General features: G+C 67.4%; 53 protein-coding genes (2 of these 53 only partly in view). 23 read left to right on the top strand and 30 right to left on the bottom strand.

The genetic code is table 11. The annotated features are described in order from the left end of the window. The 8 genes from BLV60_RS10285 to BLV60_RS10250 all read right to left on the bottom strand — a co-directional run. Window positions 1–530, bottom strand: the 5' portion of a protein-coding gene (locus BLV60_RS10285; protein ID WP_093053969.1) for a dipeptide ABC transporter ATP-binding protein. 508 nt of this gene lie to the left of the window's left edge; the window shows 530 of its 1038 coding nt (coding positions 1–530); the start codon lies at window positions 528–530; its stop codon lies off the left edge, out of view. Continuing rightward, the gene (locus BLV60_RS10280; protein ID WP_093053967.1) at window positions 527–1552 is read right to left on the bottom strand and encodes an ABC transporter ATP-binding protein; all 1026 of its coding nucleotides are present in this window, start codon (window positions 1550–1552) and stop codon (window positions 527–529) included. The genes BLV60_RS10285 and BLV60_RS10280 overlap by 4 nt, the downstream gene beginning before the upstream one ends. Window positions 1553–1569: 17 nt before the next feature. Beyond that, complete coding sequence (locus BLV60_RS10275) at window positions 1570–2475, bottom strand: ABC transporter permease subunit (protein ID WP_093053965.1); 906 nt, start codon at window positions 2473–2475, stop codon at window positions 1570–1572. Between the two features lie 4 nt (window positions 2476–2479). After that, window positions 2480–3484, bottom strand: coding sequence for an ABC transporter permease subunit (locus BLV60_RS10270; protein WP_093053963.1), 1005 nt, complete (start codon window positions 3482–3484; stop codon window positions 2480–2482). Window positions 3485–3547: 63 nt separating this feature from the next. Next, the gene (locus BLV60_RS10265) at window positions 3548–5227 is read right to left on the bottom strand and encodes a long-chain-fatty-acid--CoA ligase (RefSeq protein WP_093053961.1); all 1680 of its coding nucleotides are present in this window, start codon (window positions 5225–5227) and stop codon (window positions 3548–3550) included. Window positions 5228–5329: 102 nt separating this feature from the next. Then, window positions 5330–6754 (bottom strand): NAD(P)(+) transhydrogenase (Re/Si-specific) subunit beta, encoded by a 1425-nt coding sequence (locus BLV60_RS10260; protein WP_093053959.1) that lies wholly within the window; start codon window positions 6752–6754, stop codon window positions 5330–5332. Beyond that, on the bottom strand, window positions 6751–7083 hold the full coding sequence (locus BLV60_RS10255) for an NAD(P) transhydrogenase subunit alpha part 2 (RefSeq protein ID WP_093053957.1): 333 nt from the start codon (window positions 7081–7083) through the stop codon (window positions 6751–6753). Before BLV60_RS10255 ends, BLV60_RS10260 begins: the two co-directional genes overlap by 4 nt. A 20-nt stretch (window positions 7084–7103) precedes the next feature. Continuing rightward, the gene (locus BLV60_RS10250; protein WP_093053955.1) at window positions 7104–8234 is read right to left on the bottom strand and encodes a Re/Si-specific NAD(P)(+) transhydrogenase subunit alpha; all 1131 of its coding nucleotides are present in this window, start codon (window positions 8232–8234) and stop codon (window positions 7104–7106) included. 441 nt (window positions 8235–8675) lie between these two features. Between BLV60_RS10250 and BLV60_RS10245 the strand changes: the two genes are divergently transcribed. From BLV60_RS10245 to BLV60_RS10235, 3 genes are all read left to right on the top strand, one after another. Beyond that, complete coding sequence (locus tag BLV60_RS10245; RefSeq protein ID WP_093053953.1) at window positions 8676–9389, top strand: response regulator transcription factor; 714 nt, start codon at window positions 8676–8678, stop codon at window positions 9387–9389. 76 nt (window positions 9390–9465) lie between these two features. Beyond that, window positions 9466–9900, top strand: a complete 435-nt coding sequence (locus BLV60_RS10240; RefSeq protein ID WP_093053951.1) for a DUF4019 domain-containing protein — start codon at window positions 9466–9468, stop codon at window positions 9898–9900. Between the two features lie 23 nt (window positions 9901–9923). Beyond that, a complete protein-coding gene (locus BLV60_RS10235; RefSeq protein ID WP_093053949.1) occupies window positions 9924–10412 on the top strand; it encodes an NUDIX hydrolase in 489 nt (162 codons plus the stop codon). A gap of 1 nt (window position 10413) precedes the next feature. On the opposite strand, the gene mnmA is transcribed toward BLV60_RS10235, so the two are convergent. Continuing rightward, window positions 10414–11514 carry a tRNA 2-thiouridine(34) synthase MnmA gene (gene mnmA, locus BLV60_RS10230; protein ID WP_093053947.1) on the bottom strand — a complete coding sequence of 367 codons (1101 nt, stop codon included), beginning with the start codon at window positions 11512–11514 and terminating at the stop codon, window positions 10414–10416. A 145-nt stretch (window positions 11515–11659) separates the two neighbouring features. Between mnmA and BLV60_RS10225 the strand changes: the two genes are divergently transcribed. After that, window positions 11660–13387, top strand: coding sequence for a long-chain-fatty-acid--CoA ligase (locus tag BLV60_RS10225; RefSeq protein WP_093053945.1), 1728 nt, complete (start codon window positions 11660–11662; stop codon window positions 13385–13387). Between the two features lie 3 nt (window positions 13388–13390). Here the strand turns inward: BLV60_RS10225 and BLV60_RS10220 are convergent, their stop codons facing one another. Genes BLV60_RS10220 through BLV60_RS10200 form a run of 5 tightly spaced genes read right to left on the bottom strand, consistent with a single transcriptional unit; the run spans window position 13391 to window position 19165 of the window. After that, window positions 13391–14386 carry an LLM class flavin-dependent oxidoreductase gene (locus tag BLV60_RS10220; protein ID WP_093054262.1) on the bottom strand — a complete coding sequence of 332 codons (996 nt, stop codon included), beginning with the start codon at window positions 14384–14386 and terminating at the stop codon, window positions 13391–13393. 45 nt (window positions 14387–14431) lie between these two features. Beyond that, window positions 14432–16114: an FxLYD domain-containing protein gene (locus BLV60_RS10215; protein ID WP_093053943.1), complete on the bottom strand. Its 1683-nt coding sequence runs from the start codon at window positions 16112–16114 to the stop codon at window positions 14432–14434. A gap of 45 nt (window positions 16115–16159) precedes the next feature. Continuing rightward, window positions 16160–16756, bottom strand: coding sequence for a hypothetical protein (locus BLV60_RS10210; protein WP_093053941.1), 597 nt, complete (start codon window positions 16754–16756; stop codon window positions 16160–16162). Window positions 16757–16769: 13 nt separating this feature from the next. Then, window positions 16770–18563 carry a VanW family protein gene (locus BLV60_RS10205; protein ID WP_256328947.1) on the bottom strand — a complete coding sequence of 598 codons (1794 nt, stop codon included), beginning with the start codon at window positions 18561–18563 and terminating at the stop codon, window positions 16770–16772. Then, complete coding sequence (locus BLV60_RS10200) at window positions 18560–19165, bottom strand: DUF6891 domain-containing protein (protein WP_093053937.1); 606 nt, start codon at window positions 19163–19165, stop codon at window positions 18560–18562. The genes BLV60_RS10205 and BLV60_RS10200 overlap by 4 nt, the downstream gene beginning before the upstream one ends. Before the next feature lie 275 nt (window positions 19166–19440). Between BLV60_RS10200 and BLV60_RS10195 the strand changes: the two genes are divergently transcribed. Continuing rightward, a complete protein-coding gene (locus BLV60_RS10195; protein WP_176928766.1) occupies window positions 19441–20130 on the top strand; it encodes a hypothetical protein in 690 nt (229 codons plus the stop codon). 85 nt (window positions 20131–20215) lie between these two features. Here the strand turns inward: BLV60_RS10195 and BLV60_RS10190 are convergent, their stop codons facing one another. Beyond that, window positions 20216–20596, bottom strand: coding sequence for a helicase SNF2 (locus BLV60_RS10190; RefSeq protein ID WP_093053935.1), 381 nt, complete (start codon window positions 20594–20596; stop codon window positions 20216–20218). A 251-nt stretch (window positions 20597–20847) separates the two neighbouring features. Between BLV60_RS10190 and BLV60_RS10185 the strand changes: the two genes are divergently transcribed. Next, a complete protein-coding gene (locus BLV60_RS10185) occupies window positions 20848–21324 on the top strand; it encodes a DUF6314 family protein (protein ID WP_093053933.1) in 477 nt (158 codons plus the stop codon). Between the two features lies 1 nt (window position 21325). Here the strand turns inward: BLV60_RS10185 and BLV60_RS10180 are convergent, their stop codons facing one another. The 5 genes from BLV60_RS10180 to BLV60_RS10160 all read right to left on the bottom strand — a co-directional run bounded on the left by BLV60_RS10180 (window position 21326) and on the right by BLV60_RS10160 (window position 25961). Then, window positions 21326–21919: a biotin transporter BioY gene (locus tag BLV60_RS10180; protein ID WP_093054258.1), complete on the bottom strand. Its 594-nt coding sequence runs from the start codon at window positions 21917–21919 to the stop codon at window positions 21326–21328. Between the two features lie 31 nt (window positions 21920–21950). Beyond that, window positions 21951–22544, bottom strand: coding sequence for an energy-coupling factor transporter transmembrane component T family protein (locus tag BLV60_RS10175; protein WP_093053931.1), 594 nt, complete (start codon window positions 22542–22544; stop codon window positions 21951–21953). After that, on the bottom strand, window positions 22537–23283 hold the full coding sequence (locus tag BLV60_RS10170; RefSeq protein ID WP_093054256.1) for an energy-coupling factor ABC transporter ATP-binding protein: 747 nt from the start codon (window positions 23281–23283) through the stop codon (window positions 22537–22539). Before BLV60_RS10170 ends, BLV60_RS10175 begins: the two co-directional genes overlap by 8 nt. Before the next feature lie 42 nt (window positions 23284–23325). Beyond that, a complete protein-coding gene (locus tag BLV60_RS10165; RefSeq protein ID WP_093053929.1) occupies window positions 23326–24162 on the bottom strand; it encodes an isocitrate lyase/PEP mutase family protein in 837 nt (278 codons plus the stop codon). Between the two features lie 95 nt (window positions 24163–24257). Next, complete coding sequence (locus tag BLV60_RS10160) at window positions 24258–25961, bottom strand: M14 family zinc carboxypeptidase (protein ID WP_093053927.1); 1704 nt, start codon at window positions 25959–25961, stop codon at window positions 24258–24260. Between the two features lie 112 nt (window positions 25962–26073). Between BLV60_RS10160 and BLV60_RS10155 the strand changes: the two genes are divergently transcribed. The 4 genes from BLV60_RS10155 (at window position 26074) to BLV60_RS10140 (ending at window position 28404) form a co-directional block, all read left to right on the top strand. Next, on the top strand, window positions 26074–26787 hold the full coding sequence (locus BLV60_RS10155; RefSeq protein ID WP_093053924.1) for a YebC/PmpR family DNA-binding transcriptional regulator: 714 nt from the start codon (window positions 26074–26076) through the stop codon (window positions 26785–26787). 21 nt (window positions 26788–26808) lie between these two features. After that, window positions 26809–27207, top strand: a complete 399-nt coding sequence (locus BLV60_RS10150) for a GFA family protein (RefSeq protein WP_093053921.1) — start codon at window positions 26809–26811, stop codon at window positions 27205–27207. 139 nt (window positions 27208–27346) lie between these two features. Beyond that, window positions 27347–28045: an HAD-IA family hydrolase gene (locus BLV60_RS10145; protein WP_093053919.1), complete on the top strand. Its 699-nt coding sequence runs from the start codon at window positions 27347–27349 to the stop codon at window positions 28043–28045. A 5-nt stretch (window positions 28046–28050) separates the two neighbouring features. After that, window positions 28051–28404, top strand: a complete 354-nt coding sequence (locus BLV60_RS10140; RefSeq protein ID WP_093054254.1) for a cupin domain-containing protein — start codon at window positions 28051–28053, stop codon at window positions 28402–28404. A 15-nt stretch (window positions 28405–28419) separates the two neighbouring features. Here BLV60_RS10140 and BLV60_RS10135 read toward each other — a convergent pair whose 3' ends face one another. From BLV60_RS10135 to BLV60_RS10105, 7 genes are all read right to left on the bottom strand, one after another. Then, window positions 28420–29577, bottom strand: coding sequence for an NAD(P)/FAD-dependent oxidoreductase (locus BLV60_RS10135; RefSeq protein WP_093053916.1), 1158 nt, complete (start codon window positions 29575–29577; stop codon window positions 28420–28422). Beyond that, window positions 29574–30989, bottom strand: coding sequence for an FAD/NAD(P)-dependent oxidoreductase (locus BLV60_RS10130; protein WP_093053913.1), 1416 nt, complete (start codon window positions 30987–30989; stop codon window positions 29574–29576). The genes BLV60_RS10135 and BLV60_RS10130 overlap by 4 nt, the downstream gene beginning before the upstream one ends. Beyond that, window positions 30986–31366, bottom strand: coding sequence for a (2Fe-2S)-binding protein (locus tag BLV60_RS10125; RefSeq protein ID WP_093053910.1), 381 nt, complete (start codon window positions 31364–31366; stop codon window positions 30986–30988). The genes BLV60_RS10130 and BLV60_RS10125 overlap by 4 nt, the downstream gene beginning before the upstream one ends. Window positions 31367–31385: 19 nt before the next feature. Beyond that, entirely contained in the window at window positions 31386–31880 is a 495-nt protein-coding gene (locus BLV60_RS10120) for an Lrp/AsnC family transcriptional regulator (protein WP_007828485.1), read from the bottom strand. A gap of 78 nt (window positions 31881–31958) precedes the next feature. Further along, window positions 31959–33362 carry an aspartate aminotransferase family protein gene (locus BLV60_RS10115; RefSeq protein WP_093053907.1) on the bottom strand — a complete coding sequence of 468 codons (1404 nt, stop codon included), beginning with the start codon at window positions 33360–33362 and terminating at the stop codon, window positions 31959–31961. Window positions 33363–33524: 162 nt separating this feature from the next. After that, a complete protein-coding gene (locus tag BLV60_RS10110) occupies window positions 33525–34457 on the bottom strand; it encodes a 2-hydroxyacid dehydrogenase (RefSeq protein WP_093053904.1) in 933 nt (310 codons plus the stop codon). A 94-nt stretch (window positions 34458–34551) separates the two neighbouring features. Continuing rightward, entirely contained in the window at window positions 34552–35430 is an 879-nt protein-coding gene (locus BLV60_RS10105) for a GNAT family N-acetyltransferase (protein ID WP_093053902.1), read from the bottom strand. 223 nt (window positions 35431–35653) lie between these two features. Here BLV60_RS10105 and BLV60_RS10100 point away from each other — a divergent pair, with 223 nt between their 5' ends. The 9 genes from BLV60_RS10100 (at window position 35654) to BLV60_RS10060 (ending at window position 47182) form a co-directional block, all read left to right on the top strand. Beyond that, a complete protein-coding gene (locus tag BLV60_RS10100) occupies window positions 35654–37135 on the top strand; it encodes an aldehyde dehydrogenase family protein (protein WP_093053899.1) in 1482 nt (493 codons plus the stop codon). 216 nt (window positions 37136–37351) lie between these two features. Continuing rightward, window positions 37352–38017 (top strand): haloacid dehalogenase type II, encoded by a 666-nt coding sequence (locus BLV60_RS10095; protein ID WP_093053896.1) that lies wholly within the window; start codon window positions 37352–37354, stop codon window positions 38015–38017. 31 nt (window positions 38018–38048) lie between these two features. Continuing rightward, window positions 38049–39341, top strand: coding sequence for an NAD(P)/FAD-dependent oxidoreductase (locus BLV60_RS10090; RefSeq protein WP_093053893.1), 1293 nt, complete (start codon window positions 38049–38051; stop codon window positions 39339–39341). Between the two features lie 69 nt (window positions 39342–39410). Then, on the top strand, window positions 39411–41033 hold the full coding sequence (locus tag BLV60_RS10085; RefSeq protein WP_093053890.1) for an ABC transporter substrate-binding protein: 1623 nt from the start codon (window positions 39411–39413) through the stop codon (window positions 41031–41033). 10 nt (window positions 41034–41043) lie between these two features. Further along, window positions 41044–42000, top strand: a complete 957-nt coding sequence (locus BLV60_RS10080; RefSeq protein WP_093053887.1) for an ABC transporter permease — start codon at window positions 41044–41046, stop codon at window positions 41998–42000. Window positions 42001–42061: 61 nt separating this feature from the next. Further along, complete coding sequence (locus BLV60_RS10075) at window positions 42062–42934, top strand: ABC transporter permease (RefSeq protein ID WP_371127362.1); 873 nt, start codon at window positions 42062–42064, stop codon at window positions 42932–42934. After that, window positions 42934–44580: an ABC transporter ATP-binding protein gene (locus BLV60_RS10070; protein WP_093053882.1), complete on the top strand. Its 1647-nt coding sequence runs from the start codon at window positions 42934–42936 to the stop codon at window positions 44578–44580. The genes BLV60_RS10075 and BLV60_RS10070 overlap by 1 nt, the downstream gene beginning before the upstream one ends. Before the next feature lie 11 nt (window positions 44581–44591). Next, window positions 44592–45680: a tartrate dehydrogenase gene (locus BLV60_RS10065; protein WP_093054253.1), complete on the top strand. Its 1089-nt coding sequence runs from the start codon at window positions 44592–44594 to the stop codon at window positions 45678–45680. A 17-nt stretch (window positions 45681–45697) separates the two neighbouring features. Continuing rightward, window positions 45698–47182: an NAD-dependent succinate-semialdehyde dehydrogenase gene (locus BLV60_RS10060; RefSeq protein ID WP_093053878.1), complete on the top strand. Its 1485-nt coding sequence runs from the start codon at window positions 45698–45700 to the stop codon at window positions 47180–47182. A 19-nt stretch (window positions 47183–47201) separates the two neighbouring features. On the opposite strand, the gene BLV60_RS10055 is transcribed toward BLV60_RS10060, so the two are convergent. From BLV60_RS10055 to BLV60_RS10045, 3 genes are all read right to left on the bottom strand, one after another. Then, complete coding sequence (locus tag BLV60_RS10055; protein ID WP_093053875.1) at window positions 47202–49451, bottom strand: LamG-like jellyroll fold domain-containing protein; 2250 nt, start codon at window positions 49449–49451, stop codon at window positions 47202–47204. Between the two features lie 177 nt (window positions 49452–49628). After that, on the bottom strand, window positions 49629–50888 hold the full coding sequence (locus tag BLV60_RS10050; RefSeq protein WP_093053872.1) for an NAD(P)/FAD-dependent oxidoreductase: 1260 nt from the start codon (window positions 50886–50888) through the stop codon (window positions 49629–49631). 73 nt (window positions 50889–50961) lie between these two features. Further along, the gene (locus BLV60_RS10045; protein WP_093053869.1) at window positions 50962–52104 is read right to left on the bottom strand and encodes a saccharopine dehydrogenase family protein; all 1143 of its coding nucleotides are present in this window, start codon (window positions 52102–52104) and stop codon (window positions 50962–50964) included. 419 nt (window positions 52105–52523) lie between these two features. On the opposite strand from BLV60_RS10045, the gene BLV60_RS10040 reads away from it, so the two are divergent. The 4 genes from BLV60_RS10040 to BLV60_RS10025 all read left to right on the top strand — a co-directional run. After that, a complete protein-coding gene (locus BLV60_RS10040; RefSeq protein WP_256328945.1) occupies window positions 52524–53327 on the top strand; it encodes a transporter substrate-binding domain-containing protein in 804 nt (267 codons plus the stop codon). 10 nt (window positions 53328–53337) lie between these two features. Beyond that, window positions 53338–54141, top strand: a complete 804-nt coding sequence (locus BLV60_RS10035; protein ID WP_093053866.1) for an amino acid ABC transporter permease — start codon at window positions 53338–53340, stop codon at window positions 54139–54141. 1 nt (window position 54142) lies between these two features. Continuing rightward, entirely contained in the window at window positions 54143–54952 is an 810-nt protein-coding gene (locus tag BLV60_RS10030) for an amino acid ABC transporter ATP-binding protein (protein ID WP_093053863.1), read from the top strand. Between the two features lie 88 nt (window positions 54953–55040). After that, window positions 55041–55444: the 5' portion of an Lrp/AsnC family transcriptional regulator gene (locus tag BLV60_RS10025; protein WP_093053860.1), read on the top strand. It continues 49 nt past the right edge of the window; the window shows 404 of its 453 coding nt (coding positions 1–404); the start codon lies at window positions 55041–55043; its stop codon lies off the right edge, out of view.

Here is a 55444-nt window from a genome sequence, read left to right as displayed (position 1 = left end):
CTCAGCATCAGCGCGCGCGCAATGGCGATGCGCTGGCGCTGGCCGCCCGAGAACATGTGCGGATAGCGGTTGGCGTACTCGGGCCGCAGGCCCACGCGCGCGAGCATGTCGCGGGCCTTGGCGGCGCGCTCCGACTTGCCCATGGTGGTGTTGATGGCCAGCGGATCTTCGAGCACCGTCGAGATCTTCTTGCGCGGATTGAGCGAGCCGTAGGGGTTCTGGAACACCAGCTGCACAGCCTGGCGCAACTCGCGCTTGCGCTCTGGCGGCGGGTTCACCGCGTCGGCGCCGACCAGCGTGAGCTGGCCTGCGGTGGGCTTTTCGATCAGCGCGACCATGCGCGCCAGGGTCGACTTGCCGCAGCCCGATTCGCCGACCACGGCCAGCGTGCGCCCGCGCTCGATGCGGAACGAGATGTCGCCCACCGCGCGCAGGTGCGACGGCGCGCGGAACAGACCGCGGCGGATGTCGTAGGTGCGCTGGAGGTTGTTCGCCTCGACAACCACTTCAGTCGATGTGCTCTCGCTCATGACAGCACCTCGGCCGCCAGCTGCTTCGGCGGATCGCTCTCTATGGCCGCCTTGCGCCCCGGCTCGCCGAGCGGAAAGTGGCAGCGCACCTCGGCGCTCTGCCACTCGCGCAGCGCGGGCCGCACCTGGCAGGCACGCTCGGTGACGTAGCTGCAACGCGGCGCGAACAGGCAGCCTGCGGGCCTGTCGTGCACGCCGGGCACCACGCCGCTGATGGTGGCGAGCCGACCCTCGGGCGCGGCGCGCTCGGGCAGCGCAGCAAGCAGCGCCTCGGTGTACGGATGCTGCGGCGACGCGAAGAGCCGGTCGACGCGCTGGTGCTCCATCACCTGCCCCGCGTACATCACGGCAATGCGCTGCGCCATTTCGCTGACCACGCCCATGTTGTGCGTGATGAGCACCAGCGCCATGCCGCGCTCCTTCTGCAGGTCGCGCAGCAGGTCGAGGATCTGCGCCTGGATGGTCACGTCGAGCGCGGTGGTCGGCTCGTCGGCGATCAGCAGGCGCGGGTTGCAGGCGATGGCCATGGCGATCATCACGCGCTGGTTCATGCCGCCCGAGAGCTGGTGCGGATAGCTGCCCAGGCGCGACGACGCGGCCGGGATGCCCACCTGCTCGAGCAGCTCGGTCGCGCGCTTCTTCGCCTCGCGCTTGTCGAGCTTCAGGTGCAGTCGCAGCGTCTCCATCAGCTGGAAGCCGATGGTGAAGCAGGGGTTGAGGCTGGTGGTCGGCTCCTGGAAGATCATCGCGACCTCCTTGCCGACCAGCGCACGGCGCGCCTTGTCGGAAATGCCGAGCAGTTCCTTGCCCGCAAAGCGCATGTGGTCCGCACGCACGCGGCCCGGAAAGCCGACAAGGCCCATCAGCGCCATCATGGTGACGCTCTTGCCCGAGCCCGATTCGCCGACGATGCCGAGCACCTCGCCTTCTTCGAGCGTGAGACTCACGCCGTCGACCGCATGCAGCACGCCGCCCTGCGTGGGGAACTCGACGTGCAAATTCTTTATTTCAAGCAAAGGCATCTTTTCTTTCCTTTGCTTCAGCGCTTGAGCTTCGGGTCGAGTGCATCACGTAGACCGTCGCCCAGAAGATTGAAAGCCAGCACCGCCGCGAGGATCGCCATGCCCGGGAAGGTAACGACCCACCACGCGCGCAGCACGAACTCGCGCGCATCGGCCAGCATGGTTCCCCACTCGGGCGAAGGCGGCTGCGCGCCGAGCCCGAGGAAGCCGAGCGCCGCCGCATCGAGGATCGCGGTCGAGATGCCGAGCGAGGCCTGCACGATCAGCGGTGCGGCGCAGTTGGGCAGCACCTCGCTGAACATCAGGCGCAGCGTGCCGGCGCCGCTCACGCGCGCGGCGGTCACGTAGTCGCGCGAGACCTCGGCGATGACGGCGGCGCGCGTGATGCGCACATAGTGCGGCAGCACCACGATGGCCACCGCGAGCATTGCGTTGACCAGCCCCGGCCCGAGGATCGCGACGATCACGATGGCCAGCAGCAGGCTCGGCAGCGTGAGCACGATGTCCATCAGCCGCATGATCGCGATCTCGAGCACGCCGCGGAAGAAGCCCGCGATCAGCCCGAGCACCACGCCCACGACCACCGACAGCGCCACCACCGCGACGCCGATCGACAGCGACAGCCGCGCGCCGTACATCAGGCGCGAAAGAATGTCGCGCCCGATCGCGTCGGTGCCCAGCAGGTAGCTGACGGAGCCGCCCTGCTGCCACGCCGGCGGCTGCAGGAAGACGGCGCTGTTGGTTTCGTTCGGCGCGTGCGGTGCGATCCACGGCGCGAACAGCGCAACCAGCAGCAGGAAGACGATGGTGGCGAGCCCGATGACCGCGCCGCGGTTGGCCGAGAACGCCGTCCAGAACTCGCGCCACGGGCCGGGAGGGGCGGTGCTTTTCGCACCGGTGGAAATGGTTTGTGTCGAGGCCATGAGCTCAGCGCCGGATGCGGGGATTGATGACGCCGTAAGCCACGTCGACGAGCAGGTTCACCAGCATCACGATGCCGCCGAGCAGCAGCATGCCGCCCTGCAGTACCGGATAGTCACGTCGGCCGATGGCCTCGATGAGCCACTTTCCGACGCCGGGCCAAGAGAAGATGGTCTCGGTGAGGATCGCGCCCGTGAAGAGCACGCCCACCTGCAGCCCGATGACGGTCACGACCGGGATCAACGCATTGCGCAGCGCATGCAGCCCCACCACGCGAAAGCGCGACAGGCCCTTGGCGCGCGCGGTGCGGATGTAGTCCTCGCCCAGCACTTCGAGCATGGCCGAGCGCGTCATGCGCGCAATGACCGCAAGCGGCACCGTGCCGAGCACGATGGCCGGCAAGATGAGGTGGTGCAGCGCCGACCAGAAGGCATCGACGTCGCCGGCACGCAGCGAGTCGATCAGCAGGAAGCCGGTGTCGGGCTCGATGTAGTACTGCACCGCGATGCGCCCCGACACGGGCGTCCATCCGAGCTGCACCGAGAAGAACAGGATGAGCAGCAGCCCCCACCAGAAGATCGGCATCGAATAGCCGGTGAGCGATGTGGCCATCACGCCGTGGTCGAAGATGGAATTGCGCCGCACCGCCGCGAGAATGCCGGCCGGCAACCCCAGCAGCAGCGCGAAAAGAATGGCGCAGACCGCAAGCTCGACAGTGGCCGGGAAGAGCGCGAGGAACTCGCTCATCACCGTGTCCTGCGTGATGAGCGACTTGCCGAGGTCGCCGTGCAGCACGCGGCCGATGTAGATGCCGTACTGCACGATCACCGGCTTGTCGAAGCCGTAGGCGGTGCGCAGTTCGGCATGGCGCGCGGGGTCGATCCCGCGCTCGCCGGCCATGGTTTCAATGGGGTCGCCCGGCACGAGCCGGATGAGGAAGAAGGCGAGCAGTGTCATGCCGATGAAGGTCGGCACCAGCAGGCTCACACGGGTCAGTAGGAATCGAAACATCGACCCGCGAATATGCAAGATCGATGCCGTGGCCCTACCCGGGCCGAACCCTTACTTCAGCGCTTACTTCTTGGCGTCGCGCAGCTCGCGGCGAAGGATCTTGCCGACCGGCGTCTTCGGCATGTCGCTACGAAACTCTACGATTCGCGGCTGCTTGTAACCCGTAAGGTTTGCTCTGCAGTATTCGCGCACCTGCGCCTCGGTGAGCGAAGGGTCTTTCTTCACGATCACGAGCTTCACGGCCTCGCCGGTCTTGTCGTCGGACACGCCGACCGCCGCGCATTCGAGCACGCCCGGAATCAGTGCAACCACGTCTTCGATCTCGTTCGGGTACACGTTGAAGCCCGACACCAGGATCATGTCCTTCTTGCGGTCGACCACCTTGAAGTAGCCGCGCTCGTCGACCACGCCGATGTCGCCGCTCTTGAAGTAGCCGTCGGGCGTCATGACCTTGGCGGTCTCGTCGGGGCGCTGCCAGTAGCCGGCCATCACCTGCGGGCCCTTGATGGCGATTTCGCCGCGCTCGCCGGTCGGCACTTCGTTGCCGTCGTCGTCGAGCAGCTTGAGCCAGGTGCTCGGCAGCGGCAGGCCGATGGTGCCGGTGTAGGCGGTGCTGTTGGTCGGGTTGCAGGTGGTGGACGGCGAGGTTTCCGACAGGCCGTAGCCTTCGCAGATCGGGCAGCCGGTTTTCTCGAGCCAGAGCTTCGCGACCGCGGCCTGCACCGCCATGCCGCCGCCGACCGAGACCTTGAGGTTCTTCCAGTTGACGGTGTTGAAGTCGGGGTGGTTCGCCAGCCCGTTGAACAGCGTGTTGACGGCCGGGAAGCTGTGGATGGTGTGCTTCGACAGTTCCTTCAGCACGCCGGGAATGTCGCGCGGATTCGGAATCAGGATCAGCTTGCCGCCCGTGCGCATGTTCAGCATCATGCCGACCGTGAACGCGAAGATGTGATACAGCGGCAGCGCGCACACGCTGGTGGGTTGCTCGTTGGCCGGCACCTTGTTCATGACCGGCTCGTTCCAGGCCTCGGACTGCAGCACGTTGGCGATCACGTTGCGATGCAGCAGCACTGCGCCCTTCGACACGCCGGTGGTGCCGCCGGTGTACTGCAGCACCGCCACGTCGTCGGGGCCGATGGCCACGGGCTTGAGCGATGCGCTCGCGCCCTTGTCGAGCGCGTCGTTGAAGCGCACCGCGCCCGGCAGGTTGAACTGGGGCACCATCTTCTTGACGTTGCGCACCACGTAGTTGACGAGCGCGCCCTTCAGGAAACCGAGGCGGTCGCCCATGGAAGCCAGCACGATGTGCTTGACCGGCGTGGCCCCGATGCATTGCTGCAGCGTGGTGCCGAAGTTCTCCATGATGATGATCGCCTTCGCGCCGGAGTCCTTGAGCTGGTGCTCGAGTTCGCGCGGCGTGTACAGCGGGTTCACGTTGACCAGGATCAGCCCGGCGCGCAGGATGCCCGCAACCGAGATCGGGTACTGCGGGCAGTTGGGCATCATGACCGCCACGCGGTCGCCCTTGGCGAGGCCCAGGCCCTGCAGGTAGCCCGCGAAGGCCTTGCTCTGCCTGTCGGTTTCCGCGTAGCTGATGTCCTTGCCCATGAAGCTGTAGGCCGTGCGGTCTGCGTACTTCGTGAAGCTCTCTTCCATGAGCGCGACCAGCGAGGGGTACTGCGAGGCATCGATATCGGCGGGCACACCCTGCGGGTAGCTGCTGAGCCAGGGACGATCGGTCATTGGATTTGTCTCCTCCGGGAAGTCGGACTTGTTGAAAACGAAAACGGCGCTCGAAGTGGCGCCGCGAAGAACTCGCCCGCCGTGCGGGCAGGGACCTTCAGCCTATTCGATGGCCTTGCCCATATCTTCCACTACTTTTTTAGCATCGCCAAAGACCATCATGGTCTTGTCCATGTAGAAGAGCTCGTTGTCCAGCCCGGCATAACCGGCGGCCATGGAGCGCTTGTTCACGATGACGGTCTTGGCCTTGTAGGCCTCCAGGATCGGCATGCCGTAGATCGGGCTGCCCTTGGTGTGCGCGGCGGGGTTCACCACGTCGTTGGCGCCCAGGATGATCGCCACGTCGGCCTGGCCGAACTCGCCGTTGATGTCTTCCATCTCGAACACCTGGTCGTAGGGCACTTCGGCCTCCGCCAGCAGCACGTTCATGTGGCCGGGCATGCGGCCCGCCACCGGGTGGATCGCGTACTTCACGGTGATGCCCTTCTCGGTGAGCTTGGCCGCAAGTTCCTTCACCGCATGCTGCGCGCGTGCGACTGCAAGGCCGTAGCCCGGCACGATCACCACCGTCTCGGCATTGCCGAGCACGAAGGCCGCATCGTCGGCACTGCCGGTCTTCACCGGGCGCTGCTCCTTGGCCGCGCCGCCGGCCGTGGCCGCCTCGCCGCCGAAGCCGCCCAGGATCACGTTGAAGAACGAGCGGTTCATGGCCTTGCACATGATGTAGCTCAGGATCGCACCCGAAGAGCCCACCAGCGAACCGGCCACGATCAGCATCGCGTTGTTCAGGCTGAAGCCGATGCCCGCGGCCGCCCAGCCCGAGTAGCTGTTGAGCATCGACACCACCACCGGCATGTCGGCGCCGCCGATCGGGATGATGATGAGCACGCCCATCACGAAGGCCAGCGCCAGCATCGCGAAGAAGGCCGGCCAGCTTTCGGTGAAGACGAACACCAGGCCCAGGCCGATGGTGGCCAGGCCCAGCACGAGGTTCAGCATGTGCTGGCCCGCGAACTGCACCGGCGCGCCCTGGAACAGGCGGAACTTGTACTTGCCCGAGAGCTTGCCGAAGGCGATGACCGAGCCGCTGAAAGTAACGGCGCCAATGGCCGCTCCCAGGAACAGTTCGAGCCGGTTGCCGCTCGGGATCGGGTCGCCCTTGATCGCGATGCCGAAGGCATGCGGCTCGGCCACTGCGGCCACCGCGATGAACACCGCGGCCAGGCCGATCATGCTGTGCATGAAGGCGACCAGCTCGGGCATCTTGGTCATCTCGACCTTGTTGGCCATGTAGGCGCCAAGGCCGCCGCCGAGCACCAGCGCGACCAGCACGTAGCTCAGCCCGTTGAGGTTGCCGCTGGCAAGCTTGTAGATCAGCGCGCCGGTGGTCAGCACGGCGATTGCCATGCCGGTCATGCCGAAGATGTTGCCGCGGATCGAGGTGGTCGGATGGCTCAGGCCCTTGAGGGCCTGGATGAAGCAGATGCTGGCAACGAGGTACAGCAGCGTGACGAGGTTCATGCTCACTTGGCGGCTCCCTCTTCAGCCTTCGGTGCGACGGCCTTCTTTTCTTTCTTCTTGAACATCTCCAGCATCCGCCGCGTGACGAGGAAGCCGCCGAAGACGTTCACCGCGGCCAGCGCCACGGCCAGCACGCCCATGGTCTTGCCCAGCGGCGTGTCGGTGAGTGCGGCCGCCAGCATGGCGCCCACGATCACGATGGCCGAGATGGCGTTGGTCACTGCCATCAGCGGCGTGTGCAGCGCTGGCGTGACGGTCCACACGACGTGGTAGCCGACGTAGATGGCCAGCACGAAGATGATCAGGTTGATGACTGTGTGCGAAACGATGTCCATGTTCTTCTCCTCGGCGGGCGTTATTTCTTCGTGACCTGGCCGTCTTGCGTGACGCGGCAGGCGGCGACGATGTCGTCCTCGAGGTCGATCTTCAGCGCGCCCTCCTTGGTGACGATGAGCTTGAGAAAGTCAAGCACGTTGCGCGCGTAGAGCGCCGAGGCATCGGCCGCCACGAGCGCAGCGAGGTTGGTTTCACCGACGATGGTCACGCCGTGCTTCACCACCGTCCTGTCGGCTTCCGACAGCGGGCAGTTGCCGCCCACGCCGTCCGCGCCCTTGCCTGCGGCGATGTCGACGATCACCGAACCCGGCTTCATCGACTTGACCATGTCCTCGGTGATGAGGGTCGGCGCGGCACGGCCCGGAATGAGGGCAGTGCTGATGACGACGTCGGCCAGCGCCACGCGCTTGGCGACTTCGACCTGCTGGCGCGCGAGCCAGCTCGGGGGCATCGGCTTGGCATAGCCGCCGACGCCGACCGCGGCTTCTTTTTCTTCATCGGTGTCGTACGAGACTTCGATGAACTTGCCGCCGAGCGATTCGATCTGCTCCTTGACGCTGGGGCGCACGTCGGATGCCTCGATGACGGCACCCAGGCGCTTGGCCGTGGCGATGGCCTGCAGGCCCGCCACGCCCACGCCGAGGATGACGACGCGCGCGGCCTTCACCGTGCCGGCCGCCGTCATGAGCATCGGGAAGAAGCGCTGGTACTTGTCGGCCGCGATCATCACGGCCTTGTAGCCGGCGATGTTGGCCTGCGACGAGAGCACGTCCATGCTCTGGGCGCGGGTGGTACGCGGTGCGGCTTCGAGCGCGAACCCGACGACGCCTGCAGCCGCCAGGCGCTGCAGGCCGGCCGCGTCGAAGGGATTGAGCATGCCGATGACCACGGCGCCGGACTTCAGCAGCGCGGTTTCGGCATCGGTGGGCGTGCGCACCTTGAGCACCATGTCGGCGGAGAAGGCCCCGGCCTGGTCGGTGATCTCGGCGCCTGCGGCCTGGTACGCGGCATCGGTGACGCTGGCTGCAACGCCGGCCCCCGACTGCACCCGTATGGAGTGCCCTGAAGCGACCAGTTTTTTCACCGTCTCAGGTGTAACAGCCACGCGGGTTTCGCCAGCCAGTGTCTCGGCGGGCACGCCTATCAGCATAGAGATCTCCTCAGAGCAAGGGGGCACAGGGAATGCGGGCAGAGCTTACAGCAAGATTACAGCCGCCCGCCGTCGCCAAAACGCTCTGTGGTTTTGACCCCAAAGTGCCGATGAATGCTGTCGGCATCGCTATTCAATTGATAGCAAATTCGGGTATTCGATAGCCGCCTCGCGAAGACCGCGGCACGTGTCCAACCTCGCGCCGGCCGGACTCCAGGCGGTTTGTCCAGCGAGAAGTTGTCGATGGCCGCCCATAACGCCTTCCACTCAGGATCTCGATTTGTATTCAACTGCCGTTAACTTCGTTAACAAGTGAACTGAAAACCTCGATTTGCGTGCATTAGTTGCAATTCAAAAACTTTACGTTAGTCGCAGATAGATACACTTCAGCCCAATCGCCAGTTCACAGAGACTGACGAAGGGGAGGAAGAAGGGGATGGAATGCGAATCGCGGTACTCAATGACGGTGTAGATCAATTCAAGCGAATCAATCGAACCATGGCGGCACTCGAGCACGAGTGCCATCCCTACACGGAAGGAAAAGCGCTGTTGCAGGCAATGCGCCGGCAGACCTTCGACCTGCTGATACTCGACTGGAACCTGTCCGATATGGAGGGCCCGGACGTGGTGAGGTCCATCCGTCACGAACTCAACAGCCGGCTTCCCATTCTTTTCGTGACCGACAAGCGTGACGAGGCGGACATGGTCGAAGGCCTCAACGCGGGCGCGGACGACTTCATGGTCAAGCCCACCCGTGCCGGCGAACTCGAAGCGCGTGTGAACGCGCTGCTGCGCCGGTCCTACCCGGCCCAGCACGAGATGGAACTGGTCTTCGGCCCTTACCACTTCTATCCGCCCTCGCGCGTTCTGAAGGTTCGCGGCGTGCAGGTCGAGCTGAAGAACCGGGAGTACGAGCTCGCGCTGTTCCTGTTCCAGAACGTCGGGCGACTGCTTTCGCGGGAGCACCTGCACGAGGCCGTCTGGGGCCTTGGCATCGAGGCGCTGTCGCGCTCGCTCGACACCCATGTCTCGCGCCTGCGAACCAAGCTCGACCTGCGCCCCGCAAACGGCTTCCTGCTGCTGGCCATCTACGGCCTGGGCTACCGGCTGGAAACAATCGAAGCCGATGCCCTGTCCAGCATCAGCGCGCGCTGAGTCGGGAATCTCCGGCACGCTACAGTCTCCAACGGCACCCCGCCGTCATGTGCTTGCGCCACAAGGAATGAGACGAATGAATTCGATGATCCGGTTGCTGCTCGCCGCCACGTTGTTCTGGAGCTGGTTCAGCCCGGCCGCTGCGCAGGAGGTCGAAGCCAGCGACATGGTGCGCGGCGGCATGCTGGCGATCCAGATGATCGACCAAGGCAAGGCCGGCGAACTGTGGGACGGCGCCACCCCGGCCACCCGCAAGCGCGTGACACGCGCCGACTTCACCAGCCAGGTCGCCAGGAGCCGCGCCCCAATTGGCGCACCGCAGATGCGCACCTGGGTGGCGGTCAATCGCCAGGTCGTGGCCGACCCGGACGGTGAAACGGCCGGGCAGTACGTCAGCGTCGAATACGAGACCCGCTTCACGAACAAGCCTGACGGCACGCTGCGCGAACTCGTGAGCTTTCACCTCGACAGCGACCGCGTCTGGCGCTTCAGCGGCTACGTGCTGAAATAAGCGCCCAAAACACGGTAAATCCCATGGCAGGCCCGCGCTGGAAACCCAACGTCACCGTGGCTGCGGTAATCGAGCGCGACGGGCGCTTCCTGCTGGTCGAGGAGCAGACCAGCGACGGCCTGCGGCTCAACACACCCGCAGGCCACCTGGACCCTGGCGAATCCCCAGCCGAGGGCTGCGCGCGCGAAACCCTCGAAGAAACAGCCCATCATTTCACGCCAACAGCGCTCATCGGCGTCTATATGGCGCGTTCCCGGCCGCTGGCCGAGCGCGGCGAAGACACCACCTATATGCGCTTTGCCTTCACAGGCGTCCTGGGTGCATTCGAAGAAGGCCGACCGCTCGACGAAGGCATCGTGCGCACCATCTGGATGACGGCGGACGAAATCCGCGCCAGCGTGGCGCGGCATCGCAGCCCGCTGCTGCTGCAGTGCATCGAAGACCATCTGGCCGGCAAGCGCCACCCGCTGGACCTGATCCACGTCGACGAATCGGTGCGGTCGTCGCCCTGAATCAGACGATGACGCCGCCGCCAAGGCAGCGTTCGCCGTCATAGAGCACGGCCGACTGCCCCGGCGTCACAGCCCACTGCGGCTCGCCGAAGCGCAAGCCGAACGCAGCGGCATCACCAGCCTCCATCTCGCAAGCCGCATCGGCCTGCCGGTAGCGCGCCTTCGAGCCGTAGCCGCCCGGCACCGGCGCCTCGCCGGAGACCCAGCTCGCATCGTCCGCCTTCAGCACCGACGACAGCAGCCACGGATGGTCGTGCCCCTGCACCACCCACAGCGTGTTCTTCTCGACGTCCTTGCGCGCCACGAACCACGGCGAGTGGTCACCCGAGCCGCGCTGCGCGCCCTTCTCCTTCACACCACCAATGCCCAGCCCCTGCCGCTGCCCCAGCGTGTAGAAGCTCAGCCCCTGGTGCTCGCCCAGCTCGCGGCCGCGGTCGTCCTTGATCGGGCCCGGCTCCTTGGAGATGTAGCGGTTGAGGAAATCGCGGAACGGCCGCTCGCCGATGAAACAGATGCCGGTCGAGTCCTTCTTCTTCGCGTTGGGCAGGCCGATTTCCTCGGCGATGCGGCGCACCTCGGTCTTGTGCAGCTCGCCCACCGGGAACAGCGTCTTCGACAGCTGCGCCTGGTTCAGGCGGTGCAGGAAGTAGCTCTGGTCTTTCGAGGGATCGAGCCCCTTCAGCAGCTCGTGCTTGCCGGTGGCCTCGTTCAGGCGCACGCGCGCATAGTGCCCGGTGGCGATCTTCTCAGCGCCCAGCCGCATGGCGTGGTCGAGAAAAGCCTTGAACTTGATCTCGGCGTTGCACAGCACGTCGGGGTTCGGCGTGCGGCCGGCCTTGTATTCGCGCAGGAACTCGGCGAACACGCGGTCCTTGTAGTCGGCCGCGAAGTTGACGTGCTCGATCTCGATGCCCAGCACGTCGGCCACGCTGGCGGCGTCCACGAAGTCGATGTTCGACGAGCAGTATTCGCTGTCGTCGTCGTCTTCCCAGTTCTTCATGAAGATGCCGACCACCTCGTGCCCCTGCTGCTTGAGCAGGTGCGCCGTGACCGCGGAGTCCACTCCGCCGCTCAGTCCCACCACGATCCGTTGCTTTGCCATAAGCCCGCCATTGTCCCAGCCCGGCGGTAGGGGCTTCCCGTGTGTGGGAAATCGGGAAAACCCCTGTCGCCGGCTTGTCAGCTACCGCCCCACGATGCGAAAGGCCGGCGCTAAAGTGCCGCAAAGCACAGCGGAGACAAGACGCATGGCCACCCCCTCCCCCGCCGCCCTTTCCGGCGACAACACCCCCTGGACACGCGCCTACCCACCCGGCATGCGCTGGGACGCCGAACTGCCCGTGAAGCCGGTGCAGCAGATGCTCGACGAGGCCGTCGAGCGCTGGCCCGACCACTCCGCCGTCGAGTTCATGGGCCAGGCCATCACCTACCGCCAGCTCGGCGCCGCGGTCGACCGTGCCGCCAAGGGCCTGCAAGACCTGGGCGTGAAGCCCGGCGTGCACGTCGGCCTCTACCTGCCCAACACGCCTCACTACCCGATCGCCTTCTTCGCCGTGCTGAAGGCCGGCGGCACGGTGGTGAACTACTCGCCGCTCGACGCCGAGCGCGTGCTGGCCCACAAGATCGAGGACAGCCGCACCGACATCCTCATCACGCTGGACCTCGTCAACCTGTACCCGCAGATGGCGCGCCTGCTCGACAACTCGCGCCTGCAAAAGCTGGTGGTCGGCAGCCTCGGCGACTACGGCGCGATGGGCGGCAAGGTGCAAGCCCAGCTGCAGGGCGCCGGCCAGATCGCTCCCGTGCCCGCCGACGATCGGCATGTGCGCTTCACCGAGCTGCTGAAAAGCGAAGGCACGCACAAGGCCCACCCGCTCGGCGACCTCGCCGAAGAAATCGTGGTGTTGCAGTACACCGGCGGCACCACCGGCCTGCCCAAGGGCGCGATGCTCACGCACGCCAACCTCACGTCGGCCTCGGCGCAGTATTACGAGTCGACCAAGGGCGATCCGCCCATCCTGGCCGAAGGGGCGGAACGCTTCCTGGTCGTGCTGCCGCTCTTTCACATCTTCGCGCTCAGCGCCGCGATGCTGCTCGGCGTGCGCCTGGGCGCGGCGCTGGTGCTGCACACGCGCTTCGATGTCGACGCGGTGATGAACGAGCTCGCGGCCAGCAAGATCAGCGTGTTCCCCGGTGTGCCGACGATGTACACCGCGATCCTCGCGCACCCCAAGGCCAAGGAGATGGACCTGCGCTCGCTCAAGTTCTGCGGCTCTGGCGGCGCGCCGCTGCCGGTGGAGGTGGAGCAGCGCTTCTTCGAGCTCACCGGCTGCCACCTCAACGAAGGCTGGGGCATGACCGAGACCTCGCCCGTGGGCACCTTCACGCCCGCACGCGGCGTGCGCAAGGCGGGCTCGTGCGGCATGCCGCTGCCGCAGGTGCGCATCAAGCTCGTGAGCCTTGACGATCCGGCGAAGGACGTCACCGCGTTCGGCGAGCCGGGCGAACTGTGCATCAAGGGCCCGAACGTGATGAAGGGCTACTGGAACAACCCGAAGGCAACCGCCGAGTCGATGACGGCCGACGGCTATTTCCGCAGCGGCGACGTCGCGAAGATGGACGCCGACGGCTACTTCTACATCGTCGACCGCACCAAGGACATGCTGCTGTGCGGCGGCTACAACGTCTACCCGCGCGTGCTGGAAGAAGCGGTGTACGAGCACCCCTCGGTGGCCGAGGTGTGCGTCATCGGCATCCCCGACGAGTACCGCGGCCAGTCGCCCAAGGCCTTCGTGAAGCTGAAGGAAGGCGCGGGCGAACTGACGCTCGATGCGCTCAAGGCCTTCCTGAAGGACCGCCTCGGCAAGCACGAGATGATCGGCGCGCTGGAGATCCGGCCAGAGCTGCCCAAGACCGCCGTAGGCAAGCTCTCGAAGAAGGACCTCGTGGACGAGGAAGCCCGCAAGCGGGCCTGAGCTTTACTGCTTCGGCGCCTGTCCGAACGCGTTGGCCAGCAGCTCATAAGAGCGCAGCCGGGCAGCGTGGTCGAACACCTGCGAGGTGATCATGAGTTCGTCGGCACCGGTGCGCGCGACGAACGCTTCCACGCCCTTCTTCACCGTCTCGACCGAACCCACCGCGGAGCACGACAGCACCGAGTCGAGCAGCGCGTTCTCCGCGGGCCCGACCTTCTGACGATAGTTTTCCACCGGCGGCGGCAGGCGCCCCGGCCGGCCGCTGCGCAGGTTCACGAAGGCCTGCTGCCACGAGGTGGCGCGGAACTCGGCCTCTTCATCGGTGTCGGCCGCGAACACGTTGAAGCCCAGCATCACATACGGCTTCTGCAGCTGTGCCGACGGCTTGAAGGTCTCGCGATAGATCTGGATGGCCTGCATGATCTGCTGCGGCGCGAAGTGCGAGGCAAAGGCGTAGGGCAGCCCCAGGTGCGCCGCGAGCTGCGCGCCGAAGGTGCTGGAGCCGAGGATCCACACCGGCACTTCGAGCCCCGCGCCGGGCACGGCCCGCACCGGTTGCTGCGGCGTCTTCGACATGAAGTCCATCAGCTCGATCACGTCCTGCGGAAACTGGTCCGCGTCCGATTCGAGGTTGCGCCGCAAGGCCCGCGCGGTGCGCTGGTCGGAGCCGGGCGCGCGCCCCAGGCCCAGATCGATGCGCCCCGGGTACAGCGATTCCAGCGTGCCGAACTGCTCGGCAATCACCAGCGGCGAATGGTTCGGCAGCATCACGCCGCCTGCACCGATGCGGATGGTGGAAGTGCCCGCCCCTACATGCGACAGCAGCACGGCAGTGGCCGCGCTCGCAATGCCCGGCATGCCGTGGTGCTCGGCCAGCCAGTAGCGCGTGTAGCCCAGCTTCTCGCCATGCTGCGCCAGCGAGAGCGAGTTGCGGAACGACTGCGCGGCGTCGCTGCCCTCGGTGATCGGGGAAAGGTCGAGGATCGATAACGGAATCATGGCCGCGATCATGGCGCGAACCGCCCAACGCCGTCGCCCGAGGGGCTATTCGGTTTGGTATAGCGTCGTCACGCTCGCGAAGTCGCGGCCGTTCTGCTCCACGTTCACCTGGAACGGCACGCTCTCGCCCGGCGCGATGGCCGGCAGGTTCTCCACCAGCTTGAAGCCCGTGAGCTGCCCGTTGCGGTCGCGCAGGCTGACCCACAGCCGCACCTTGCCGACGATGCCCGTGCCCGGGTTCTTCACGCTGCCCGTGACTTCCACGCTCTTGTAGGTAAAGCGCTGGCTGAAGTTGAGCAGCACGCTGCCGGTTTCGGCCTTGGTGCCCGTCACCTTCACCTCCAGCGGCTTGCGCGGACCCGGCAATGCCGCGCGGCGCATCGGCTTCCATTCGACGCGAGTCGCGGTGATGCGCTCCATGTCCTCGGGCTCGAGAAAGATCGGAAAGCGCTCGCCCGGATAGAGGTACGCCAGCCCCGTGATGTTCGTAGTGCCATGCGCCTTGCTGCCGCTGAAGCGCGAGATCACGCCGCCCGGCGCGAGCACCACTGCATCGGTGCTGCGGTTCACCAGCTCGCCCAGGAACAGCCGCTGCTGGATGTTGTTGCGCCCGTCCACCAGCGGGAGCAGTTCGAGTTGCTTGTCGTCGAAGCGCTCGCTGTCGTCGGCAAGCAGGTCGTCGGTGCCCAGGCGCAGCTCGGGGTTGAAGGACTCGGGGCCGCCCACCGTGCGGATCACGCGGTCGGCGTTCAGCACCGGCGTGCGCGTGCCCGACGACTCGACCGTGCTGTAGCCGATGCGGTAGTCCCATGCCGCGATGGCCGTCGCGCGGCCGAAGCGCGCGATGCTCACGTCCATCGAAGTCCGCGTGCCCGGCTGGATCTCGTTGGCCTGCCCGTAGCCGTGGCCGAAGCCGATCACCTGCCCCGCGTCGTCGTACAGCGTGACCAGCACCTCGAAGCCGCCAAGCACCGTGGCGTCCTTGCGGTCGTTGGCGATGCGGCCCACCAGCCGCACGCGCTCGCCCTGCTGGATGAGCCGCACGCGCGAGAAGGCCATGCGCGGCCCCTGCACCGCGCTGTAGGGCTCGGCCAGCTTCTGCACGCGTAGCTCCTGCCGAGTGACGTTCTTGCCGCTGGGCATGTCGATCAACACGGGCGCACTTTCGCCGGGCTCCAGCACGGACACCGGCAGCATCTCGCTGCGCTCGTCGAGCTTGCTGTCGCCGTCGTAGTACGTGGCGCGAATGCCCGCGCGCGACAGCGACTTGCCGGTTTCGTTGCGCGCCACCACCAGCAGCTTGGGCATGGCCGAACTGCCGCGGCCCACCAGCACCTGGCGCGGCTCGTTGAGCTTCAGGCCATCGACGGGAATGGTGCGGTCGACCGCAGCGGCCACCACGGACCGCGGTGCACCGGATGCGGCGTCGCGGGAATCGAAGAGAAACAACCCGACCACGCGAAACACCAGCACCACGCCCAGCAGGATGGCTATGGCTATGCCGACCTTGCGCAGCATCAGCTTCTGCCTCAGCGCCTCTTCAGCCGCGAGCCGGCGGCCGGCTTCGTTCTTCACCTGGTTGAGCACGCGCTCCAGCCGGTCGGACACGTTGTCTTCCACCAGCGTGACCGAGCCGCAGTGGTCGCAGGTGTATTCGTTGAGGCCGGTGCGCTTGAGCACGCTGCTGCCGCATTCGCCGCACTTGAGCGTCTGGAGGTCGATGGTCATTGAAGTGCTGCTCCCGTATTGTTTTTCCTGCGGCGCGCCAGCTGACTACCAGTCGAACAGGTCCGCGATGTCGCCTGCCTCGCTGGCGCCAATCAGCGGCGTGAGCCGCTCGATCAGGCGCGCGCGGTGCACCGGGTTGACGGAATCGTCGTCCATGAAGATGTCCTCGCCCGCCTCGTCCCACACTTGGCCGATAGTGCCGAGGCACGCGGCCATCTCGAGGATGCCGGCAAAGATCGGTGCATCGTCTTTCCACACACCCTCGCCATGCCGGGCGAACTGTATCGCGCCTGTGTTCAGGTCGAAGATGAAGGGGTCCGCGCCCTGGTCGGCCACCACCAGCCAGTGATCGGGCCAGTCGGCAATGCGCTCGCCGGTGATGCCGTGCCAGCGGTAGCCGGCCTGCAGCTCCCACAGGCGCGCGAGCGTCGGAATGCTGAAGGGGTTGCCGGCGGTCGGCACCGTGAGGCCCGCATGGCCCACGCGGTCGTTGATCCACTCGCCGAGCGGGCCGACCTGTGCGTAGAAGGTTTCTATGGCGGCCGGCAGAGGGATCTCTCCGCGCCAATGCTCGGCGGTGGATTGCGGCGCCAGCGCGCCATGGGAAGCCAGCGCCGCGCGGGCCTGTTCGATCGATGCCATCTGTCCTCTCCGTTCAGGGGATGCAAGCAGCCTGCAATGCGGCGCGCAGGGCCTCGACGTCGCCCGGTGCTACCTCGCGCACGCCGGTCAAGCCTGCGAGGCCGCATGCGGTCGAGGCCACCACGGGCACCCCGGCTGCCACAGCGCGCAGCACCGCGCGCGGTGCGTGCTCGACGTGCGCGGGCAGCACGACGACGCTGGCGCCGACCAGCCAGTCGCCTTGCCAGTTCATGTGTTCGATGTGCGCGATGCCGCGCCAGAGCTGCGCGTCATCCGAAGGCGAGCCCAGCACGCGCAGCCGGTACGGCCAGCCTTGCAGCGCCGCGGCAAGTTCGCGCGCACCCTTGCGTGCCAGTGCGCTTGCGGCGAACACGACGAGCGACGGCCCCCTGCGTTCGATGAAAGCAACAGCCTTGACCGGGGGCAGCATCCAGTCGAGCTGCGTCAATGCTGCTTGCGGTGCCAGCTTGGCGAGCTGCCGGGCGACATCTGCATGCGGCGTGACCACGGCCTTCGCACGGGCAAGCGCCAGCGTCTCGGCGCGCACCAGCGACGGATCTGCGCGGAAGTCGCGCAGCGTTGCGTCACCGGGCCAGTACCGGGCCGCGGCATCGAGCCGCTGTTCGATTTCGGCCATCGGCAACGCGCTGGCCAGCACGGTGACGCGGCGCCCGTCGAGCGCACCGATGCGCTGCAGGTGCGGCAGCAGTGCCTGCTCGACCACCAGCTCCGTGTACTCCGGCGTCAGGCGGCTTGCCAGGGCGCGCGCAAGCCAGCGTTGGCCGTCGATCAGGCTCGCCTGCCGCCGGCCTGCATGCCGCGCCCAGAGCCTCTGCCACAGCGCGCGGCGCAGGCTCACGGCCCACAGTGTCTGCGCGGGCACTGCCGTCTCACGGTGCCAGCCCGTCGCGGGCAGACGCCAAAACGCAAGCCGCAGCGGCGCCGGCTGCAGGCGCTGCGCGTGTGGATGTTCCTCGCGCAGGTAGCGGGCGAACTCCGGCGTCCAGCCATCGACCAGCACCGCCGCGCGGCCCTCGGGGCCGACGTCGACCTGCGGACGATGGCGAAAGCACGCGGTCTGTTCGCAACTCAGGCAACCGCGCGCCAATGGCAGTGCTGCGCCCGCGTCGTCATACGTTCGGCGCAGCACGACTGGCGCAGCCGGTGCCGCCAGCGCAGAACGCGCGCGGATGCGCAGCACCAGTTCGCTGTCGGTCAATTCCACTTCGAGCCGCCACGCATGCTTTGCGCGCAGCTTGAGATCGACGTAGTTCCAGAACACCGTCGCATCGACCGCGTCACCGTCGGCCGCGTCGGCCTGCTCGATGCGCGCCGTGTGCCCATGGCGCTCGACCAGTTCGAAGCCCGCACGCACCGCCACGGTGGCGAGCGCGTTCGACAGCTGGCAGAGCCCGCCGGCCAGCGTCGGCACCACGCAGCCGCCGCGCAGCTCGCGGCCCTGCACGAAGCCGCGCCATGCGCCCGGCCGCCCCAGCTGGCGCCAGAAGCTCAGCACTTCGCCTGCCGGCACCTCGATGGCATCGAAGGCACGGCGCGCCACGCGCAGGTTCTGCACCTTGCCGGCCACGAGCGGAAATTCTTCGGCGCGGCCGTCGGACCACAAGGGAGTGCGGTATTGCGCGAGCACCGGCGCGTCGGCCAGTGCGCTGTCGCCGCCGTGCCAGCGCCGGGCCGAAGGCCGCAGCGTCTCGCGCAACGCATGGGCCGTGGCCAGCAGCCGCGAGCGCAGCCAGAAATCGATCGCGTCGATGCGGCGCGGCGGCTGCCAGGCCTGTTGCACGCTCACGCGGAGGGGCCGCGCTTGCGCCATTGGCCGAGGTCGGCTTCGATGCGCTGGTCGATGTTGCCGCTCCATTGCACGCCGAAGCCGGCCGCACGCAGCAGCTCGGCGATGCGATGGCCCACCACCACGGTGTTGGCTTCGCGCTGCTCGATCTCGGGGATCATGCCGCCGCTGAAGGCCAGGTGCAGGCGGCCGGTGCGCACCGCCGCATCGAGGTCTTGCGCGTGATAGAAGCAGCAGCCGCGAATACCCGAGTCCATGCGGCCCGCGGCGCGCCATTGCTCGCGCACGTCGTCGTGGCCATCGGCGAGCGTGTTGCCTGCGCGGTGCAGCGCAATGATCTTTTCGCTGCGCAGCTGCGCGAACACGGCTTCGAGCCGGTCGTATTCGGTCTGCGCGGGCCACCCGGCCTCGGCCGCGCGCTTGGCGGCGCATGCACTTGCGGCCTCGGCCTTGACCCAGGCCCGGTCTTCGGCGGTGATCTCATCGGGATCGAGGTACTCGTCGGTGATCAGCCATTCGACATCGGCGTCGGGATAAAAGCCGCTCCACACCAGGTCGTGGATGCGTCCGCGCGTGTCTTCGGGGTCGAGAGTAAGGGCCATGCGTGTTGGGTTGCCGCCTCGGCTGCAACGGGATCATGCTTTCTTTTTTCCTGACGGAAGCGTGCTCGTATTTTCACCCGGCCGCACCACGATGACGCACTAATGCGAAAGCATGAAGACTTGCGGCCACCCCTTCCGCGCCGCGCAATCATGAAGGATGCGCCGTGGCAAGGCAATGCGCCTTTTGGCGAAGGCGGCTCCGCCACATGGCCGGGAGCCGCACCGGCGTGGTGCTGCCTGCTTGCTACGCGACTGGCTATGCTCGGTGGCTCTTCATGCTGCAGCGCCATTCATCCATCGACCCGATCGCCCAGCCGGACGACGAAAGGCTGCCCACCGAATGGACCTCGCGCGCGCCGCAGGCCACGGAACGCGCGCCGAAGTCGGCCGCCGACTGGGCCGCGTGGCTGGTCGCGCTCGCGGTGCTGGTGTTCATGGCGGTCTTCGGCTTGCGGGCAATGACCTGGGCGCTGGCCGGTGGCTGGCAATGGCTCTGGCTGGCGGTGGGGCTGCCGTTCTTCGGAGTCTTCTCGGTGTCGGCGGTGCTGCTCGTCGTCGCGAGGCTGCGCGAGCGCCGCCGGGTGCGCGTGGCGCTTGAAGGCATGTCGCTGGAGCGCGGGGAAGGCTTTCGCGTCAGCGAGCCGTTCGAACTGCGGCTGCGCGCGACGGTGCCCATTGCGCGGGAAGGCGAACGCACAGTGGCGCCGGAACGCATCGTCATGCGGCTGATGCGACGGTCCTTCGTCGGTGCGCCCGATGGCACGCTGTCGCTGATCGATGAGTGCTGCGATGAAGCCGTCGCGTCCCGGGAGGATGCGCGGGCAGGAAGGCTGCTCTATGCCTGCGAACTCAGCGCAGGCTCCGGATACGGCGACGCCGCGCAATGGTTCGTCGAACTGCACGACCCGACCGACGACGACGCGCCCTTCCTCATCGCCGCGCTGCGGCTGCTGCCCGCGCGCTGACCAGGCGCAGCAAGCCAGACGCAAAAAGGCCGGGCCATGCATCGCATGGCCCGGCCTTTTGTCTCAGCCCCTGTCGGGGGAGTGATTACAGCGGCAGTGCGTCACCGCGAGCGGCAGCGCGGGCTGCGGCACGCACCGCGGCGCGGTCCACCGTGCTTGCCACGACCGGTGCGACACCAGCGGCAGCGCCTTCGGCATACGGGTCAGCGCTGTGTGCAGCGGCAACCGCATCGGCGCGAACGGCGGCACGGCTGGTCGTCGAGACGATCACGCGAGCGGGGCCTGCGTCGGCACCGGTGGCGTAGGGGTTGGCGCTATGGGCTGCAACCACGGCCTGGCCGGCAACGTCGGCGCGGCTGGCGGCCGAGGTCACTTGGTGCACGCCTTCATACGTTTCAGCGTGTGCAGCACCGGCAGCGGCCAGCAGGGCGATGGAGATAGCGGAGAGGAGCTTAGAGGCGGTCATTTGGATGTCCTTCAATTCGTTTCAGTTCTTTGGATGATTTCGAACCGGTCTTGGGTGGGTCACCGTCCCTCCGGGGGCGGCCACCTCGCTCGGGGCCCTGTTCACCCAGATCGGCTTTGGGGCCGGTCTGTGAGATGAATTGTGCGCCGTTATCTAAGTAAAAACCCTTAGAGAAAAGAACCACGGCGTTCACGAAGTGGAAACAATCAGCTGCTCCAAAGGGAGATCAGGGCTTGTCGTAGAGTCTTTGCATGAGCGCGCCGGCCCCTGCCTTTCCACCCCCGCCCCCCTGGGGCACTGCGGACACTGTCTTCGACAGGCTGGTGGGCGCATGGGACCTGGAACGAACCATCGAGGGCCAGGCCTCCATGACCGGCACAGCCGTGTTCACGCCGCTCGAGACAGGGATGCTGAAGTACCGCGAAGAGGGCCGGATCCGCCTTGCCGACGGCAAGGAATTCGACGGCCACCGCGAATACCTCTTCGAACGCGCTCCGGGCGGCTTCGTGGTGCACTTTGCCGAAACCCCGCAGCGCCTGTTCCACGCCATCGGCATCGTGCGCGACGGCGATGCGCTCGCCGGTTCGGCCACGCACCTGTGCACGCCCGACACCTACGACAGCAGCTACCGCTTTCTGGCGGACGGCTCCTTCACCATCCGCCACACGGTCCACGGCCCGCGCAAGGACTACCTCTCGGCCACCGTGTTCAGGCGACGCGGCAAGTAGCTCAGTCGCGGTCGAGCCGCCAGCCCGGCATGCCGCGCATCACCGTCTGCACGAGCATCGCGCAGATGCCGCACTTGATCAGGTCGCCGGGAATGAACACCAGCATGGCCAGCGCGGCCTGCGGCAGCGACATGTGGGCGATCAACGAAAGCCCGACGATGCCGAAGCCGTAGACCACGACGATCCCGCCGACCACCGACGACACAAAAGCCGCAACCAGCAGCCCCACGCCCGTGGCCCCGGCCATGCGACGCACGGCAAGGCGCATCAGCAAGCCACAGGCAAAGGCCCCGAACATCCAGCCGAACAGGAAGCCCCCGGCCGGCGCCACGAACACGCTCAGGCCGCCACGGCCGCCGGGCAGCAGCGGCAGGCCCAGCGCCACTGCGAGCAGGAACAGCGCAATCGCCAGGAAGCCGCGGCGCGGCCCGAGCAGGCAGCCCGCCAGCATCACGCCCAGCGACTGCAGCGTGATCGGCACGCCGAACGGCAGGTCGATCTTCGGGATCAGGCCGAACACCGCCATCAGCGCTGCGAACAGCGCGATGTACGACAGGGAGCGGGACGAAGTGAGGGAGCCTGAAGTGGTGGTCATGGCAATCGCAATCGAGAAAAAGGAAGGAAGCTCAGCGCCCGAGCCGCGCGGCGAGCGCATCGGCCACGCGCTCCGCCGTCTGCAGCGTGCGGATGGTCAGCGGCGCCAGCAGCCGCAGGCCGCCGCCGTGGCCTGAACGCGCGCGGTAGGCGTCGTCGAGGCGCTGCCACTGCACATAGAAATTTTCGGCGAAGCGCAGCATCAGGCCAAGGCCCAGTGCGATCCGCTCGGTCGGCACGCCAAGGCGCTGCAGCGGATGCAGCACCGCTTCGAGCACCGCCAGCAGGTCTTCGAAGCGCGTGGTCAGCGTGAGCATCAGCGCAAGCGTCGCCGCGCTGGCAAGGCGCAATGCGCTGGCCACGCCGAGCGGGGTCGTGCCCATCGCCCAGTGGAAGCCGACGATCAGCCCGCCAGCGACCGCCACGCCGACCAGCATGCGCACCCGGCGCCACGCAGGTGGCCCGAGCGAGACGAAGATAAGCAGCACCACCGCACAGGCAACGGCCAGATGCACCGGCCGCTCGACCAGCACCAGCAGCGTGCCGCACACCGACAGCACCGCGAGCTTGACCCACGCCGCCATCGCATGCATCCACGTCGGCTGCTCCGAATAGAGGCTACGCATGGCGACCCCGCTCTGCCGCAGCGCGCTCGCGCACGTTCTCGGCATAGGCCTCGCACACTTCGCGGCCCGGCCCGTCGGCGCGCACCTTGCCCTGTTCGAGCCACAGCACGCGTTCGAAGTCGTAGACGTGTTCGAGCAGGTGCGTGGACACGAGGATCTGGTGGTCGCTCGCCTCGAGCTGCGCGGCCAATCGCGCCTGGCTCAGCAGGTCGAGGCTGGCAAAGGGCTCGTCGAGCAGCAGCGTGGCGGGCTCGCTGATCTGCAACGCCAGCAGGCACACCTGCTGGCGCTGACCCTGGCTCAGCTCGCTCACGGCGCGCCCGGCCCAGGCTTCGAGCCCGCGCTGCGCAAGAAAATCGCGCGCCTGCTGCCGCGCCGCCTGCCGTGTTTCGCCGCGCGCCGTGAGGCTGAAGGCCAGTTCCTCGGCCACGGTCGGAAAAATGATCTGGTCGTCGGGGTTCTGGAACATCAGGCCCACGTGCTTCGACAGCTGCCTGCGGTCGGCCTGCGTGTCGCAGCCATGCACGACCACGCGCCCCTGCTGCGGCTGATCGAGTCCGCTGATGAGGCGGAACAGGCTGCTCTTGCCAGCCCCGTTGTCGCCGATCAGGCCAATGCGCGTCTCCTGCAGGCTGAGCGTCAGCCCCTCGAAGACATGCTGGTTGCCGCGCACCAGCGTCACCGCCTCGAGGCGGATGCTGTGCGGGGAGCTGGTTTCGGGCGGGGTCGGCTGCGGCAAGGGGCGCCCACTGTACCCGAACGCGCCCTGCATATGCGGGGCTCAGGCAGTGGCAGCAAAGAGCCCATTGATCTCTCCGACCGACAGCATGCCCTCGCCCATCGTGCCGAAGCGGCCATGCTCGAAGGCCTCCTTGGCGATGCGGTCCACAAGCCCCAGCGCCGACTGCAGCGGACCACAGCCCAGGCTGATGCGCCGCGCACCGGCGCGTGCGAGGCCATCGGCCGAGGGTGCGCCGGCATAGCCCGCGTACACGTTCACAGGCAGGCTCAGCGCGCCAGACAGCCGTTCGATCTCTTCGAGGCTGGACATGCCAGGCACGAAGATGCCGTCCGCACCCGCCGCCGCGTAAAGCTGTGCGCGGCGCAGCGCCTCTTCGAATCGTGCCACCGGGTCGTTCCAGGGCACGAAGTAGACGTCGGTGCGCGCGTTGATGAAAAAGCGCGCATCGAGCTTGCAGATGGCGGCGATGCGCTCGCACATCACCTCGGGCGCCGCCAGCTCGCGCGTGCCCGGCCGTGTGCCGTCCTCGATGTTGATGCCGGCCGCGCCCATGCCGATCAGCGCGCTTGCCACGTCGCCCACCGCCTGCGTGCTGTCGCCGTAGCCCTGTTCGATGTCCACGCTCACCGGCACTCCCGTCACGCGGCAGATGCGCTCGCAGGCTGCGATCAGCTCGCTGACGGGCATGCGCTCGCCGTCTGCGTAGCCAAGCGACCAAGCCATGCCTGCGCTGGTGGTGCCGATGGCCATCGCACCGGCGCGCTCGACGATGCGGGCGCTGGCGGCGTCCCAGGCGTTCACGAGAACCAATGGATCAGGGCCGGCGTGCAGCCGGTGAAAGGCATCTGTCTTCTGTTGCGCGTCGCTGGATCGCATGTCTGGTCGTTCCAAAGGAGTTGAAGGATGACCGCAGCCTAGACGCAATGCGCCGCCGGGACTTGGAAAAAACTGCTGTCCGCGCCGCGACCTGCCTACATCAGCCCGACCACCGGATAGCGCCGCCACCCCGGCTCCGCATGGCGCCGGCCGTGCGCAAAGAGAAAGCCCAGCACAGCCTGCTGGTCAGACAGCTTCTCGGGGTGGTCCGCCTTCCATTGCTCGAACTGGCGCTTCAACTCGGGCTCGTCCTCCAGCATGCGCAGCGCGGTGTCCTCGAAGACATAGGCCGAGAAGTTCTCCTTCTTCTCCAGCACGCTATTGAAGAAGCCCCAGCGGAAGAAGCTGTCGTGGGCTTCGGGCTCCAGCGTTTCGACCGCGTAGCGGGCGTTGGGTTGGTCCAGTGGCACCAGCACGTCGCCCACGCGCGCCTGGAAGCGCTCGGTGTGCGTGGCGAGCACCAGCTGGTCATGGAACATGTGGCCTTCGTAGGCGCTCGCGCGCGAGGTCACGCTCTGCACGCGATACACCCGGGCCGCATCGAACAACTGGTCCGCTTCCAGGCGCCGCAGCTCGACGCCGTTCCATTGCAGGCGCTCGATCACTTCGCGCCAGGCCTGGGGCACCAGGTAGGCCTTGGGCGCCGCGACCGCCAGGTCTTCCACGCAGCGATCGAAGTGCACGATGTCTTTCTCCCAGGGCTGGCTGCGGTCGTAGGCCAGCCGCTCGTAGTTCCCGAGCCGGCTCGGCGTGCGAACCGCGCGATAGCCCTTGAAGCGAAGGCTCGCCGGCCGGCTGCGGTCGTTGCGCCATGTCAGCGGCCAGCGCGCCTGCTGCGCTGCAGCAGCCCTGGCGTCGCGGCGCAGATTCTGAATCTGCGCCGCATGCGCGACGGTGAATTCCAGCACCACCTCGACCAGCGTCCGCATGGAAGCCACGCGGTCGGCAAAGGGCTTGAGCATGTGGGTCTCGGGCATGAAGCCGATGGTGTGGTGCAGCGCCGCATAGCCGGTGGAAAAGCGCGGCAGATCGAGGAAGTCCTCGATGCCGTCGTCGGGCGTCTCGGCCAGCAGGTTCATGTACGGGCAGGTGGGCCAGCCGCGTTGCGCCATATCGCCGTAGATCGCAGGCAGCATGCTTTCGCGCAGGAACTGCCCGAGCCCGCCGCCCAGCTTGTCGGGCTGGGTCGGGATCAGCGTCATGGTGTAGCTGTAGTCCGCGCCGTTGGAGGTGTGGGTGTCGACCATCACATCCGGGTCCCACGCCGTGAAGAAGCGGTTGAACACCTGCGCGGCCAGGCTGTCGCACTTGATGAAGTCGCGGTTCAGGTCCAGGTGCCGGCCGTTGCCGCGGAAGCCGAAAGATTCGGGCCCGAGCTGGTTCACGCGCGAGGTGTTCTGCCGGTTGATACAGCCGTCCACGTTGTAGACAGGAATGAACAGGAACACCGTGTCGCCCAGCGCCGCCAACCGCCCGGGCTGCGTGCAGAAATCGCGCACCAGCGCCATGCAGGCATCGATGCCCTCGGGCTCGCCGGGGTGGATGCCGTTGTTGTTGAAGAACACCGGGCGGCGCTGCTGCCTGAGCGTGTCGCGATCGAACACGCCGTCGGCAGTGACCACGCCGGCGTGAAGGGGAACGCCGGTGTCCGACACGCCGATCTCGCCCCAGCGCAGCACGCCGGGAAATTGCCCGGCCAGCCGCTCGTAGAAGGCGATGCATTCGGCCCAGGTGGTGGTCTGGTTGCCGTTGCCGGACTCGAACGGCGTGGGGTACTGGTTTTCGTGTGCAGCAGTCATGGGAAGAAGGCTACAGTAGTCGCCCCAATCCGGTCATCCAGCCCTTCTTTCTGCAAAGCCAGGAGCCTGCCAGACACGGCCGCACGCACAACACACATTCAAGGAAACAGACATGGGCGCCCAATGGAAAGCGAAACACAAGGATCTGGCGGCCAATGCCAAGGGCCGGCTGTTCAGCAAGCTCGCCAAGGAAATCATGATGGCCGCGCGCAACGGCGCCGATCCGGCCTCCAACTCGCGTCTTCGGCTGGTCGTGGAGCAGGCGCGCAAGGCCTCGATGCCCAAGGACACGCTCGACCGCGCCATCAAGAAAGGCGCGGGCCTCACTGGCGAGGCCGTGCATTTCGAGCACGTGATGTACGAAGGCTTCGCGCCGCACCGCGTGCCGGTGATGGTCGAGTGCCTGACCGACAACGTGAACCGCACCGCGCCTGAAATGCGCGTGCTGTTCCGCAAGGGCCAGCTGGGCACCTCGGGCTCGGTGTCGTGGGACTTCGACCACGTCGGCATGATCGAAGCCGAACCCGCCAAACCCGACGCCGACCCCGAAGTGGCCGCCATCGAAGCCGGCGCCCAAGACTTCGAACCAGCCAGCGAAGGCCACCCCGCGGTCTTCCTGACCGACCCCACCGACCTCGACCTCGTGAGCCGCGCGCTGCCGGCCCAGGGCTTCACCGTGCTGTCGGCCAAGCTGGGCTACAAGCCCAAAAACCCGGTCGATCCGGCGAGCCTGAGCGCGACAGACCTGGAAGAAGTCGAAACCTTTCTGGCGGCCATCGACGCGAACGACGACGTGCAGAACGTGTTCGTGGGGCTGGCGGGCTGAGGCAGCTTCTTCATCGGCCGCATGCTCGCGGGAAAGTGCCTCTGCGGCGCCGTCCACTACAAGGTGGCGGATGAATTCGCCTACGCGCTGAACTGCCATTGCTCGGACTGCCGGCGCGCGACCGGCTCGGCCTTCAAGCCCTTCGCGGGCATCGAGCGCGGCAAGCTCGCCATCACGCAGGGCGAAGACGCGGTGATGATCTACGGCAAGAAGGACGCGGGCGATATTCACTGCGCAAAGTGTGGCTCGCTGCTCTATTCGGTGGTGCGCGACGGCCAGTTCGTGCACGTCACCCTGGGCACACTGGTCGATGCGCCAGCGATTCGCCCGACCGCACACATCTTCGTCGGCTCCAAGGCGCCGTGGTTCACGATCACGGACGACCTGCCGCAGCACAAGGGCCACGTCGGCGAGAACTGAGCGCCGCCGCGCAAGAAGATGCCACCGCGGCGCCGACAACCGCATCCTGTGCCGTGACGCGGCCCAAGTTCGGGCCCGCGCCCGCAGGGTGCGCACCTATGCTCGATGAAGTCCTCTTCTTCATCCTTGGAGCTTTTCCATGTCCCTGCAAGATTTCAAGGTCCTCACCTTCGACGTCGTCGGCACGCTGATCGATTTCGAGGGCGGCATGCTCGCCTACCTGCGCAGCGCGGCGCCCGATGCCGACGTGAGCGACGACGACTTCCTGGCCGCCTACCGGCGCGCGCGCGCCGACGGCAATGCCGGCTGGTACCCCGACGACCTGGAGCGCTGCTGGCACGCCGTCGCGCCGGCGCTTGGCTTGCCCGACACCGACGCCATCGCACAGGGCCTGCGCGACTCGGTCGCGCAATGGCCGGCGTTCCCCGATTCGGTGGAAGCGCTGAAGCGGCTCGGCAAGCGCTTCAAGCTGGTGACGATGACCAATGCGCAAGCCTGGGCACTGGCGCATTTCGACAAGACCCTGGGCTCGCCCTTCGACATGCTGCTGAGCTGCGACAACGCGCTGTGCGAGAAGCCCGACGCGCGCTACTTCGCCTATGCCCGCGGCCGCTTCGAAGGCGCCTGGGGCTACAAGCAGGCCGACAACCTGCACGTGGCGCAAAGCCAGTACCACGACATCGGCATCTCCAAGCAATTGGGCATCACCACCTGCTGGATCGAGCGACGGCATGCACAAAAGGGTTCGGGCGGCACCATCGAGTCGAAGCACACCGTGCCCGACTACCACTTCCACACGCTGGCCGAGCTGGCCGATGCGGTCGAGGCCGGACGTTGAGCACCATGGGCATCACCATCCTTCGCCAGTCGGCCACCATCGGCGGCCTGCAAGACCAGGGCACGCCTGCACGCCCCCTGAGTCAGCCGCCCTGCCGGCTGAGCGGCATCGACGTCGAGCTCGCCGGCGCAGGTGACAACAAGAGCGGCATCTGGGAATGCGAGCCCGGCCGCTTCGAGCGCCAGCTGGCCAACGCCGAGGTCATGCACATCCTCGTCGGTGCCTGCACCTTCACGCCGACCGATGGCGCCGCGCTGGAGATCCGCGCGGGTGACACGCTGTTCTTTCCGGCGCACACCACCGGAGAGTGGCATGTGCACGAGACCTTGCGCAAGGTCTTCGTCGTGATGGCGCAGTAGCGGGCAGCAGCGGCCTCAGGCCGCCTGCTTCGTCTGCTCTTGAGCAAACCGGCCGATAGAGAAGCTCTCGATAGGCGTCGATGTCTGGCCAGTGGCGATCAGCTCGGCCATCGTCTCGCCCACGCCCGGGCTGATCGCAAAGCCTTCGCCATTGAAGCCGAAGGCATAGTGCAGGCCCGGCACGCGGGCGCTCGGGCCCATCACGGGTTGCCAGTCGGCGGTGTAGCCCTCGATGCCGCTCCACACGCGGATCAGTTGCACGTGCTCGAAGGCCGGCACGAAGCGGCGCAGCTCGCGCAACTGGCGCAGCACGTTGTCGGGCTTCACGTAGGCGCGGATGTGCTGCGCATGCGCAGGCCCCTTGAGCCCGCCGCCGAAGACGATGTTGCCGCGCGCGATCTGCCGGAAGTACAGCCCTTCGTATTCGACAGGCGACGAGATGCCGATCGACGGCCCGATGGCATAGGGCAGCGGCTCGGTCACGCCCATCTGCGGCCCGCGCGCATCCATCGGCACGGCTTCGCCGAACTGTTCGGCCATGCGGTTCGACCACGCGCCGCAGGCCACGAAGAGCTGCGCCGCGCGAAAGCGCCGGCCGTCCGCCGTGTGGGTGACGAAGCCCGCGCCATCGCGCTCGACCTGCATCACCTCGGCCTGCTCGACGATGTTCGCGCCCGCGCGCCGCGCTGCCCGCGCAAAAGCCGGGCCGGCCAGGCGCGGGTTGGCGTGGCCGTCGTTCGGCGACAGCGATCCGCTCACGATGCCAGGCGCGAAGATGCCCCAGCGCCGGCGCAGATGCTCCGCACTGAACAGTTCGAGATCGAGGCCGAGCGGCTTCACGTCTTTCGCGTGCTGCTCCAGCACCGCGGCCTGCTGCTCGGTGTAGCAGACGCGCAGGTGGCCGTAGGGCACGAACTCCAGGTCTTCGCCGAGCAGTTCCTTCACGCGGCCCCAGACGGCGCGCGCACGGTTGGCCAGCGGCATCTGCGCCAGCGCGCGGCCCTGCCTGCGCACATTGCCGAAGTTGGTGCCGCTGGCCTGGCGGCCCACGAGCTCGCGTTCGAGCAGCGTGACCGACAGGCCATGCTGGCGGCGCAGGAAGAAAGCGGCGGTGGCGCCCATCAGGCCGCCGCCGAGCACCAGCACGTCGGTGGTGGTCGTCGTATCGCTCATGCCTGCACCTCGCGCGTGTTCATCATCAGCGGCTTGACGGGTGCTTGCGAGCGCAGGCGCCCCACCAGTTGCACCGGCACGCCGCTGGCCTGCGCCACGATCTCGGCCGAGGCGTGGCCGCAGAAGCGGCCCTGGCAGCGCCCCATGCCGACGCGGCTGAAAGCCTTGGCGCGGTTGACTTCATGGCTGTCCATCTCGTTGACGCAGCGGCGCAGTTCGCCTGCCGTCACCGCCTCGCAGCGGCACACGACCGCGTCGTCGGGCAGTGCCGCAGCCTGTGCATGCGGCCATGGAAAGGCACGCGCCAGGCCTTCGCGGAAGCGATTCATCTGCGCCAGGGTGCGACGCAACGCGGCGGACTCGGCGTCGTAGAGCGCACGGCCCGGTGCATGGCCGAGATCGGCCAGCGCGGCGAGCGCTGCAAGCCGGCCCGCGGCCTCCGCGCCATCGGCCCCGAGGATGCGAACGCCGTCGCCGGCCAGGTACACGCCCTTGGTGCTGCTGCGGCCGTCGGCGTCGATGCGCGGCAGCCACTGCCGGCTCAGCGGCTCGAATTCGAAGTCGCAGCGTGCAATGTCGGCCAGCTGCGTTTCGGCGCGCAGGTGCCAGCCGAGGCCCACGGCATCGCACTCGAAGCGCTGCTCGCGCCCCTGGGCATCGCGCACGGCCACGGCCTGCACGCCCAGGCTGTCGTCGCCGTCGATGCGCTGCGGCGCCACGCCCTGCAGCACCGGCACGCCCGCGCGGCGCAGGCCGCGAATCAGCGCGAGCCCGCGCAGTGCCAACCGCGGTCTTGCAAGCAAACCGGCCACGGCGCCCCAGGGCTTGGCGGCCGGTGCGGTGTCGAGCACCGCTGCCACCCGCGCGCCGGCCTGCACGTACTGCGAGGCCACGAGGTACAGCAGCGGACCGCTGCCCATGAAGACGACGCGCGAACCAATGGCGCAGGCCTGCGCCTTCAGCGCGATCTGCGAAGCGCCAAGGCTGTAGCAGCCGGCGCGGTGCCAGCCCGCCACGGGCATCAGCCGATCGGTCGCGCCGCTGCACACCAGCAAGGCATCGAAGGGCAGCGTCTGCGGCTCGCCGGCATGCACGACGTGCAGCGCGCCTTCGCTCACGTTCCAGGCCAGCGTGTCGCCGCGGTAGTCGACATGGTCGCGCAGCGCGTCGAAGTCGCTGTGCAGCGCCTGCGCTTTTTCGGCCTCGGTGCCGTAAAGCTTGGCATAGGGCCGCTTGAAGCCCTCGGGCTGGCGGCGGTAGATCTGGCCGCCGTCGCGCCGGCTTTCGTCGACGACGATGGGCCGCACGCCGGCGCGCACCAGCGCCTGCGCGGCGCGCACGCCGGCGGGGCCGGTGCCGACCACGACGATGCGTGGCGAAGCAGAAGGAAAAGAAGGAGGCGCCCCGCTCATGCCCCACCCTCCGGCGCATGGCGAGCCAGCGACTGCTGCAGGTCCGGTGTCGGCAACCAGTGGTCCGCCGGCGGGCGCGTGAGCACCGACATGCCCTCTTCCACCGGCGTCGAGCAGGCGCGCAGGCGCTCGCCGGCCGGTGTCCACACCCAGCAGTCCTGGCAGGCGCCCATCAGGCAGAAGCCGGCGCGCGGCCCGTCGCCGAACTCGCTGTCGCGCACGCGTCGTCCGTTGCTCAGCAGCGCCACCAGCAGCGTGTCGCCGGCCAGCGCGGTGCGGGCTTCGCCGTCGATGTGCAGGGTCAGCGCGGGCCGGTCGGTTTCCGCGAGCCGCACGAAGCGGGCTGGCGGCTGGAAGCGAGGCTTTGGTTCAGGCATGGACGGTCGAAGGCGCCGGTCAGCGCTCGTGAGGAAAAAGCCGTTCGATCGGACAGTGCGTCTTGATGAACGGCGACTTGATGACGATGTAGCTGAAGTACTTCGCGATGCCGATGTTGCGTTCGAGCAGCCCCTCGATCACTTCCTGGTAGTGATTCACGCCGCGGGTGAGAAAGCGCAACAGGTAGTCGTAGCCGCCGCTGACCAGGTGGCATTCGAGCACCTCGTCGACCTCGCGGATCGCAGCCTCGAAGCGCACGAAGTCTTCGCGGTGGTGGTCCGACAGCGTGACCTCGGTGAACACGGTCAGCGTGTCGCCGAGTTTTTCGAGCCGAAGGTGCGCGCCATAGCCGGCGATGTAGCCGGCCTGCTCCAGCCGCTTCACGCGAATGAGGCAGGGGCTGGGCGAGAGCCCCACCGCATCCGCCAGGTCGACGTTGGTCATGCGCCCGTTCTTCTGCAACTGGGCCAGGATGCGAAGGTCGAGTCGGTCGATCTTGAAAGCTTCTGACATGGCGGTGCCTGATAACGAGAGAAAGCCCGATTCTGCGTCGTTGGCCGCCGGTCTTGCGGGCTTTGCGCGTCTGTTCGCTCAGGCCGCCATCGCGGCGCGGACGTCGGGTGCTTCCAGCACTTCGTCGAGCGTCTTCTTCAGCCGCGCGAACATCTGCGCAAACTCGTCCTCGGTGAAGGTGAGCGCAGGCGCAAAGCCGAGGATGTGGTCGCCGAATGAGCGGAACACCAGGCCGTTGCGGTAGCCGGCGGCGAAGATGCGGTCGGACAGCCCCAGCGCCGCATCGAAACGGCGCTTGCTGGCCTTGTCGCTCACCAGCTCCAGCGCGCCCAGCAGGCCGCGGTGGCGCGAATCGCCCACCAGCGGATGCGCGAGCAGCGCATCGAGCCCGGCGGCAAAGTGCGCCGCGCCGCGCTGGCCGTTGGCAAGGATGCCACCTTCCTCGTAGAGCCGCAGCACTTCGAGCGCAACAGCGGCGCCGACCGGGTGCGCCGAATAGGTCGCGCCGTGGCCAATGGAGGCGCCCTCGGGCGCGCCGTCGGCGATGCCGGCGTAGACCTTCTCCGACATCATGGTCGCGCCCATCGGCACGTAGCCGGCCGTGAGGCCCTTGGCCATGGTCATCAGGTCGGGCTCCACGCCTTCGGCTTCGCAGGCGAACATGGGACCGGTGCGGCCGAAGCCGGTGATGACTTCGTCCACGACGAAGAGGATGTCGAGCTCGCGCGCGGCCTCGCGCATGGCCTTCAGCCAGCCCTTGGGCGGCACGATGACGCCGCCCGAGCCCTGGATCGGTTCGCAGAAGAAGGCAGCCACGTTGTCCGCGCCCAGCTCGGCCACCTTGGCGCGCAAGGCCGCGACCGACGAGGCGATCAGCGCCTGCGGGTCGGCGCCGTCGGCATGGCGATAGGCGTAAGGCGACGCAATGTAGTGCTGCGTGGGCAGCGGCAGGTCGAAGCCGCGATGAAAGGCCGGCAGCGCCGTGAGGCCAGCGCCGGTGGACGACGAGCCGTGGTAGCCGCGCTCCAGCGAAATGAACTGCTTCTTCGACGGCCGGCCGGTCGCGTTGTAGTACTGCACGATGAAGCGCACGGCGGCATCGACCGCCTCGGAGCCACCCAGCGTGAGGTACACGCGGGTCAGCGAGGCGGGCGTGATCTGCACCAGTTTTTCAGCAAGGCGGATGGCCGGCTCGCTGCTGAAGTGGAAGTAGCCGGTTGCGTACGGCAGCTTGCGCATCTGCTCGGTGGCGGCCTGCACCACGCTCTCCTGCCCGTAGCCCACGTTCACGCACCACAGGCCCGCAAAGGCGTCGAGGAGTTCGTGGCCGTTGCCGTCGGTCAGCCATGCGCCACGGCCTGAAGACAGCACGGTGGGGCCGCGCTGCTCATGCACGCGCCAGGGCGAGACGGGGTGGATCAGATGCGCGCGGTCGATTGCGTCGAGCGCGGCTTGGTGGGGCAATGCGGTGGGGTGCGTCATGACGGTGTTGGAGGGAGCGAGAGCGAAGGAGCTTTCGATGCCCTCAGCTTAGGCGGCGCACCGCACGAGGTGGTGCTGCTTTGGGGGTGCCGCACAAAGCAGGCTGCGGTTGTGTGCGTGGCAGGCAGCAGATCGTGCGGTCGGTCTTCCTTCTTCCCGTCTTCAATACCCACGCGCGCGGTCGACCAGGCCGACCATCGACTCGCCGGCTTCGAAGCGCTCGAGGTTGTCGAGCACCACTTCCGCAGCACTCAACGGCTGCGTCATGCTCGCGATGTGCGGCGTAAGCTGGATGCGCGGATGGCGCCAGAAGGCATGCTCCGGCGGCAGCGGCTCGGGGTCGGTCACGTCGAGCACCGCATCGCCGATCTGTCCGCTTGCGAGCGCGGCCAGCAGGTCGGCATCCACAAGCTGCGGCCCGCGCCCCACATGCACCAGCCCGGCGCCCGTGGGCAGCAACGAAAACAGCCGCGCATCGAGAAAGCCGCGTGTCGAATCGGTCAGAGGCAGCAGGCACACGAGGATGTCGGTGCGCGCCAGAAAGGCCGGCAGCTCATCGGCGCCGGCATGGCATTGCACGCCGTCGACCTCGTGCCGCGAACGGCTCCACCCTGCGCAGTCGAAGCCCAGCGCAACAAGCTGCGCCAGCACGGCCTGCCCGAGCGAGCCCAGCCCGAGCACGCCGATGCGCCGTTCACCAGCGGGCCGCACAGGCAGCGGCTTCCACAGGCCCCCCTGCTGCTGGCGCCGGTATTGCGGCATGTCGCGATGCAGGCCAAGCACAGCATGCGTCACGTACTCGACCATGCCGCGCACGATGCCGGGCTCCACCATGCGCACCACCGGCAGTTTGGCCGGAAGCGCTGCGAAGTCGAACTGATCGACGCCCGCGCCGGAAGAAAACAGCACTTCCAGATTGGGAAAGCGCGTTGCCAGATCTTCCGGCGGCTCCCAGGCTGCGAGGAAGCGCACCTGCGCTGGGTCGCCGATGTCGGGCCAGATGCGGAAGTCGATGTCTGGTGAGCGGCGGCTGAACACTTCGGCCCACAGGCGGCCTCTTGCCGGGTCGGATTTGTAGAGGAAGGTAGTTTTCATGATTGACTGGGACTCGGCTGGGAACACGTTCAGGGTGCGTGCGAATGACACCGGGTACTCCCGTCGGCGTGATCGCACCCCGAACAGCAAGCGCTCATCCGACAGCCTGAGTAACGATGGCAAAGAGCGAAGGACCACCCGCCGGAGTGACAAGCGGCGCACCGCGCACCATCGTCGTAGGCGCATCCACACGCAGCAGCCCGATGCTCTCCAGGCACTCAGACAGCCCACTGTCGAAATCGATGTCGATGCGCGTGAAGTGCCCGGCATTCACACTGGCCAGATGCGCGATCAACGCCTTCGCACCGTCGACATCAGGCGCAACCACCGGCCCGATCGAATGCCCGCGCCCGAAGCGACGCAGCATCGCAAAGCCGCGCGGTTCGTTGTCATGGTCGAGCACCACGCAGGCATCGGCGGTGGACAGCAGGTCTGCAATCAATGCATCGCGCGGCATGCCACGCGCCGCCGCGTCGAGGGCCTGCAGCGCTGCTGCCTCGTGAACACCGGCAGGCCGCAGACGCCAGCCTGGCTGCAAGGCCACCAGCGGCGCCGACTGCGCGATGCCCTGGTGCTGCCGCAATTCGCCGGTGCGCACGAACCCCAGCCGCTCGTAGAGGCCGCGACCTTCGGCGGTGGCATGCAGCAGCACCGTGCGGTCTTCCAGGCCGTCGAGCAGCGCGCTCATTAAACGGTGTCCGATGCGCCGGCCCTGGCAGGCTGGCGTCACGACCACGAGGCCGAGGGTGGCGTGGCGTTCGCCCCAAAGCCAGCGCAGGGCACAGCCGACGATCTCGCCGTCGCGCTCGGCCACGATGCCTTCGGCATGCGCGAACACCTGCGCCCAGTCCGCCAGCCGATGCGGCCAGCGCAACAGGTCGGTCAGCGCCTGTGCGAACGGCAGGTCGGCAGGCGTCATCGGTCTCAGCACCACGCCGTCTCCGGTGGGTGCATTCGGGGTCTGATCGGGCATTGGATAAGTCTCGGTAGCGGAGAGGATGTTCCTTCCATCTTGGACGACATCGGCGCACGGTGCCAGACCGAAATCGACGTTCACTGCAACTTGCAAGCTTCGGCTGCAACGTGCCCGGGTTTTGCAATTCGCTGCGGTGCGGTGCCTGCGTACGCATACAAATGCTGTGCCAACCTGCCTAGGATCGATCGCCGCCCTTGCGGTGTTCTCGCAACCTACGCCCATGCAAGCCTTCGACCCGCGACAGATCCACGTGCCTTCGGGCCATTTCATAGGCGGGCGCCTCGTGCCCGACGCCGGCCGTATCGTGGTGCACAGGCCCTCCGATGCGCAGGCGCATGCCGAGCTTCCACTGGCCGACGCCGACACGGTGGACGCCGCCGTGCGCGACGCATGGAATGCCTGGCGCCACAGCGACTGGGCACGCCGTGCACCGCGTGAACGCGCTCGCGTGATGCGCCGCTGGGCCGAGCTGATCGAGGCCGATGCGGCAAATCTCGGCCCGCTGGAAGCCGTGTGTTCCACGCGGCCGGTGCGCGACGCCATCGCGTGGGACGTTCCATTCACGGCCGAGGGCCTGCGCTTCTTCGCCGAGTACGCGGACAAGCTCGGCGGCGAAGTCGCGGCAACACGCCACGACCACCTTGGCATGGTGGTGGCCGAGCCCTATGGCGTCATCGGTGCGATCACGCCGTGGAATTTTCCGCTGGTCATGGTGTCGTGGAAGGTCGGCGCGGCGCTCGCGGCCGGCAATGCGGTGGTGCTCAAGCCATCGGAGCTCACGCCCTGGTCGGCGCTGCGGCTGGCCGAGCTGGCCATCGAGGCCGGCGTGCCGCCCGGGCTCTTCAACGTCGTGCAGGGTGATGGCCGCGTCACTGGAGACGCGCTCTCGCGGCACCCGCTGATATCGAAGATGACCTTCACCGGCTCCACCCGCACCGGCGCCGCCATCATGGCCGCCTGCGCCATGACCGGCCCCAAGCCGGTAACGCTGGAGCTCGGCGGCAAGAGTCCGCAACTGGTGTTCGACGATGCGCCCGACATCGACCGCCTGGCCGGCATGATCGCCGGCGCCATCACCGGCAACGCGGGGCAGGTGTGCGTGGCCGGGTCGCGGCTGATCGTGCAGCGCGGCATTGCCGAGGCGCTGGTGGAGCGCATCGCGGCGCGCTTCGCGGCGATGCGCCCGGGCGCGACCTGGGACGACACGGCCACGCTGCCGCCCATCATCTCGACGCCGCAGGCCGGCCGCATCCTGGAGATCGTCGATCGCGCGCGCGACGCCGGGGCTACCGTGCGCTGCGGCGGCGGCCTGTTCGACGGCGGGCCGGGTGGCGCCTACTTCCAGCCCACGCTGATCGAGGGTGTTGACGGCGCCAACCCCGCGGTGCGCGAAGAGATCTTCGGACCGGTGCTCACGGTGCAGACCTTCGCCGACGAAGAAGAAGGCCTGGCGCTTGCCGCGCACGAGCACTACGGGCTGGCCAGCGGCGTGCACACCGCCGACATCGGCCGCGCGCTGAGGGCGATGCGCGGCATCAGTGCCGGCACGGTCTGGATTAACCGCTACGGCCGCAGCGCCGACTTCGTGATTCCCACCGGGGGTTATCACCAATCGGGCATCGGCAAGGACCTGGGGCGCCAGGCGGTCGAGGCCAACCTGCGCTTCAAAAGCGTGCTCATCGACTTCGCCGCGACGCACTGAGGTGCGCCGCCGCACGCATGGAGGGCAGACCGCATGGCATGCCGCCACGCCCCCTTCAAACCGCAGCTTTGTCGCGGCGGGCAACGTTTTTCCCTACAACTCCGGAGCGGCTGCGTGCTGCAATCAATTCGTAATGAGCTTGTCGCAATTGCCATCCAAGGCAAGCGACCCGACCCGGCCGGCGACCGGTTTGAATGAACCCAAGGATTCGAGACCATGACCTTCAAGCCCAAGTACGTGACCTTCGACTGCTACGGAACGCTGACGCGCTTCCGCATGAAAGAGATGTCGCATGAGCTCTTTGCCGATCGCATTCCGGCCGAGCACATGGAGCAGTTCATCGCCGACTTCGCGGCCTACCGCTTCGACGAGGTGCTGGGCGCCTGGCAGCCCTACGAGGTGGTGCTGAAGAACGCGGTGCGGCGCCTGTGCCGCAAGTGGAAGATCCAGTACTTCGACCTGGACGCGCAGAAGATCTACGACGCGGTGCCCACCTGGGGCCCGCACGCCGACGTGGCCGCCGGCCTGGCCAAGGTCGCGAAGGAAATCCCGCTGGTGATCCTGTCGAACGCATCGGACGACCAGATCCAGAAGAACGTCGCGATGCTCGGCGCGCCCTTCCACCGCGTCTACACCGCGCAGCAGGCCCAGGCCTACAAGCCGCGCCTGACGGCCTTCGAATACATGCTCGATTCGCTCGGCTGCAACCCGGAAGACGTACTGCACGTGTCGTCCAGCCTGCGCTACGACCTGATGTCGGCGGACGACCTGGGCATCGTCAACAAGGTGTTCGTGAATCGCGGCCATGGGCCGGGCAACCCGGCGTACCGCTACACGGAGATCCAGGACATCGGCGGCCTGCCTGGCGTCGTCGGCCTCTGATCTTTCTTTCTTGCAGCACCAGCTCCACGCCATGAAGCTCGACTCCTACTGGACCGATTCGGCGCCAGCCTTCGCCCCCGAGGCACATGAGTTGCCGGCACAGGTCGACGTAGCCATCGTCGGCGGCGGCTTCACCGGCCTGTCGGCGGCGCTGGCACTGGCCCGGCGTGGTGCCCGCGTCGCGGTACTGGAGGCCGGTGAGCGCGTGGCGGCAGAAGCCTCGGGGCGCAACGGCGGGCACGTCAACAACGGGCTGGCCGTGGACTACGCCGATGTGGCGGCCAAGGTCGGCGTCGAGCGCGCGCGCGGCTGGTATCACGCGTACGACGCCGCGGTCGATACGGTGGCGCGGCTGGTGCGCGAGGAGGCGATCGATTGCGACTTCATGCGCCACGGCAAGCTCAAGCTCGCCACGCGGGCGAACCAGATGGCCGCGCTCGAACACAGCGCCCGACGCCTGGTCGACGACGGCGTGGACTGCGACGTCGAACTGCTCGACGCGGCGCGCGTGCGCGCCGAGGTGCAGAGCGAACGCTTCCACGGCGGCCTGCTCTACAAGCGCAGCGGCCAGATGCACATGGGCCGCTTCGCACACGGACTGGCAACGGCCGCGCAGCGCAACGGCGCACAGATTCACACCGCCACCGAGGTCAGCCGCATCGAACGCATCGGCCAGGGCCATGCACACCGGTTGCACACCGGGCGCGGCGTGGTCACGGCGCAGCAGGTGCTGCTGGCCACGGGCGCGACGCGCCATGGCGGCTACGGCAGCTTCGGCTGGCTGCGCCGGCGCATCGTGCCGATCGGCAGCTTCATCGTCGTCACCGAGCCGCTGGGCGCCGAGCGTGCGCAGGCATTGCTCGCGGCGCAGCGCACGTATACGACCATCGCGAACATCCACCACTACTTCAGGCTCACGGCCGACCACCGGCTGGTGTTCGGCGGGCGCGCGCGCTTCGCGGTCTCCAGCCCGCAGTCGGATGCCGCGAGCGGCGACATCCTGCGCGCGGGGCTGGCCGAGACATTTCCGCAACTCGGCGCGGTGCGGCTCGACTATTGCTGGGGCGGACTGGTCGACATGACACAGGACCGCCTGCCGCACGCCGGCGAACGCGACGGCCTCTACTACGCCATGGGCTACAGCGGCCACGGCACGCAGATGTCGGTGCACATGGGCGAACGCATGGCCGCCGTGATGGGCGGCAATGCGGGCGCCAACCCCTGGCAGGGCCGCGAGTGGCCCGCCATTCCCGGCCACTTCGGCCCGCCGTGGTTCCTGCCGGCGGTGGGCTTCTATTACCGGCTCAAGGACAGGCTGGCCTGAGGGCTTGCAGTCATCTCTTTCGTTCGTTTCCGATTTCTTCCACCCCACGGCCCCTCAGGAGCACCCACCATGAGCGACAGCAGCAACAAGAGCTTCGAAAACCTCGTCGGACCCGACGAAAGCCTTCGCGTGATGGCATCGCTGCGACGCGGCGCCTCGCGGCGCGACATCCTGACGATGCTGATGGCCGGCGGCATGCAGGCCACGCTGGCCGGCAGCCTGGCGGGCATGGCGGTGTCGGCCCATGCGCAGACGCCGCGGCGCGGCGGGCGCATCCGGGTGGCGGGGGCCACCGCTGCCGCGACCGACACGCTCGATCCGGCCAAGCAGTCGAACCAGACCGACTACTCGCGCTGCAACATGATCTACAACGGCCTGACGACGCTCGACGGCAGCCTGACGCCGCAGCCCGCGCTGGCTGAATCGTTCACCACCAAGGATGCCAAGACCTGGGTGTTCACGCTGCGCAAGGGCGTGCTGTTCCACGACGGCAAGGCGCTCTCGCCCGCCGACGTTGTCTTCTCGGTGATGCGCCACAAAGACCCGGCCGCGGCCTCCAAGGCCAAGGTGCTCGCCGACCAGATCGAGAGCGTGAAGGCCACGGGCCCGAACGAAGTGACGGTGGTGCTGAGCGCGCCCAACGCCGACCTGCCGGTGATCCTGGGCACCTTCCACTTCCACATCGTCAAGGACGGCACCACCGACTTCAACACCGGCATCGGCACCGGCCCCTACAAGCTCAAGGAGTTCAAGCCCGGCATCCGCTCGCTGGTGGTGCGCAACGAGGCCTACTGGAAACCCGGCAAGCCGTACCTCGACGAGATCGAGTTCGTCGGCATCGGCGACGAGAGCGCACGTGTCAACGCGCTGCTGTCGGGCGGCATGGACCTGGTGGGCTCGGTCAACCCGCGCTCGGTGGAACGCGTGAAGGGCACGCCCGGCTTCGGCATCTTCGTGACCCAGTCGGGCCAGTACTCCGACCTGGTGATGCGCAAGGACGTGGGCCCCGGCGCCAACCCGGACTTCGTGCTCGGCATGAAGCACCTGTTCGACCGCGAGCAGATGAAGAAGACCATCGCGCTCGACTACGCAGTGGTCGCCAACGACCAGCCGATCGACCCGACCAACCGCTTCTACTTCGGCGGCCTGCCGCAGCGCCCCTTCGACCTGGACAAGGCGAAGTTCCACCTGCAGAAGGCTGGCGTCACGGGCAAGGTGCCGGTGGTGGCGTCGCCCGCGGCGCTCTACTCGGTGGAGATCGCGCTGATGCTGCAGCAGACCGCGCAACGCGCCGGCCTGGAGCTCGACATCAAGCGCATGCCGGCCGACGGCTACTGGTCGAACCACTGGCTCAACAGCCAGGTGGGCTTCGGCAACGTCAACCCGCGCCCGAGCGCCGACGTGCTGCTCACGCAGTTCTTCCAGTCGGGTGCGGCCTGGAACGAGTCGCGCTGGAAGAGCGAGAAGTTCGACCAGCTGCTGCTCGCCTCGCGCGCCGAGACCGACCTGGCCAAGCGCAAGCAGATGTACGCCGACATGCAGACCATGATCCACCAGGACGCCGGCATCGGCATTCCGCTTTTCCTCGCGAGCATCGACGGCCACACTTCCAAGCTCAAGGGGCTGTCGCCGATTCCGCTCGGCGGCCTCATGGGCTACAACTTTGCCGAGAACGTATGGCTCGAAGCATGAGCCCGCTGACATGAACCGACAGATCCTCAAGCTGCTCGGCCAGCGCATTGCGCTGGCGCTGCTGTCGCTGCTGGCGGTGTCGGTGATCGTGTTCTCGATCACCGCGGTGCTGCCCGGCGACGCAGCCCAGGAGCAGCTCGGCCAGGACGCCACGCCGGAAGCATTGGCCGCGCTGCGCGCGCAGATGGGCCTGGACGTACCCGCGCCCAAGCGCTATGCGCAGTGGCTGCTGGGCATCGCGAAGGGCGATCTCGGCCGCTCGGCCACCACGCAGATGCCGGTGTCGGAGCTGGTCGCCAGCCGCCTGCCCAACTCGCTGCTGCTGGCCGCTGTCACGGCGCTGTTCTCGGTGCCGATCGCGCTGGCGCTGGGCATCGCCTCGGCGGTGTGGCGCGGCTCCTGGTTCGATCGCCTGGCCTCGACCTCGGCGGTGGCGGTGGTGTCGGTGCCGGAATTCCTGGTCGCGACGCTGGCGGTGCTGGTGTTCGCGGTCAAGCTGCGCTGGCTGCCGGCACTTTCCTTCGTCAGCGACATCGATTCGCTGGGCCAGATGCTGCAGGCCTTCGCGATGCCGGTGCTGGTGCTGTGCTGCGTGATCGTCGCGCAGATGATGCGCATGACCCGCGCCGCCGTCATCGACCAGCTCGAGGCGCCCTACATCGAGATGGTGCGGCTCAAGGGCGCTTCGCCGATGCGCATGGTGCTGGCGCACGCGCTGCCCAACGCGGTAGGCCCGATCGCCAATGCGGTGGCGCTCAGCCTGTCGTACCTGCTCGGCGGCGTGATCATCGTCGAGACCATCTTCAACTACCCGGGCATCGCCAAGCTGATGGTCGATGGCGTCTCGCAACGCGACATGCCGCTGGTGCAGACCTGCGCCATGATCTTCTGCTGCGCCTACCTGATCCTGGTGACCGCTGCCGACATCTGCGGCATCGTCGCCAACCCGCGGCTGCGGCACCGCTGAAGAAGAGGCAGCAAGCATGGAATCGTCCACCTCCCCCTCCTCTTCTCCGGCTGTGAACGCCATGGCCTCCATCGCGGCCGCGCCGCTGCCCGAGCCGAAGCGCGGCCGGTTGCACTGGCTCGCAGGCTTCGGCGTCTCCGGCCTGCTCGGCCTCGCGGTGCTGCTCTTCTGGATGCTCGCGGCGGTGTTCGGCCCCTGGCTGCTGTCGTACAGCACGGCATCCACCGGCACCTCGAACGTCTTCATGCCGATCGGCGCGGCGCATTGGCTCGGCACCGACTACCTCGGCCGCGACATGCTGGCGCGCGTGATCGAAGGAGCGCGCTACACGGTCGGCGTCGCGCTGCTCGCCACGCTCGTGGCCAGCGGCACCGGCACCGTGCTGGCGCTGCTGGCAGCAGCCAGCGGCCGCTGGATCGACGCAACGCTCAGCCGCTGCCTCGACACCCTCACGGCAATCCCGAGCAAGATGTTCGCGCTCATCATGGTGGCGGGCTTCGGCTCCTCGGTGCCGATGCTGGTGGTTACCGCGGCCATCATCTATGTGCCGGGCGCCTACCGCATCGCGCGCTCGCTGGCCGTGAACATCAACGCGCTCGACTACGTGACCGTGGCGCGCACGCGCGGCGAAGGCACGCTCTACATCATGCTGCGCGAGATCCTGCCCAACATCGTCGGCCCGATGCTGGCCGACCTGGGCCTGCGCTTCGTCTACACCGTGCTGCTGCTGGCGAGCCTGAGCTTCCTCGGCCTGGGCATACAGCCGCCGGCCGCCGACTGGGGATCGCTGGTGCGCGAGAACATCGGCGCGCTGGCCATGGGCGGTGCCTCGGTGATCGTGCCGGCGCTGGCCATCGCGAGCCTGACCATCGCGGTCAACCTCGTCATCGACAACCTGCCCGGCGGCGCCGCGCGAGAAAAAGGAACACGCTGATGGGAGCACCACTCACAGTCCAGGGCCTGAGCATCTGCGCTGGCGCCAGCACGCTGGTCGACAACCTGAGCTTCTCCGTGCAGCCCGGCGAGGTGCTGGCGCTGATCGGCGAGTCGGGCTCAGGCAAGACCACCACCGCGCTGGCGCTGATGGGCTATGCGCGCCACGGCTGCCGCATCTCGGCAGGCAGGGTGCAGATCGGCGACACCGACGTGCTGGCGCTCGATGCCCGTGCACAGCGCGCGCTGCGCGGGCGCACCGTGGCCTACATCGCGCAGAGTGCGGCTGCATCCTTCAACCCCTCGCGCACGATCATGGACCAGGTGGTCGAGCCGACCGTGATCCACGGCCTGTGCAAGCGGGCCGAAGCCGAGGCGAAAGCGGTGCAGCTGTTTCGCGAACTGGCGCTGCCCGATCCGGAAAGCATCGGCACGCGCTATCCGCACCAAGTGTCGGGCGGCCAGCTGCAGCGGCTGATGGCGGCGATGGCGCTGATCGGCGACCCCGATCTGGTGATCCTCGACGAGCCGACCACCGCGCTCGACGTGACCACGCAGATCGAAGTGCTGCGCGCCTTCCGCCGCGTGGTGCGCGAGCGCCGCGCCACCGCGGTGTACGTGAGCCACGACCTGGCGGTGGTGGCGCAGATGGCCGACCACATCCTGGTGCTGCGCAACGGCTGCATGCGCGAGATGAACGCGACCGGGCAGATCCTCGCCGCACCGGCCGACGAATACACGAAGAGCCTGCTGGCCGCCGCGCGGCCGGTGCCGCGTGCTTCAGCCGGGGCCACCGACGACGGCCGCGAACTGCTGCTCGAAGTGCGCCAGCTCTCGGCCGGCTACGGCCCGGTGGATGCGCAGGGGCGCCCGGCCAAGCCGATCCTGCAGGACATTGACCTGAAGCTGTACCGCGGCCAGGCAATCGGCGTGATCGGTGAATCGGGCTCGGGCAAGACCACGCTGGCGCGCGCGGTGGCGGGCCTGCTGAAGCCCAGCCATGGCAGCGTGCTGTTCCACGGCCGCGAACTGAAGCCCACGCTGCAGCAGCGCGAGCGCGACGAACTGCGCCGCATCCAGATCGTGTTCCAGATGGCCGACACGGCACTGAACCCGTCGCAGACCATCGAGCGCATCCTGGCGCGGCCGCTGGAGTTCTACAAAGGCCTGCGCGGCGAACCGCTGCAGAGGCGCATCCGTGAACTGCTGGATCTGGTGAAGCTGCCCCAGACCGTGGCCGGTCGCCTGCCGGGCGGGCTGTCGGGCGGGCAGAAGCAGCGCGTGAACCTGGCGCGCGCGCTCGCGGCCGACCCCGACCTGATCCTGTGCGACGAAGTCACATCAGCGCTCGACACCGTGGTCGGCGCGGCGGTACTGGACCTGATGGCAGAGCTGCGGCGCGAACTGGGCGTGTCTTACCTCTTCATCAGCCACGACCTGCACACGGTGCGCGCCGTGTGCGACGAAATCGTCGTGATGCAGCACGGCCGCAAGCTCGCGCAGGTGGCGCGCGCCGACTACGACCGCGGCCCGCACCACCCCTACTACGAGCTGCTGGCGCGCTCGGTCCCCGAGTTGCGCCAGGGCTGGCTCGACGAGATGGACCGCGCGAATCACGTGGACCGCGCCACGGCCCTCACATCATGAGAAAGACCGAAATGACACCGACCTTCCGCATCGCGCTGATTGCCGGCGACGGCATCGGCAAGGAAGTGATGCCCGAGGGCCTGCGCGTGGTGCAGGCCGCCGCGGAGCGCTTCGGCTTCGAGCTCGACTGCCGCACCATCGACTGGGCCAGCGCCGACTACTACGCAGCGCACGGCCAGATGATGCCGGACGACTGGAAGGAACAGCTCAAGGGCGTCGACGCGCTGTTCTTCGGCGCCGTCGGTTGGCCCGCGACCGTGCCCGACCACGTCTCGCTCTGGGGATCGCTGCTGAAGTTCCGCCGCGAGTTCGACCAGTACATCAACCTGCGTCCGGTGCGCCTGTTCGAGGGCGTGCCCTGCCCGCTGGCCGGCCGCAAGCCCGGCGACATCGACTACCTGGTGGTGCGCGAGAACACCGAGGGCGAATACACCTCCCTCGGCGGCGTGATGTACGAGGGCACCGAGCGCGAAATCGTGATCCAGGAATCGGTCTTCTCGCGCCACGGCGCCGACCGCGTGCTGCGGTACGCCTACGAGACCGCGCGAGCGCGCAAGCGCAAGCACCTGACGGTGGCCACCAAGAGCAACGGCATCGCGATCAGCATGCCCTGGTGGGACGGACGCGCCGACGCGGTGGGCTTCGACTTTCCTGACGTGACGGTCGACAAGCAGCACATCGACATCCTGTCGGCGCGCTTCGTGCTGCAGCCCACGCGCTTCGACGTGGTGGTGGCGAGCAACCTGTTCGGCGACATCCTCTCCGACCTCGGGCCCGCGACCACCGGCACCATCGGCCTTGCGCCGTCGGCCAACCTGAACCCCGAGCGCAAGTTTCCGTCGCTGTTCGAGCCGGTGCACGGCTCGGCGCCCGACATCTACGGCCAGAACATCGCCAACCCGATCGCAATGATCTGGTCCGGCGCGCTGATGCTGGACTTCCTCACGCAGGGGCAAGGCGCGGGCCGCGCGGCGCACGACGCGATCCTGGGCGCGATAGAGGCGGTGCTGCGCGACGGTCCGCGCACGCGCGACCTCGGCGGCTCGGCAAGCACCACCGAAGTGGGCATCGCGATTGCAGAGCGCGTCGCGACGGCCTGAAGAAAGACTTTTCGACCATGACGACACTCGAACTCGAACACAAAGACCTGATGCCCGGCCGCCAGCTCATCGGCGCCGATTGGCGCGAGGCCGGCGACGCCCGCCGCCTCGACGTGACCAACCCCGCCACCGACGCCGTCTTCGCGAGCGTGCCCGACGGCACGGCCGCCGACGCACGCGCGGCCGTCGATGCCGCGCACGCAGCCTTCCCAGCTTGGCGTGCAGTGCCTGCCAAGCAGCGCGCGCAGATCCTCAAGCGCTGGAACGACCTGATGCTGGCGCATCAGCAGGACCTGGGCCGCCTGGTCTCGCGCGAACAGGGCAAGCCGTTGGCCGAGGGGATCGGAGAGATCGCCTACGCAGCCAGCTACGTCGAGTGGTTTGCCGAAGAGGCCACGCGCGCCAACGGCGAAGTGATTCCCGCGCCGGTAACGGGCCGCCGCATGCTCGCGTTGAGGGAGCCGGTGGGCGTGGTGGCGGCGATCACGCCGTGGAATTTTCCGGCGGCCATGATCGCGCGCAAGATCGCACCGGCCCTCGCGGCGGGCTGCACGGTGGTGTGCAAGCCGGCCGAAGACACGCCGCTGACCTCGCTGGCCCTCGTGAAGCTGGCGCAGGAAGCGGGCGTGCCGGCCGGCGTGCTCAACATCGTGACCGCATCGCGCGAACGCACGCCCGAGGTGGTGGACGTGTGGCTGGCCGACGCGCGCGTGCGCAAGATCAGCTTCACCGGCTCCACGCCCGTGGGCAAGCACCTGGCGCGGGCTTCGGCCGACACGCTGAAGAAGCTCTCGCTCGAGCTCGGCGGCAATGCGCCCTTCATCGTGTTCGACGACGCCGACATCGACGCCGCGGTGGAAGGCCTGATGGCCTCCAAGTTCCGCAACGGCGGCCAGACCTGCGTGTGCCCGAACCGCGTGTTCGTGCAGGCCCGGGTGCACGATGCGTTCGTCGACAAACTGGCCGCGCGGGTCGGTGCGCTGCGCGTGGGCCCGGCTACCGAGCCAGACTCGCAGATCGGCCCGATGATCAACGCGCGCGCGGTCGACAAGATCGAGCGCCATGTGCGCGACGCCGTCTCCAGGGGCGCGCGCATCGTGGTCGGCGGCGAGCGGCTGCGCAATGCGCGCTGCGACGGCCCCAACTACTACGCGCCCACCGTGCTGGTGAATGCCGACTCAACGATGGAATGCAGCTGCGAGGAAACCTTCGGCCCCGTGGTGCCCGTCATGCGCTTCGAGACCGAGGCCGAAGTGATTGCCGCCGCCAACGACACGCCCTTCGGGCTCGCGGCGTACTTCTATTCGACCGACGTGCGCCGCATCTCGCGTGTGGCCGATGCACTGGAGTCGGGCATTGTCGGCATCAACGAAGGCGCTCTGGCGGCCGAGGCCGCGCCCTTCGGCGGTGTGAAGGAATCGGGCTACGGCCGCGAAGGCTCGGTGCATGGCCTGGAGGACTACATGCACATCAAGTATGTCTGCCAGGGCGGGCTGGGCTAGGGCCTGCTCACACTATTTCCTACTGAACCAGTGCCGCCACTTCCGCGCTGCCCAGCGCGCCGCCGTAGATGCGGAAGTCGTCCACGCGCCCTTGCAGGTACGGATCGCTGGAGAACTGCGAGCGCCCCAGCCAGTTCTGCGTCGTTGCGCCGAGATCTAAGGGCCCCAGGCTCATCTGCGCGTTGGAGCCGGCCTCGACGCCGTTCACGTACAAGGTGCCGAGCGCGCCGGACACGGTCACCGCAACGTGCACCCACTTGCCGGTCGGCAGCGCCGCCGATCCGTCGATCACCTGCTCGTTGTAGCCGTGGACGGTGGAGATCGCGAAACGCGGCGTGCCGCTGTTGCTGCGGGCGGTCAGCATCATGTAGCGGCGCTCGCCGGAGCCGAAGTCGAAGACCCGCGACCACGTCGCAAGGCTGTCGATGTACAGCCATGCGGTGATGCTGAAGTCGGCAAGGTCTTTCGACACCACGCCCGCAGGCAGGGCGACATAGCTGCCGGCCTTGCCGTCGAGCACAACTGCATTGCCTTCGCGTCCGGCAACCCGGGCCTCGCCGCCTTGCAATGCGCTGGCGCCGAACCGGCCGGTCGCGTCGGCAGCTGTGGTGCCGCTCGCTTCATCGAACTTGAGCTGCATCAGCAGCTCGGCCTTGATCGCTGCCCTCTCTTCGTTGGAGGCAGCGCTCTCTCCCGACGCGGTTACCGCAACGATCACGTAGTACCAGACTTCTCCGGCAACGACGCTGCTGTCCGTGAACGTGAGCGTGTCGGTGATGTCCGGGGCGATGGTGCTGTACGGCCCGCCGGCGGTGCTCGCGCGCTTGACCGAATAGCTCTGCGCGTCGGGGCAGCCCCACCATGACAGCACCACCTGCGTGCCGCGCACCCGGGCCGTGAGCCCGCTCGGCTTTCCCGGTGCCGCGAGCGGATCGCGCGTGAAGGTCAGCGTGCCGAAGCCCAACTGGTCGCCGTTGCCACCGTCCCCCTCAGGGTACATCTGCGCGACCTGCAGGGCGGTGTAGGGCGTCGCGATGCCCAGGCGATTCGCGTAGTGGTTGTGCACGCTTTCCCATATGCCGCGCCGGTGCCCCTGGCCGGCAGTCGACAGCACCGACTGCGTGCCCTGCTTGTTGATGTTGGTGAAGAAGGGCACGGTGTAGAAGTCGCCGTTGCTGTCGCGCAGGTTGGACTTCGCCACGTACTCGGCGCCGGCGAGAAAGCGGTTGTTCTCGTAGCCGTATGTGTCGTCGCCCTGGTTCCACGCCATTTCGTGGAACGCGCCCGCCAGGCCGATGCCCAGGGTGCAGTGCCCCTGGTCGCGCCCGCTCTCCTGCCACTGGCCGAGGTAGCCCGGATGCACCTGGTAGACCGCCTGCAGGCCGGCCCCGTTGCCCTGGCCGGTCTTGTAGTAGCTCATCGCCTCGTCGTAGATGTCTTGCCGGTCGCACAGCACGCCGATGGACAGCATCGCGGCCAGGGTGCACTGGTCCCAGTTGGCCCAGTAGTTGGTGATCTGGGCGCCGTTGTGGTTGGTCAGGAAGCTGTGGTTCAGCGGATAGAACACGGTGAGCATCATGTTCTGGAAACGCGCGAAATCGGCGGCCGCCCAGCCCTCGTAGGTGCGCATGATCTCGGCCGCATTGGCGAACTGGTAGCCGTAGATGCCGGCGGCCAGGAAGCGGTCCGCATTGCCGGTGAGCGTGGTCAGCGTGGACGACCATTCGTTCAGGAAGACCACGGCCAGATCGGCATAGCGCGTGTCCTGCGAGACCTTCCAGCGCAGCGCCAGTTGATAGGCGCGCGCGATGTCGATGTACATCTGCGCGAAGTTGGAGTCGTCGCCGCCGCGGATCACGGTGGCCAGCGGGCGCGGCTTCGCACCAAGCTGCGCGCGGCCATTGCCCGTCAATGCGTTCCAGCCGTCGAGCCAGGGTTGCGCCTTGTCCTTGACCTTCTGGCGCATGCGCTCGAAGTCGGCTTCGGTGTGCAGCAGGCCGGGGTGGACGAACTTGCGCGCTTCCACGGATGGAGTCGTCGATTCGGGGACAACGACATCGGCAACGGCCACGGCCACGGCATCGGCATCGGCCGACGCCGCCGCGGCCGTTCCCTGCTGTGCGGCGCCAGAGCCCGCCGCTACCGAGAAACCACCGCCTCCCCCACCGCCGCAAGCTGTTGTTCCCAATGCGAGGGCGCTTGCCGTGCCAAGAAAAAATACGCGGCGGTCCAGGGAGAAGCCGTTCTTGTCGTCCAACGAATGTGCCATCTGCCGAATTTTTGTAAAAATTTAATTCAGCAACATGCATGCCATTCGCTTTGCGCCGTGCAACCCCGTGCCATTGGTAGCACGGATGAATGCATTGGGCCTGGATTGCGTTGGCGAATCGCGCAATCCCATGACATTGATGTCACAGGCGGCTTGCGACTGCGCCAGAAATGTCGGCTATCGAAGAAAGCGGCCGGGCGCGAACGGCAGTGGATCGATGTCGCAAGGCTCGCCGTGCATCAGCGATGCCAGCAGGCGGGCCGTTCCCGGACCCGTGTTGAAGCCGATGTGCTGATGGCCGAACGCAAGCCACAGGCCGGGACGCTGTGGGCATTCGCCGACGATCGGCCGGCTGTCCGGCAATGTGGGCCGGCTTCCCATCCAGGCCTCCGGTTCGAGGCGGCTGTCCAGCGGGAAAGCTTCGCGTGCCGCGCGTTCCGCAAGTTCGAGTTGAACGAAGTTCTTCGGCGCATCGCGCTGCGCAAGCTGCACGCCGGTGGAAAGCCGCAGGCCCTGCTCCATGGGCGACAGCACATAGGCACCGCCGGTGTCGTACACGGGCCGTCCGAGCGAGGCGTTGCCCACTGCGCTGTAGTGCATGTGATAGCCGCGCTCGAACGCCATCGGCACGGAAATGCCGAGCGACTTCTTCGCGAACTCCCGGGTCCACGGCCCCAGTGCGAGCACGACCTTCGACGCCTCGTGCACCGCGCCGCCCTCCTCGCGGAGCTGCCAGGCATCGGCTGAATCGGAGTGGCCGAGCCCGCCGATCGACGCCTGCCTGACCTGCCCTCCGCGCGAGACAAAAAGCCTGGCGTACGCCTCCACGACGCGGCCCGGGCTGTCCACCGAATCGGTGTCCTGGATCCACAGCGCGCGCGGAAAAAGAGGCTTCAGATGAGGCTCGAGGTCCGAGAGCTCTTTCGCATCCAGCACGCGCGTGGCGACGCCGCAGCGATCGAAGGTCTCGCGCGAAAGACGGCTGCCGGCAAAGCCTTCTTCGCTGCGGTAGAGAAACAGCCACCCGTTGGTACGCAGGCGATGCGCCGCACCTGCTTCGACGAGCAGGCGCCGGTGTTCCGACGTCGAGAGCCGGATCAGCGCATCCAGCGCGGTGGTGGTCTCCTGGAACACGCTGGCGCGCGCGCTGGCGAGAAAGCGCACGGCCCACGAAAGATTCTTCGCAAGGAATGCGGGGTCATAGCGAAAGCTCGCCGCGGTGTTCTTCAACAGCTTCGGCAGCACCGACCACAGCCCAGGGTGGTTGAACGGCATCAGCGAGCTGCGTGCGATCACCCCGGCGTTGCCATACGAGGTCTCGCGGCCCGGGGCAGTGCGGTCGAACAGCGTGACCTCATGCCCTCTGCGTTGGAGCTCCAGGGCACACGACACGCCGACGATGCCGGCGCCCAGAATGGCAACAGTGTTCTTGTTCATTCCCTCGATTTTCGTCGGCGGCGAGGGCCAGGCCTGGTACGCGACGTCCCCGGCCTGCAGATGGACGGATCGATCAGGCGTGCGCAGGCTCGCCCTTGGGCCTTGGCGCGGGAGCGAACGACGCCACGCCCAGGCCCTGGTAGTAGTGGCCGACCTTGGTGGCAAGGAACTGCCCGAGCGGTGCCTGCTCCTGCCCGACGAAACCGTGCGCGGGAAGCTGGCCCTGCCGCAGCAGTTCGAACACACCGACGACGCCGGCGGCCGTGGTCAGCTCGATGGCGGTGCGGTCCTTGCCGCGCAGCGGTGCTCCGAACACGCGCCCGACGCGCGTCTCCTGCTCGAAGCGGCCATTGCGCATGCCCGAGGCCGATGCAAACAGGATCACCACGTCTTCGCGGCTGTGCGGCACTGCATGCTCGAGCACCTGGCGCAGCAGGTCGCGCCGCTCGATCAGGCGCAGGTCGTGCAGCAGGAAGTTCATCGCGTCGCGATGGCCGGGATAGCGGATGGTCTTGTAGTCGAGATTGCGGACCTTGCCTTCGAGCGTCTCGCACAGCGTGCCCAGGCCGCCTGAGGTGTTGAAGGCCTCGAAGGCTTCGGCATCGAGCGTGAAGGTCTCGTGCCCTTCCATCGGCTGCACCGACACCAGCTGGCCGTTCACGATGGCGTCGCACGGGTTGCAGTACTCGTTGATGACGCCGTCGATGCTCCAGGTGAAGTTGTAGCGCAGGCTGTTGGTGGCATTGCGCGTGAGTGCGCCCACCCGCAGGCGCAGGTCGTAGAGCTCGTCGAAGCGGCTTGCGAGGTAGCCGCCGAGCATGCCGATCACGCCGGGCGCCAGGCCGCTCTGGGGCATGAGGACCGAGGTCGCCGTCTTCGAGATCTCGCGGATGGCCTTGGTTGCCGCCACGTCCTCTGTCAGGTCGAAGTAATGCACGCCGCATGCAGCAGCCTCGGTGGCCACGCGCTGCGCGAGGAAGAACGGCAGGCAGTTGATCACCACCGAGTGCGCGCGCAACGTGGTGCGCAGCTCTTCGGTGCTCTCCACGTCGAGCGCGATGCGCTGCACCAGCGGGTCGTTTTCGTCGCCGCGGCCCGGCCTCACGTCGGCCAGCGTCACGGGCAGGCGGTGGTATTCCGCAATCATGTCGGCCACGGTGCTGCCGACCTTGCCGGCACCCAGAACCAGGACTTTCTCGATCTTCACTTTGGTCATTTCATTTCTCCTGCGGGGCACCGTTGCCCTGTAAAAGAACTGTAAAAGTGAGTCCTGGCAGTTGATAGAGAGCAGATCGGCGAAAGGGCTGCGCGCTTCGTCGATACGACGACGCCGTTCGTCAGCTTGGCCTGTCGGCACAGGGACAATGACTTCCAGGCCTGAAGTCACCCCGCGCAACGAAGCGCCGCATGCCCGGCCGAAACCGTCGAAACGACGCGCCAGACTGCATATCGCCGAAGACTCTGACGGTATGACGAGAGAAATCCGTCGTCCTGACGATGTGCCGCGTTGCTTGTGACAGTCCGCACTTCTAGACTCGGACTCGGGCTGGGAAGCGATACTTTCCTTTTCTTTTTATGGCGAGCTTCTTGCTTGGAGTGAACGTGCTTACCAAACGAATCCTTTTCCGTGCCCTCGTGGCTGTGACAACCGTCTGCGCGCTGGGCTCGACCTTTGCGCAGGAATCAGCAGAAAGCTCGCTGGCCCGGGTGCAGCGCACCAAGGTATTGCGCGTCGGTGCCGTCGCAGGCGCCATTCCGTATTTCGCCAAGGACATCACCACCGGCAAGTGGGAAGGCTTCGGCCCCGACTTCGCGGAAAGCCTGGGGCAGAAGCTCGGCGCCAAGGTCGAGTACGTCGAGACCACCTGGGGCAACGCGGTGCTCGACCTGCAGTCCAACAAGATCGACGCCATGTTCGGTATGGCCCCCACGCCGGCCCGCAAGGAAGTGGTGGGCTTCTCCGACACGCTCTTCGACAACACCTACACGGTGGTGTGCAAGAAGGGCATTCCGCAGAAGACCTGGGAGCAGCTGAACTCGCCCGACATGAAGATCGTGGTGGACGTCGGCTCCAGCCATGACCAGCTGGCGACGCGCGTGCTGCCCAAGGCCGATGTCTCGCGCCTGGAAAACTCCGGCGCCGCCACGATGTCGCTGCAGGCCGGCCGCTCCGATTGCCAGGTGCTGGTGATCCTGCTGGCCCAGCCGCTGCTCGCCAAGCGCGGCTCCATCGGCACCATGTACATCCCGCAGCCGGTCTACACCGCCCCGGTGAGCATCGGCCTGCGCAAGGAAACCGACACCGGCATGCAGAAGGCCGTCAACGCCTGGCTGGCCGATGTCCGCGCGAAGGGCGAAGTCCGCAGCGTCATCCTGAAGAACATGGAGAAACTCGCGGGCGTGCCCGCCAGTGCCTTCCCGCCCGAAATCAAGTTCTGAGGACGCCCCGATGGACAGCGTGGAATCTTCGAGCGAGCCGAAGAGCCGCTCCCAGCTCGGCACGGCCCTGCTGATCGTCCTGGCCCTGGCGGGCGCCTGGGCGGCCCTGAAGCACTTCTCGGGCGGAGCCCTGGGAGGCGGTGCAGGCAGCTACGACTGGGACTTCGGCGTGCTCTGGAAATACCGCAGCCTGCTGGTGTCGGGCCTGCTCTACACCCTGCTCTTCACGGTGATCTGCGTGGTGCTGGGGCTGTTCGTCGGCCTGGTGACGGGCCTGGGCCGGCTGTCGAGCAACCCGCTCATCACCGCGCCGCTGCGCGCCTACATCGAAGTCTTCCGCTGCACGCCGGTGCTGGTGCAGCTCGTGTGGTTCTACTACGCGCTGCCGGTGCTGACCGGGCTCGAGATGTCGGCGGTCGTGGCCGCCACGCTGTGCCTGTCGCTCTACGGCGGCGCCTTCTATTCGGAGATCGTGCGCGGCGGGATCATCTCGATCGACGCCGGCCAGACCGAAGCCGCCAAGGCGCTGGGCATGACGCGGCTGCAGCTGCTGCGGCGCGTGATCCTTCCGCAGGCGTTCAAGAAGATGGTGCCGCCGCTGATGAACCAGTCGATCATGCAGCTGAAGAACACCTCGCTGCTGTCGGTGCTGGCCGTTCCCGACCTGCTCTACCAGGGCCAGGTCATCGCGCACGACACGTACCGGCCGCTGGAGCTCTACACCTTCATCGCGATCGCGTACTTCGCGGTTCTGCTGCCCATCACGATCTGGGCCAAGCGCATGGAATTCGGCTCCGGCCCGAAAGAGGTTTGACATGGCCAGCCCCCTGATCGAAATCGCCAACCTGAAGAAGGCCTTCGGGCAGAACGTCGTGCTGAAGGACATCTCGCTGCAGATCGAACGCGGCCAGGTGGTCGCGATGATCGGGCCCTCGGGCTCCGGCAAGTCGACGCTGCTGCGGTGCATCAACCTGCTGTCGATACCGAACGCCGGGCGCATCACGGTCGGCGAGCAGACCATCGAGTTCGACGGCGCGCGCACCACGCTGCCCAGCGAGCGCAGCCTTGCGCGCTTCCGGGCCTCGACCGGCATGGTGTTCCAGCACTTCAACCTCTTCCCTCACATGACCGCGCTGCGCAACGTGATGGAAGGACCGGTCACCGTGCTGAAGACGCCCAAGGCGCAGGCCGAGGCCGAGGCGCGCGCGCTGCTGGCGAAGGTCGGCCTGCTCGACCGGGCCGACTACTACCCGGACAAGCTGTCGGGCGGACAGAAGCAGCGCGTTGCGATCGCGCGTGCGCTGGCGATGAAGCCCACGGTGATGCTGTTCGACGAAGCGACTTCCGCGCTCGACCCGGAACTGGTCGGCGAAGTGCTCAACGTCATCAAGGGCCTGGCCCGCGAAGGCATGACGATGATCCTCGTGACGCACGAGATCGGCTTTGCGCGCGAAGTGGCTGACCAGGTGATCTTCATGCGCGACGGCGTCGTCGCCGAATGCGGCCCGCCGGGCGTGGTGATCGACAACCCGCAGCAGGAATCGACGCGCGCCTTCCTCGGGCGCTTCAAGGCTTCGTCGGAAGCTGCCAGCAGCAGCAGCAACGTCGTCACGGCCGTGGCGTAAGCGGGCGATGGTCCCCGCCATCGAGATCTCAGCGTACGACGGCCGCGACGCGGCGGCACAATCCACTCATTTCCGCTGCAGGGCCGCCATGGACCTACGACTCGACGACCTGGACCGTCACCTGTTGACGCTGCTGCAAGCCAACGCCCGCGAGCCCGCCGCCAACCTCGCGCGCAAGCTCAAGGTCGCCAGGACCACCGTGGTCGCACGCATCGCGCGGCTGGAGCGCGATGGCATCGTCTCGGGGTACGGGGTGCGCCTCGGCCAGCGGCTGGAGCAGGCTGCGGTGCGGGCCTTCTGCGGCCTCAGCGTCAATGCGAAGAGCGCCCCCGTGATCATCAAGGCGCTCGGGCGTTTGCCCGAAGTGGAAGAAGTGTGGGCCGTGAGCGGCCAGTTCGACTACATGGTCCTGCTCCGGTGCAGCAGCCCCGAACAGCTCGACACCCTTCTCGACCAGATGGGACAGATCGACGGCGTCAACCAGACGCAGAC

Source organism: Variovorax sp. YR634, from assembly GCF_900106655.1.
Taxonomy (GTDB): Bacteria; Pseudomonadota; Gammaproteobacteria; order Burkholderiales; family Burkholderiaceae_C; genus Variovorax.
This window is presented reverse-complemented; position numbering and strand designations above follow the sequence as displayed.

What these genes read in the sequence shown, in the direction of transcription:
- BLV60_RS10265 (WP_093053961.1), bottom strand. Translation starts at nt 5,227, where the DNA reads ATGACCGATCGTCCCTGGCTCAGCAGCTACCCGCAGGGTGTGCCCGCC.
- BLV60_RS10030 (WP_093053863.1), top strand. Translation starts at nt 54,143, where the DNA reads ATGGCCAGCCCCCTGATCGAAATCGCCAACCTGAAGAAGGCCTTCGGG.
- BLV60_RS10055 (WP_093053875.1), bottom strand. Translation starts at nt 49,451, where the DNA reads ATGGCACATTCGTTGGACGACAAGAACGGCTTCTCCCTGGACCGCCGC.
- BLV60_RS10145 (WP_093053919.1), top strand. Translation starts at nt 27,347, where the DNA reads ATGTCCCTGCAAGATTTCAAGGTCCTCACCTTCGACGTCGTCGGCACG.
- BLV60_RS10045 (WP_093053869.1), bottom strand. Translation starts at nt 52,104, where the DNA reads ATGACCAAAGTGAAGATCGAGAAAGTCCTGGTTCTGGGTGCCGGCAAG.
- BLV60_RS10270 (WP_093053963.1), bottom strand. Translation starts at nt 3,484, where the DNA reads ATGTTTCGATTCCTACTGACCCGTGTGAGCCTGCTGGTGCCGACCTTC.
- BLV60_RS10110 (WP_093053904.1), bottom strand. Translation starts at nt 34,457, where the DNA reads ATGAAAACTACCTTCCTCTACAAATCCGACCCGGCAAGAGGCCGCCTG.
- BLV60_RS10085 (WP_093053890.1), top strand. Translation starts at nt 39,411, where the DNA reads ATGAGCGACAGCAGCAACAAGAGCTTCGAAAACCTCGTCGGACCCGAC.
- BLV60_RS10210 (WP_093053941.1), bottom strand. Translation starts at nt 16,756, where the DNA reads ATGGCATCGATCGAACAGGCCCGCGCGGCGCTGGCTTCCCATGGCGCG.
- BLV60_RS10050 (WP_093053872.1), bottom strand. Translation starts at nt 50,888, where the DNA reads ATGAACAAGAACACTGTTGCCATTCTGGGCGCCGGCATCGTCGGCGTG.
- BLV60_RS10190 (WP_093053935.1), bottom strand. Translation starts at nt 20,596, where the DNA reads ATGACCGCCTCTAAGCTCCTCTCCGCTATCTCCATCGCCCTGCTGGCC.
- BLV60_RS10130 (WP_093053913.1), bottom strand. Translation starts at nt 30,989, where the DNA reads ATGAGCGGGGCGCCTCCTTCTTTTCCTTCTGCTTCGCCACGCATCGTC.
- BLV60_RS10225 (WP_093053945.1), top strand. Translation starts at nt 11,660, where the DNA reads ATGGCCACCCCCTCCCCCGCCGCCCTTTCCGGCGACAACACCCCCTGG.
- BLV60_RS10105 (WP_093053902.1), bottom strand. Translation starts at nt 35,430, where the DNA reads ATGCCCGATCAGACCCCGAATGCACCCACCGGAGACGGCGTGGTGCTG.
- BLV60_RS10235 (WP_093053949.1), top strand. Translation starts at nt 9,924, where the DNA reads ATGGCAGGCCCGCGCTGGAAACCCAACGTCACCGTGGCTGCGGTAATC.
- BLV60_RS10065 (WP_093054253.1), top strand. Translation starts at nt 44,592, where the DNA reads ATGACACCGACCTTCCGCATCGCGCTGATTGCCGGCGACGGCATCGGC.
- BLV60_RS10195 (WP_176928766.1), top strand. Translation starts at nt 19,441, where the DNA reads ATGCTGCAGCGCCATTCATCCATCGACCCGATCGCCCAGCCGGACGAC.
- BLV60_RS10220 (WP_093054262.1), bottom strand. Translation starts at nt 14,386, where the DNA reads ATGATTCCGTTATCGATCCTCGACCTTTCCCCGATCACCGAGGGCAGC.
- BLV60_RS10250 (WP_093053955.1), bottom strand. Translation starts at nt 8,234, where the DNA reads ATGCTGATAGGCGTGCCCGCCGAGACACTGGCTGGCGAAACCCGCGTG.
- BLV60_RS10100 (WP_093053899.1), top strand. Translation starts at nt 35,654, where the DNA reads ATGCAAGCCTTCGACCCGCGACAGATCCACGTGCCTTCGGGCCATTTC.
- BLV60_RS10125 (WP_093053910.1), bottom strand. Translation starts at nt 31,366, where the DNA reads ATGCCTGAACCAAAGCCTCGCTTCCAGCCGCCAGCCCGCTTCGTGCGG.
- BLV60_RS10245 (WP_093053953.1), top strand. Translation starts at nt 8,676, where the DNA reads ATGCGAATCGCGGTACTCAATGACGGTGTAGATCAATTCAAGCGAATC.
- BLV60_RS10090 (WP_093053893.1), top strand. Translation starts at nt 38,049, where the DNA reads ATGAAGCTCGACTCCTACTGGACCGATTCGGCGCCAGCCTTCGCCCCC.
- BLV60_RS10160 (WP_093053927.1), bottom strand. Translation starts at nt 25,961, where the DNA reads ATGACTGCTGCACACGAAAACCAGTACCCCACGCCGTTCGAGTCCGGC.
- BLV60_RS10155 (WP_093053924.1), top strand. Translation starts at nt 26,074, where the DNA reads ATGGGCGCCCAATGGAAAGCGAAACACAAGGATCTGGCGGCCAATGCC.
- BLV60_RS10120 (WP_007828485.1), bottom strand. Translation starts at nt 31,880, where the DNA reads ATGTCAGAAGCTTTCAAGATCGACCGACTCGACCTTCGCATCCTGGCC.
- BLV60_RS10035 (WP_093053866.1), top strand. Translation starts at nt 53,338, where the DNA reads ATGGACAGCGTGGAATCTTCGAGCGAGCCGAAGAGCCGCTCCCAGCTC.
- BLV60_RS10200 (WP_093053937.1), bottom strand. Translation starts at nt 19,165, where the DNA reads ATGGCCCTTACTCTCGACCCCGAAGACACGCGCGGACGCATCCACGAC.
- BLV60_RS10175 (WP_093053931.1), bottom strand. Translation starts at nt 22,544, where the DNA reads ATGCGTAGCCTCTATTCGGAGCAGCCGACGTGGATGCATGCGATGGCG.
- BLV60_RS10075 (WP_371127362.1), top strand. Translation starts at nt 42,062, where the DNA reads ATGGCCTCCATCGCGGCCGCGCCGCTGCCCGAGCCGAAGCGCGGCCGG.
- BLV60_RS10060 (WP_093053878.1), top strand. Translation starts at nt 45,698, where the DNA reads ATGACGACACTCGAACTCGAACACAAAGACCTGATGCCCGGCCGCCAG.
- BLV60_RS10140 (WP_093054254.1), top strand. Translation starts at nt 28,051, where the DNA reads ATGGGCATCACCATCCTTCGCCAGTCGGCCACCATCGGCGGCCTGCAA.
- BLV60_RS10275 (WP_093053965.1), bottom strand. Translation starts at nt 2,475, where the DNA reads ATGGCCTCGACACAAACCATTTCCACCGGTGCGAAAAGCACCGCCCCT.
- mnmA (WP_093053947.1), bottom strand. Translation starts at nt 11,514, where the DNA reads ATGGCAAAGCAACGGATCGTGGTGGGACTGAGCGGCGGAGTGGACTCC.
- BLV60_RS10215 (WP_093053943.1), bottom strand. Translation starts at nt 16,114, where the DNA reads ATGACCATCGACCTCCAGACGCTCAAGTGCGGCGAATGCGGCAGCAGC.
- BLV60_RS10080 (WP_093053887.1), top strand. Translation starts at nt 41,044, where the DNA reads ATGAACCGACAGATCCTCAAGCTGCTCGGCCAGCGCATTGCGCTGGCG.
- BLV60_RS10070 (WP_093053882.1), top strand. Translation starts at nt 42,934, where the DNA reads ATGGGAGCACCACTCACAGTCCAGGGCCTGAGCATCTGCGCTGGCGCC.
- BLV60_RS10255 (WP_093053957.1), bottom strand. Translation starts at nt 7,083, where the DNA reads ATGGACATCGTTTCGCACACAGTCATCAACCTGATCATCTTCGTGCTG.
- BLV60_RS10095 (WP_093053896.1), top strand. Translation starts at nt 37,352, where the DNA reads ATGACCTTCAAGCCCAAGTACGTGACCTTCGACTGCTACGGAACGCTG.
- BLV60_RS10180 (WP_093054258.1), bottom strand. Translation starts at nt 21,919, where the DNA reads ATGACCACCACTTCAGGCTCCCTCACTTCGTCCCGCTCCCTGTCGTAC.
- BLV60_RS10150 (WP_093053921.1), top strand. Translation starts at nt 26,809, where the DNA reads ATGCTCGCGGGAAAGTGCCTCTGCGGCGCCGTCCACTACAAGGTGGCG.
- BLV60_RS10240 (WP_093053951.1), top strand. Translation starts at nt 9,466, where the DNA reads ATGAATTCGATGATCCGGTTGCTGCTCGCCGCCACGTTGTTCTGGAGC.
- BLV60_RS10280 (WP_093053967.1), bottom strand. Translation starts at nt 1,552, where the DNA reads ATGCCTTTGCTTGAAATAAAGAATTTGCACGTCGAGTTCCCCACGCAG.
- BLV60_RS10115 (WP_093053907.1), bottom strand. Translation starts at nt 33,362, where the DNA reads ATGACGCACCCCACCGCATTGCCCCACCAAGCCGCGCTCGACGCAATC.
- BLV60_RS10135 (WP_093053916.1), bottom strand. Translation starts at nt 29,577, where the DNA reads ATGAGCGATACGACGACCACCACCGACGTGCTGGTGCTCGGCGGCGGC.
- BLV60_RS10165 (WP_093053929.1), bottom strand. Translation starts at nt 24,162, where the DNA reads ATGCGATCCAGCGACGCGCAACAGAAGACAGATGCCTTTCACCGGCTG.
- BLV60_RS10185 (WP_093053933.1), top strand. Translation starts at nt 20,848, where the DNA reads ATGAGCGCGCCGGCCCCTGCCTTTCCACCCCCGCCCCCCTGGGGCACT.